Here is a 57671-nt window from a genome sequence, read left to right as displayed (position 1 = left end):
CATCGAGATGATGTGATCCTTCGACGCCAGCGACTTACGCACCGAAACCGCGGGCGTATATTCAGTCGCCGGTGCGCTTTCCGTTTCCGTGGTGCCGGTGCCAAGCAGCGCCGAGACGGTGTCGTGCATCTTGCCGAGGAAGGCCGGAACCTCATCAGCGGAAATACGGGTGTTGGGGTTGCCGAGCCAAGCAATCGTCAGTTCGGTTGCCAGTTCGACGGCATTCAGGTCGGACGTTTCATCAGTCATAGTTTGCTCCTTTGACTGACAATAGCCCTAGACAACAGACAAGGCGCGTCAACCCTGCGGCGACCCGAATTGATCGGTCGATCAAAGCAAATGTAGAAAAGGGAATGAAAATACTGTCATCAAGACTGATCAGGCCGTTCGTGACGCACCCGCGGCCCGTACGGCGGCGAGATCGGGATAGCCGTTGACCGCCATCAGCAGGTCCGCCTCCGCCAAGATACAGCGTAGGACATGCGCCGCGCCAGCCGCGCCGTCGAGCGCCAGTCCATAGCTGTAGGGGCGGCCGATACCGACCGCGGCGGCGCCCAGCGCCAGCGCCTTCACCACGTCACTGCCCGAGCGGATGCCGGAATCGAACAGTACGGGCGTGCGGCCCGCCGCGGCGACGACATCCGGCAGCATGTCAATCGCAGCGATGCCGCCGTTCGCCTGACGACCGCCGTGATTCGAGCAATAGATGGCGTCCGCGCCCGTATCGATGGCGCGGCGTGCGTCGTCGGGGTGGCAGATGCCCTTCAGGATCAGCGGCAGCTTGGTGAGCGAGCGCAGCCAGGGCATGTCGTCCCAGGTCAGCACCTTGCCGAACGTCGCCGCCCAGCTGCGCACCGCGGCGGCGGGGTCCTGCTCGGGCGGGGTTTGCAGCAGGCGGCGGAAGACGGGATCGCTGAAGTAGTTCGCCAGCACATGGCCGCGCAGCTGCGGGAAGTTGCCGGTGTTGAGGTCGCGGGGGCGCCAGCCCGTCACCCAGGTGTCGAGCGTCACGACGATGCCCTTGTAGCCCGCCGCCTCGGCGCGGGAGACGAGGCTGGCGGCGAGGTCGCGGTCCTTGGGGGTGTAGAGCTGGAAGAAGCCGGGGGTGTCGCCCATCGCCTGTGCGACGTCCTCCAGCGGATCGTTGGACAAAGTGGAGGCGACCAGCGGCACGCGCGTCTCGGCGGCGGCGCGGGCGGCGGCGAGGTCGCCGTGGCCGTCGGGGGTCATCAGCCCGGTAACGCCGATCGGCGCCATGAAGATCGGGCTGGGCAGGCGCAGGCCGAACAGGTCGATCGACAGGTCGCGAGTCGCGCAATCGACCATCATCCGCGGCACCATGCCCCAGTGGCGGAAGGCGGCGGCGTTATGGTCCTGCGTATATTCGTCGCCGCAGCCGCCCTGGACGTAATCGCGCACCGATGCCGGCATCGCCGCGGTGGCGCGGGCGGCGAGCGTGGCGAAGTCGACGGGCACCTTGGGCACCACGCCCGACAGGCCGGCGAAGTAGATGGCGTTCTGATAGTCGCCGTAATGGGGCATCGGGCTTGCCTTTACCTGCGCGCGTCAGCGCGTCTTTATGGTCGCGCGAAGACGCGAAGACGCCAAGGTGTTGCGATCGGGAAGGACCTTGGTCTGTCTTCGCTTAAGGGCTGACGAGGCGGCTTCGCCGGGTGCGCCCTCTTTGCGTCTTCGCGTCTTCGCGTGAACGATTACTCCCTATAGCTGGGATCGATGCGGTCGAGCTTGCGCAGCAGCGCGGGCCAGGCGAGGCCTTGCGCGAGCATCGCCATGCCGGCGCCGCTTGACTGTTCCTCGACCTTTTCGGCGACGCCCTGGTTGGGGGTGTTGAGGTTCTCCCGCCCCGCGCTGAGCATCAGGATCTGCGCTTCGCAGGCGCGTTCGAGGAAGTACATGCGCACGAACGCCTGAGCGACGCTGGCGCCGACCGCGAGCGTGCCGTGGTTGCGCAGGATCATGCTGCTCTTGGTGCCCAGGTCCGCGACCAGCCGCTCGCGCTCGTCCAGCTCGGTCGCGATGCCTTCGAAGTCGTGATAGGCGACGTCGTGGCCGGCGATCATCGCGGTCTGCGTATGGGGCAGCAGCCCTTCGCGCATCGCCGACACCGCCTGCCCGTGCGGCGTGTGGAGGTGGAGCACCGCGGCGGCATCCTCCCGCGCGGCATGGATCGCCGAATGGATGACGAAGCCGGCGCGGTTCACGGGGGCGGGCGTATCGTCGATCTTGTTGCCGTCGAGGTCGATCTTGACCAGCGACGAGGCGGTGATCTCTTCGAACATCAGATTGTAGGGGTTGATGAGGAAGTGGTGCTCCGGCCCCGGCACGCGCGCGGACAGATGCGTGAAGATCAGATCGTCCCAGCCATAATGCGCGACCAGACGATAGGCGGCGGCAAGATCGACGCGCAGCGCCCATTCCTCCGGGCTGATCGAGTCGCGCCGCGACGCCGTAACGGAATCGGGACGTAGAGCGGTGGCCATGGATGATCCTCTCTCTTTTCTATGGGCTTAGGATGCCATGGATCGCGGCGAGGGGACAGGGCGTGCGGCCGCGGAAAGTCACAAAAGTCACGCCCACGCACGTGTTTCGCGGAAGCGAGCATCGCGGGCGGCAGGGCGGCGAGATCGGACATCAGCAGCGCGCGGCTCCGGCGGACAGCGAGTCGCGCGGTGTAGGCGAGGCGGGGGCGTGTAGGACAGTTTGTCTCGTGGAATGTCCAACATGGATGTATGTGTAGCTACATAAAGGGGGCGGATGTGGAGACAGCTTCGATCCCAAGAAACGCGATAAGGTCCTGCGTGAGCGAGGCCTCGACTTTGCCGCCGAAGCTAGGGTGTTCGAGGGGCGAAGCCGGACCGTCATCGATGACCGTGTCGATTACGGTGAGGTGCGGCAGATCACATATGGCTGGATGGAGCAGGTCGCGGTGGCGGTGGTCTGGACGGAGCGCGACGGCGCATGCCGCGTGATCTCGATGCGACGAATGCACCGATGGGAGATCAGATATGTCGGATGGGATTGACCCCGATGACGCCCCCGAATTGACGGAGGACATGGCGGCGATCGCTGAGGTTCGCGTCGGCGGCAGGGTGGTTCGCCCGGCGAGCGGCTATCTCGGACCCGATGGTGTCGTACGTGGCCGTCCACCGTTGCGCGAGCAGGCCAAGCGCCAGGTGAAGCTGCGGCTCGACCCCGATGTGATCGAGCGGTTCCGCGCGGACGGGCCGGGCTGGCAGGGGCGGATGAACGCGGCGCTGCGCAAGGCGGCGGGGCTATAGGGTTCCTCGCGATCGGCGCGCCTGCCGGGAGGAAGGATTATGTTCGCGCGGAGGCGCGGAGGCCGCAGAGAGCGGGCGTGCGCGGCGGCGTCTTTTGCTTGTCTCGCCGTGCGGGGAGGGCGGGAGCGTCCGGCAGACGCGACACCTCTGCGGCCTACCGCCCGCAAAGTTGAACCACCGAAACGCCTAGTTCTTCTATTTGGACAGCAAATTCGGTATAATCGGAATCCACGGCGTTCAATACTTGTGCCGGAGGAGCATTGCGAGCCAGAGCGAGATAGATCATGTCGTCGGCGTCGAACCCACACTGCACGAATGACTCTGGAAGACCTCGGCCATGCTCTTCTGGTAGGCCGATCCGAAGAACTCGCTCAGGATTATATGAATTTTGATATACGGCCATCAGGAATGCGTCGCCACTTCCCGGTTGACCTGACATAGATGCTTTGCGCCGATAATAGCTTAAAACAAGGTCTTGATCATCCAGAAGCACGATCTCGGAACGAATTGCTCGCTGCAATGCTTCGATGCAAGCGAGGCGACAGTCGTCATCGGCCTCAGGGCAAAGCAGAGCAAGGCCCTGCAACGACCGGCCTATATCGTTAGCAACCGCGATAACGTTTTCGTCTATAGCTAGATTCAAGCTTCCTCTCTTCGCCGTTTTATAACCGCAGTTTCACGGGCAATAATCTCTCCAAATTGATCCCCGAAGAAGTCTTTAGGCCAATTTTCTATAACGCCGTCCGAATTTAAACGGAGATTATCCAAATTAGATCTTCCTTCGCGGTTATCAGCGAAGTAGACGGCGACGTCGTCGTTAGATACATTTCCATACGCGGTATCGCGCTCCGCAATACGGCGCATCATGCGTGTGAGAAGATGTTCGCTATGACTTTCGACAATAAGCTGCAGTTTTCTTACTTTTGCGACTGATATAAACAGATCGGCAAGGCCGGCCTGAACTGCGGGGTGCAAATGTATCTCGGGCTGCTCCATAAGAATGGACGAGCCTTCCGGCGCGTAATACAGCAGCGTCAAGACCGGTAATATTTGTGAAACACCAAAGCCAACATCGGTGAGCGCCGCTTCGGACGACGCTGCCGTTTTCTTGACAAATACACGAAATAGTCCGGACCCCTCCGACAGTTCTCTAACTTGAAAAGATTCAATCAAGCCTAGCTCTCGAAGCCACCATGCAATCGTCTCTTGAAATCCCATTAATTTCTGGCGTTTGCGGACGTTGCGTTTTTCGCCACGCTCATCTGCGGCGAGAATGGCTTCAACCGTTCGCTCGCCCCTAGGGCCGACATCCGAGGGATTGCTTCCAGACCAAGTGTATTGGCGCTGCGGATCCTCTCTTAATGGTCCCAGATAAAGAAGGTTGTCAATCTGTTCAACATAGCTTGACTCAAAAATTCGCAAGAATTGAGCATTTTGAAAATAAGTCTGAGCCTGATCAGGATAAGAATAGCCCTTCGTTGGCTCAGGAAGGTCCCACGCTCGGCCGAGAGTGCGGACAAACCGAAAATCGGTATCGTGCGTGTCCAGCTGATAGCGGGACTTCTCTTCTTTTCGCGAAATCAAAAAAGAGGCTTTGCCAAAGCGATACGCCATGTACTGCGTCTCTACCTGCCGACGCTTGGCAGCTACTTCAACACTAATCGTCAAGTCTTCGCCGGAAAAAAGCCTAGTTGGCTTTGTCTTTGCTGGATCGTTGATATTCAAAACTTTGGGAAGAGACCAGGTCATGTCCCATGTTAGCATATTCGTATCGTCGTGCTGGAACACGGCATCACGAAATGATCCCAAGTCTGTCAGTGCTCCGGAGAAATCTAAAGCGACCAGCGGATCGTTTGAGTCTTTTGTTTGCTTTAGCAAAAGCAAAAACTGTAAAAGGCTGCTTTTCCCGGAGCTGTTGGCGCCATATATCAACGTGATAGGACGAAAGCTAACGTCTACCTCTTTCCACGCCTTGAAATTCTCCAACACCAAACGGCGAAGCACATTGACCTCCGATTTATTCGAAGCTTTCTAATGCATGTAGCGAATCACGCAAGACGCCCCCTACTGTGCTGCTATGGCCTCCCGGGCCCGCCGCTATAACAACGGCGCTAGATACTTACCCGTAAAGCTCCGCGGCTCCTTCACCACATCCTCCGGCGTGCCGGTGGCGACGATTTCACCGCCCTTCACGCCGCCTTCGGGGCCCAGGTCGACGATCCAGTCCGCCGTCTTGATGACGTCGAGATTGTGTTCGATGACGACGACGGTGTTACCCTGCTCGACCAGCGCGTGGAGGACTTCGAGCAGCTTGCGCACGTCTTCGAAGTGCAGGCCCGTCGTCGGTTCGTCGAGGATGTAGAGCGTGTTGCCGGTGGCGCGGCGTGAGAGTTCCTTGGCGAGCTTGACGCGCTGTGCTTCGCCGCCCGACAGGGTGGTCGCCTGCTGGCCGACCTTGACGTAGCCCAGGCCCACTTCGACCAGCATTTCCATCTTGTCGCGGATCGGGGGCACGGCCTTGAAGAACTCCGCGGCGTCCTCGACGGTCATGTCGAGCACGTCGGCGATGCTCTTGCCCTTGAACTTCACCTCCAGCGTCTCGCGGTTGTAGCGGGCGCCGTGGCAGACGTCGCAGGTGACGTAGACGTCGGGGAGGAAGTGCATCTCGATCTTGAGCACGCCGTCGCCCTGGCACGCCTCGCAGCGGCCGCCCTTAACGTTGAAGCTGAAGCGGCCGGGCTTGTAGCCGCGCGCCTGCGCCTCCGGCAGGCCGGCGAACCAGTCGCGGATCTGCGTGAAGCTGCCGGTGTAGGTCGCCGGGTTCGACCGCGGCGTGCGGCCGATCGGCGACTGGTCGATGTCGATCACCTTGTCGAGGTGCTGGAGGCCGGTGACCTTGTCGTGCTTGCCCGCCAGGATGCGCGCGCCGTTGAGTTGCCTCGCGGCGGCGGCGTAGAGCGTGTCGATCGTGAAGCTCGACTTGCCCGATCCCGACACGCCGGTGATGCAGGTGAAGGTGCCGAGCGGGATCGACGCGGTCACGCCGGTGAGGTTGTTGGCGCGCGCGTTGTGGACGGTCAGCTTCTTGCCGTTGCCCTTGCGGCGTTGCGTGGGGACGGGGACTTGGCGGGTGCCGTTGAGGTAATCGGCGGTGATGCTGGTCTTGCTCTTGAGCAATTGCTTGAGCGTGCCCTGCGCCACGATCTGGCCGCCGTGGACGCCGGCGCCCGGCCCCATGTCGATGACGTAATCGGCGGTGCGGATCGCGTCCTCGTCATGCTCGACCACCAGCACGGTGTTGCCGAGGTCGCGCAGGCGGCGGAGCGTCGCGAGCAACATGTCGTTGTCGCGCTGGTGCAGCCCGATGCTGGGCTCGTCGAGGACGTACAAGACGCCCGACAGGCCGCTGCCGATCTGCGACGCCAGGCGGATACGCTGGCTCTCGCCGCCCGACAGCGTGCCCGACGTGCGATCGAGGTTGAGGTAATCGAGGCCGACGTTGTTGAGGAAGCCCAGGCGCTCGACGATCTCTTTCAGGATGCGTTCGGCGATCGCGCGCTGCTGGTCGCCGAGGTGGTTGGGCAGATCGGTGAAGAAGGCGAGCGCGTCGACCACGCTGAGGTGCGTGGCGTGGGCGATGTCGGTATGCGCGATCTTGACCGCGAGCGCTTCGGGCTTGAGGCGCGCGCCGTGGCAGACCTCGCACGGGCGCGACGACTGGTATTTGCCCAACTCCTCGCGCATCCACGCGCTCTCGGTCTGAAGCAGGCGGCGGTTGAGGTTGCCGATCACGCCCTCGAACGGTTTCTTGACGTCGTAGCTCTTCTTGCCGTCGACGAAGGTGAGCGTGACCGCCTTGCCCTTGGTGCCGAACAGGATGACGTCCTGCGTTTCGGGGGGCAGGTCCTTCCACGGCGTATCGAGGTCGAATTTATATTCGCGCGCGAGCGAGCCGAGGACCTGCATGTAATAGGGGCTGGGCGGGTTGGACTTCGCCCAGGGGACGACGGCGCCCTTCTTGATGCTGAGGTCGTGGTTGGGGACGACGAGGTCTTCGTCGAACAGCAGCTTTTCGCCGAGGCCGTCGCACGCGGGGCAGGCGCCCTGGGGGGCGTTGAACGAAAACAGGCGCGGTTCGATCTCGGCGATGGTGAAGCCGCTGATCGGGCAGGCGAACTTTTCGCTGAACACGATGCGGCCGGCGGGCGCGTTGTCGCCGAGGACTTCGGACTTGGGGGTGTGTGGTTCGACGGGGTCGGCCGGGTCGATATAGGCGAGACCGTCGGCGAGCTTCAGCGCGGTTTCGAAGCTTTCGGCCAGGCGCGTCGCGGCGTCGGCGCGGACGACGAGGCGGTCGACGACGATCTCGATGTCGTGCTTGTACTTCTTGTCGAGCGCAGGCGCCTCGTCGATCTCATGGATCGTGCCGTCGATGCGCACGCGGGTGAAGCCCGCCTTCTGCCATTCGGCGAGTTCCTTGCGATATTCGCCCTTCCGCCCGCGCACGACGGGGGCGAGCAGGTACAGGCGCGTGCCCTCGGGCAGCGCCATGACGCGGTCGACCATCTGGCTGACGGTCTGCGCGGCGATCGGCTCGCCGGTGGCGGGCGAATAGGGGATGCCGACGCGCGCCCAGAGCAGGCGCATGTAATCGTAGATTTCGGTGACGGTCGCGACGGTCGAGCGCGGATTGCGCGATGTCGTCTTCTGCTCGATCGAGATGGCGGGGGACAGGCCCTCGATATGGTCGACGTCGGGCTTCTGCATCAGCTCGAGGAACTGGCGTGCATAGGCCGACAGCGATTCGACGTAGCGGCGCTGCCCCTCGGCATAGATGGTGTCGAAGGCGAGGCTCGATTTGCCAGACCCCGACAGGCCGGTGATGACCGTCAGCGTGTCGCGGGGGATGTCGACGTCGACGTCCTTGAGATTGTGCTCGCGCGCGCCGCGGACGGAAATTTTGGTCAGCATGAAGCGGGTTCTACTTCTGTTCTGTTTCTGATGCTAGTCTGGCAGGTAGGAACGCTTGCGCGCGATTTCGAGCCGCATTGAAAGCATGCCAGCGGTGTCTTACGTCTGTGCCACACGAGGAGAAGGCGCGATGGGCAAGAAGCACAAGAAGGCGAAGCTTCCGAAGGAAGTGCTGGGCGTGAAGCTGCCCAAGGAGGTGCGCGAGGTGGGCGGTGCGCTGCTCGAAAAGGCGAACAGCCCGCAGGGGCGCGAGATGCTGGCGGCGGGGCTGACGATGGCTGCGGCCGCGGCGACCGCGGCGCTGGCCAAGGGACGCGCCGAGCGCGCCGCCAAGCCGGACGCGCCGCGCCCGCCCGAGGTGCCGGTGCCGCCCGTGCCCCCGGTTCCGCCGGTTCCTCCTGTCCCGCCGGTGCCGCCCGTCTCGCCCGTCCCGCCGCAGGGCACGCAGACGCAGCCCGATCCGCAGGCGATCGCCGATGCGGTCGGCAAGGTGGCGGAGGCGATGCTGGGGCGATTGTTCGGTCGGAAAGACTGACGCAGCGGGGTTTGCGCGGCGCTCGCTGTCCGTCCGACATAGGGACCGATTGTATGGCGCCGGGACATCCAGGCTGCACCCGCGATGATGTCCGTTTAGCGCCGCGAGCGATATCGATCGGTCCGCGCGTCTGGGTCCGCCATCGCTCCGCGCGGCGGAGATACGAGGGTGGCATTTCCTCATTCCGCCAGTTGCGGCAACTTGGGGTCGGTGACCGGGCCTTCCGCGCAACATAGCGCCACTCGCTGTGGCTGTTTTGCAACGCAACGTTGCTGAAAGCGGAAATAGGTCAGCAGTACGTGCTTTACGCGAGCAAGACAGTCACACAAGCGTCACGCAGTCCAGAAGACTGACATTCCAAATCGATGACGCATGGGGCGACCGAAAACGGCGCCGTTGCAAAGGGGATATACGTGACGAAAACCGCTCGATTCGATGTGACGCGCAAGGCGGCTCTGCTCGCCGCGGCGACGCCGCTGGCGCTGGTGCTGGGGGCCGCTCCGGCGTTCGCGCAGACCGCGACGCAGACGCCTGCGCAGCTCGAGATCAAGGATCAGCAGACCGATCCGACCACGACGCAGGGCGCGAGCGATCAGGACAAGGCGAGCGACATCGTCGTCACCGGTTCGCTGTTCCGTCGCACCGACACCGAAACGCCGTCACCGGTCACCGTGCTGACCAGCGACACGCTGGCCAAGGCGGGCATCACCACCGCGTCGGACGCGATCCGTTCGATCTCGGCGGACAGCGCGGGCTCGATCGGCACCGGCTTCCAGTCGGGCTTCTCGGCCGGCGGTTCGGCCGTGTCGCTGCGCGGCCTCGGCGTGTCGTCGACGCTCGTGCTGATCGACGGGCTGCGCTCGGCCAATTTCCCGCTGAACGACGATGGCCATAACGCCTATGTCGACCTCAACTCGATCCCGTTCAGCCTGGTCGACCGGATCGAAGTGCTGAAGGACGGCGCATCGTCGACCTATGGCGCGGACGCGATCGGCGGCGTCGTCAACGTGATCCTGAAGAAGCACTTCACCGGCATCGACGGCCTGGTCGAAGGCGGTGTCGCCGAGCGCGGCGATGCGAGCCACCAGCGCGCGCAGCTGACGCTGGGCTATGGCGATTATGACCGCCAGGGTTTCAACGTCTACCTGAACGGCGAATATCAGCGCGACGGCCGTGTTTCGAACCACAGCCGCGGATTCCCGTACAACACGCAGGACCTGACCTCGATCGGCGGACTGGACAATAACGCGTCCGACCAGTCGCTGACCGTCAACGTGCCGACCGCCTATGTCACGCGCGTCCGCCAGACCGACCTCAACAACCCGCTCGCCGGCCAGGTCGGCGCCCCGCTGACCACGCGCTACGACGCGTTGGGCTTGGCCAATTGCGCGCGCGACACGTTCGCCGTCACCACCGGTTCGGCGCAGGGCACCGGCTGCAAGTACGACCTGGTCGACCTGTATCGCCAGATTCAGCCGCTGCAGGAGCGCTACTCGCTGCAGGGCCGCGTCAGCGTTCGCATCGCCGACAACGTCGAAGGCTATATCACTGGCAGCTACAGCCGCAGTGATGTCAGCATTAACGGCACGCCCTCGGCGATCCGCAACACGCAGCCGTTCGGCGGCGCACCGTCGGTCGCGTCGAACAACCCCGGCATCGTCCTGCCGGTGTACATCTGCGCGGCGGGCACCAATTGCGCGACCGCGGCGAACCGCCAGCTCAATCCGAACAACCCCTATGCGGCAGCGTTCGCCAACGACCCGACCAACGGCGCGGCGCGCATCTATTATCTGTTCGGCGACATCCCCGGCGGCAGCGATCGCAAGAACGAGGTGTACCGCGCCACCGCAGGCCTGAACGGCAATTTCGGCGACGGCCGTTACAACTGGCGTGTCGAGGGCGTGTACGCACGCGACGAGATTCAGCTGACGCAACGCGGCCTGATCAACATCGCGGGCCTCGCCCAGGCGATCAACACGGGGTCGTACAATTTCGTCAACCCGTCGCAGAACAGCGCGGCGGTGCGCAACGCGATCTCGCCCAACAAGGTGACGCCGTCGTTCTCGACCCAGGCGGCGCTGGATGCGTCGCTGTCCGCACGCCTCGCCGACCTGCCGGGCGGTCCGCTCCAGCTCGCCATCGGCGGGCAGGTGCGTCGCGAGACGCTGGAGAACAACAACCAGAATGCCGCGCTGGACACCTACGGCCTGTCGACCGCCTCGGCGTTCGGGTCGCACACCGTGTCGGCCGCCTATTTTGAAGCCGATGCGCCGATCCTCGACCAGGTCGAGCTGAACGTGTCGGGTCGCTACGACCATTATTCGGAAGGCTTCAGCCATTTCTCGCCGAAGGTCGGTGTCAAGTTCACGCCGATCAAGGAACTGGCGATCCGTGGCACCTATGCCGAGGGCTTCCGCGCGCCGACCTTCGCCGAATCGGGTCCGCGCAGCCAGTATGCGGGCTTCGTGTCGACGACCCCGCCGTGTAACTTCATTCTGCAGCACGGCGGCACCGGCACGGCGGCGTCGTGCTCGGCGAACGGCAACCCCTATAACCTCAACTACAATCTGGGCCGCGGCCTTGCAGGCAACCCCAACCTCCAGCCGGAAATCTCGCGCAGCTTCACCGGCGGCGTGATCTTCCAGCCGGTGCGCTGGCTGAGCCTGACGGTCGATTATTACAATGTCCGCAAGAAGAACCTGATCGTCACCGGTCCGGACTTTGGCAAGGCGGTCGCGGCCTATTACAATTCAGCGAACCTCGCCGCGGCGCAGACCGCGGTGGCCGGGGTCGGCCAGGGCTATTCGGTGAACACGACCGACGCGGTCGATCCGCTGTTCCCGAACGCGCTGCCGCGTGTCCTCATCATCAACGTGCCGTATGTGAACGCGAACTATGCGCTGACCTCGGGCATCGATTTCTCGGCGACGGCGACCGTGCCGTTGGGCGATGGGATCAAGTTCACCAGCCGCATCGAAGCGACGCACGTCATCAAGTACAACCTCGTCACCTCGGCGGGTGTGCAGCATTATGCCGGCACGATGGGCCCGTACGACCTGTCGTCGGGCAACGGCACGCCGTCGTGGCGCGGCAACTGGCAGAACACGTTGGACTTCGGCGATTACTCGCTGTCGGCGACGGCGTTCTACGTCAGCCGCATCAAGGCGGTGTCGGAAGACCAGGGCCTGCCGCTCGATTGCGCGAACGGCAATTTGTACACGCGTTCGTCGCCGCAGAACGAAGCCTTCTGCTACGTCAGCCCGTTCATCAACGTCGATCTGAACGGCACGGTGAAGGTCAACGACAAGTTCACCTTCTTCCTGAACGTGAAGAACGTGTTCGACGCCAAGGCGCCGGTCGCGCCGGCCGCCTATTCGAGCGCGCCGAACTTCCTGACCACCTGGCATTACGCCGGCCTGATCGGGCGCCAGTATCGCGCGGGCGCGTCGTTCCGCTTCTAAGCGGGGCACCGACGGCATACCTGGGGGGCTCCGCTGCGGCGGGGCCCCTCACATGGGAGTTCTCAGGTCAAGAGGCTGTGCGGTAGAGCGTGCAGCCTCTTTCCTTCCGCACAATCATATCTGTTCTACCTTGCCGGTTCGGCTGCCAGCCGCAGCAATGAACCAAAACAGCGCGCCTGCAATAGCGCCTAATAGGGCAATTTGGCCGACGTAGTAGAAGTTCATCAGCCATCCGTAAGCAGTCAAAGATCCGTCGATGACGGTTGATCGTCCATCAATGCTCGCATTATCCGGTCGACTTATTAACGCGAGCACGAGCCAGGGAAGAGCGGCGACCACTGCACCAGTCGCAGCGCAGTTGATGATTGTCGCATTGACGTGTCGGCGTAACATGAAGAACGCCGGGAGCCCGATGATAAAGGCTGGAGGGTAAGCGCCAAACACGGCAAATGCCACAGCGCTCCGCCAGATCCGTTCGAGCGGATCGGTGATGCCCTCATATGCTGGCATAGCAATAGCCATCAACAAGGCGGCTGCGCCCGGGACCACTACAAAGGCGAGGATCACCCGCCAAATTGAAGGATAGGTGCGCTTGGCTCGTGCGGCGTACATGACGCCAGCTTATCGCTTTGTCGTCGCCATTCCAGATCAATCGTCAGGAATGGTCAGAGCGTCAGGCCATGGTCGTCCTCCTCAATTTCTGGATCACTGGCCTGAGCCTGTTGCAACAAGCGTCCCGGTGACCGGTCCGCTCTAACCTCACATCCGGTCGCCGCTCGTGCGCGGCTGCACCACAATCCCGCTTGCGTCGGGTCTGGCTCAGGAGACGGGACCAACCTTTTTTTCGGCATCTGAAGCCAACAGGGACCTCCGGTCCGTCCACCTGGATCCGGCAGGGACGATGCCCTGCGGGAACTCGTATCGGGTTACGTGCTCATGCGGCCTTCAGCAGCGCGCCTGCGGGCACCACGCCGGCCGAGACGAACTGCCACAGCGCGATCAGCAGCTTGCGTGCGACTGCCACGATCATGACCCGCCGCGCGCGACCACCGTTCGCGCCCACCCGCTCCGCGTACCACTTCGTCAGCTCCGAGTCCGGCTGATGACGCAGCCACAGCCAGGCGACCTGGATCATGGTCGTTCGCAACCGCTTGTTGCCCGCCTTGGACACGCCCTGCTCCCGGTCCATGCTGCCGCTTTGCCACGGTGATGGGGCCAGCCCGGCATAGGCGGCGACCTGTCGTCGATTGCTGAAGCTGCGGAAGAACGCTTCTGCGTGCAGCACGCCGGCGAACTCAGGACCGATGCCGCGCAACTGGATGAGCCGGGGACCAGTGTCCGCCTCACCGGCGGCATCCGACCGCGGCTCGAGCAGCGCGTCGCGCTCGGCTTCGACCTGCTTGATCTGGCCGACGACCATCTCCAGCCGGTCCAGCTCGCGCTCGATCTCGCGGCGAACATGCCGGGGCAGCGGTCGTCCATCGCCGGTCACCAGTTCGTCCAGCCGCGCCCGCCGGTCGGCGCGCAGTGGCTCGTAGTCGCCGACCCCTTGCGCGAACAGCAGGCCCTTGATGCGGTTGACGTGCCGCACCCGCTCCACGACCAAAGCCCGCCGCTCGCGCGAGATGCGTCGCCGGTCCTCGTCCTCGACGCTCGGCACCGCCACCATCGCACACACCCGCGGCTCCCCGCGCTTGTAGGCCAGCAGCGTGCGGACCAGCGCCTCGCCGTCGAGCTTGTCCGTCTTGGCGCGCCGGCTGCGTCGTGAAGCGGCAATCGAGGCGGCGTCGACGACGTAGCTCTCGATACCCTCGCGCACCAGGCAGCGGTGTATCCAGAAGCCGTCGAGGCCCGCCTCCTGGATGACGACCAACGGGTACTGCTCGCCCATCCGCGCCTCGGCCTTCGCCTGTAACTGCGCGAACCGCTCCAGGAGTGCCGGCACGTCGCTGCCCTTCACCTGATGCCGCGAGATCCGCTCGCCGCGACCCGGCGACAGCGACGTCACCAGCCAGGTGGAGCGGCTCAGCTCCAGCGACACGAAGATTGCGTTCAGCTGCGTGCTGACGGCGGCATGGCATGAGACGGACACGGGCACGGGCAACCTCCTTCACGACAAAGCGGGAAGGTCAGTCTGCCTCAACCGGCGCCAGCCCGCGCCCATGGGATCTTTTTTGTTGCGCGGGCAAAGCGCGGGCGGGCATCGTCGTCACCGAATAGGGAAGGGTTGGGTATGCGGGCGATGGTGGCGGCAGCGGTATTGGGGGCAGGCGCGCTGGCGATGGCAGGGCCGGCGATGGCCGCGACCGGGGCGCAGACGGCCGACCAGCTCGCGGCGCAGGCGCTGGCGATGCAGCAGGCGGGCGATCCGGGCGAGGCCGCGCCGGTGGCGTATGACGTGTCCTTTCCCAATGCGGTGCATCACGAGGCGCAGGTGACCGCGACGTTCCGCGGCGTGCCGGCGGGGCCGCTGCGCGTGCAGATGGCGCGTTCGTCGCCGGGGCGATATGCGATCCACGAATTCGCGAAGAACGTCTATGCGGTGTCGGCGAAGGATGGGCACGGGCGGCCGCTCGCGCTGACGCGGACTGATCCTTATGGCTGGACGGTGGCGGGCCATGACGGCACCGTGGTCGTCACCTACACGCTGTTCGGCGACTGGGGTGACGGAACCTACGCGCAGATCGATGCTACCCACGCGCATCTCAACATGCCGGCGACCTTCCTGTGGGCGACCGGCTATGACTCCAAGCCGATCCGCGTGCGCTTCCACGCCTTCGACCCCAAATGGCGCGTCGCGACGCAGCTGCCCGCGGGCAAAGCGGAGGGGACGTATTGGGCGCCGAACTTTCAGTATTTCATGGACAGCCCGACCGAGCTCAGCCCCTTTTCGCTGCGCCAGTGGCCGATGACCGACGCGACCGGCAAGACGTATCTGATCCGGCTGGCGGTGCATCACATGGGGACGGAGGCGGAGGTCGACACCTATGCCGCCAAGACGAAGCGGGTGATCGCGCAACATTATGCTCTGTTCGGCCGTGCGCCGCGCTACGATTACGGCACCTATACCTTCATCGCCGACTATATGCCGCAGATCGCGGGCGATGGGATGGAGCATCGCAACTCGACGATCATCACCCAGCCGCGGGGGCTGGCCGAGGCGAATTACGCGCAGCTCAATACGCTGAGCCACGAGTTCGTCCACAGCTGGAACGTCGAGCGGCTGCGCCCGGCCGAGCTGGAGCCGTTCGACTTCACGCGCGCCAATCCGACGCCGAGCCTGTGGTTCGCGGAAGGCTTCACGCAATATTACGGGCCGCTGCTGATCCGTCGCGCGGGCGAGAGCAGCGTCGACGATTTCCTGCGCGGGCTGGGCGGCACGCTGAACGGCGTCGTCAACGGCAGCGGGCGGCGGTATGGCGGGCCGGAGGAGATGAGCCTGCGCGCGCCCTTCGTCGATGCGGCGAAGTCAATCGACCGGACCAACCCCAACATCTTCATTTCCTATTATCCGTATGGCGCCGTCGTGGCGTTGGCGCTCGATCTTCAGCTGCGGCAGCGGTTTCCGGGCGTGACGCTCGACAGCTATATGCGGCATTTGTGGGAGACGCGGGGCGATGCCGAAAAGCCCTATACGCCCGCCGACCTGGAGCGTGGCCTCGCCGAGGTGACGCGCGATCCGGCGTTCGCGAAGGGCTTCTTCGACCGATATGTCCATGCGAGCGGGCTGCCCGATTTCGCGCCGCTGCTGGCCCAGGCGGGGCTGGCGATGCAGCCGCGCGCGCCCGGCGCGGCCTGGGCGGGGTTTGCGCTGAAGGCGGATGAGGGTGGAAGCGGGGTGGCGATCGCCGCTCCGCCCGCGCCGTCTTCGCCGGCCTATGCGGCGGGCCTGGAGGAGGGCGATGTGTTGCTGAGCGTCGGCGGCATGCCCGCCAATTCGGCCGAGGATGTGATGGCGCTGCTCGCCTCGCACAAGCCGGGTGATGCGGTGCCGGTCCGCTATCGCCAGCGTGGGGTCGAGCGGACGGCGACGCTGCGTTTGGCCGTCGATCCCGCGTTCACGGTCGTGCGCGGCGAGACGGTGGGGGCGGCGGTGACGCCGGCGCAGCTGGCGTTCCGCAAGGCGTGGCTGGGGAATTGAGGGGTCACGCGAAGCCGCGAAGACGCGACGATGATGTGTTTGCCGCGATTGCGGCTCTCCATTCGTGTCGAAGGATGAGACAGTGCGCTGCCGCGCACGAGACATCTTCGCGTCTTCGCGTCTTCGCGTCTTCGCGTCTTCGCGTGAACCCTCAGTGCGCCGACGCCCCGCTCGCGCCGATGCCGGTTTCGGCGCGGACGCGCTGGGCGGGATAGCCCCCGCGGTCGATCGCGGCGCGGGGCGAGGTGTCGAGGATCGAGACGAGCCAGATCGTCAGGAAGGCGATCGGCATCGAGATGATCGCGGGCGAGGAATAGGGGAAGATCGCACTCTCGTGGCCGAGGATCGTGACCCATACCGCGGGCGACAGGATGGTGAGCCCCACCGCGAGGACGAGGCCCAGCGTGCCGCCTGCGACGACGCCGCGCGTGGTGGCGCCCGGCCAGAGCAGCGACAGGATCAACACCGGGAAATTGCCCGACGCCGCGACCGCGAAGGCGAGGGAGACCATGAAGGCGACGTTCTGCTTCTGGAACACGATGCCGAGCAGGATCGCGACCGCGGCGAGCACCAGCACGGTGCGGCGCGAGACAGCGAGTTCGGCGGCGCTGTCCGCCTGTCCCTTGCGGAAGACGGTCGCGTAGAGATCGTGGCTGACCGCCGACGCGCCTGACAGGGTGAGGCCGGCGACGACCGCGAGGATGGTGGCGAAGGCAACGGCGGAGATGAACCCCAGGAACAGGTTGCCGCCGACCGCCTGCGCCAGATGGATCGCGGCCATGTTGGTGCCGCCGATCAGCACGCCGTCGCCGTCGAGATAACCGGGGTTGGTCGCGACCAGCACGATCGCGCCGAAGCCAATGATGAAGGTAAGCAGGTAGAAATAGCCGATCCACCCCGTCGCCCACAGCACCGACGTGCGCGCCGCCTTGGCATCGGGGACGGTGAAGAAGCGCATCAGGATGTGCGGCAGGCCGGCGGTGCCGAACATCAGGGCCATGCCGAATGAGATCGCCGACACGGGATCCTTGATGAAATTGCCGGGCCCCATGATCGATCCGCCCTTGGCGGCGGCCTCTGCGGGGGACAGGCCGGTGGCGGCGGCGAGGCCCGTCTTCACCTCGACCGCGCGGGCGAAGAGCGCTTCGGGGCTGAAGCCGAATTGCGCGAGGACCATCAGCGCCATGAAGGTGGCAGACCCCAGCAGCAATACTGCCTTGATGATCTGGACCCAGGTGGTCGCGGTCATGCCGCCGAACAGGACGTACAGTGTCATCAGCACGCCGACGATGCCGACCGCATATTCGTAGCGCAGGCCGAAGAGGAGTTTGATGAGCTGGCCCGCGCCGACCATCTGCGCGATGAGGTAGAAGAGCACGACGACGAGCGTGCTGGTCGCCGCGAAGCTGCGCACCGGGGCTTGCGCGAAGCGGAAGCTGGCGACGTCGGCGAAGGTGTATTTGCCGAGGTTGCGCAGGCGTTCGGCCATCAGGAACAGGATGATCGGCCAGCCGACGAGGAAGCCGATCGAATAGATGAGGCCGTCATAGCCATCGGTGAAGATCTGCGCCGAAATGCCAAGGAAACTGGCGGCGGACATATAGTCGCCGGCGATGGCGAGGCCGTTCTGGAAGCCGGTGATGCCGCCACCCGCGGTGTAGAAATCCGCGGCGGTGCGCGTGCGCCGCGCCGCCCAGCGGGTGATGCCGAGCGTGAAGAGCGCAAAGGCCGCGAACATCGCAATCGCGGTCCAGTTGGTCGGCTGCTGCCGGGTCTGGCCCGCGATGGCGTCGGCATAGGCGGGGCCGGCGGCGAGGAGGAGGGCGCCGACGGCGAACGCTGCGATCCGGCGGCTCATGCGCCATGGTCCGCGTACAGGGCGGCGAGCGCAGCGTCGTAATCGCGATTGGCGCGCGTGACGTAGAGGCCCGTGAGCAGGATCGCGAGCAGGATCAGCGCGAAGCCGATCAGGATACCGAGCGAGGTGACGCCGCCTGCCCTGATCGGCTGGGCGAGGAAGGGCTTGTCGAAGGCGATGAGCGCAACGAAGCCGAAATAGGCGACGAACATGATGGTGGCGAGCATCCAGCCGAAGCGGCCGCGCGCCTGGACGAGCCGTCGGTAGCGGGGATCGCTCGCGATGCGCTGCGCCTGGTCGTCGGTCATCCTGTCCCCCGTTCCCACCCGGCGCGTCGCGGCCGGATCGGTTGCGCTATCATGACGCGGCGACGGCGCGGCGCAAGGGTGGTTGTTGGGGGTGACTGGTGTGTGGTGGGTCGGACGGGGTGCTGCCTTTCTTTCGTCATCCCGGCGCACGCCGGGATCCATGGATGCGGTGTCGCTAACGACTCTCGCGCCACCCTGCATACCGTGACCATGGATCCCGGCGTGCGCCGGGATGACGAATTGGGGGCGTGGCCGTGCCGAGTGTTGCGCGATGGCGGTGTGCTGGTCGCACTCTTCTTCGTCATTCCCGCGTAGGCGGGAATCCAGACTGGCTGGCCTTTCGGGTCTATCGCTGTGGTTCGGAGGTTATGGATTCCCGCCTTCGCGGGAATGACGGGGGTTGTGGGGCCAGGGGTGCTTTTGACACTACTGCCCGCTGCCCGCTGCCCGCTGCCCGCTGCCCGCTGCCCGCTGCCCGCTGCCCGCTGCCCGCTGCCCGCTGCCCGCTGCCCGCTGCCCGTTGCCCGTCGCACGCCGCTTGCCGCTTGCCGCTTGCCGCTTGCCACCTTCCGCCCGCCTACCGACGAAACCCGCGCATCGGGCCGCCCGCCCGCGCTCTCCAAAATGACGAAAACTTCATCTGGTTGCCATGGGGGGGACAGGCCGGTGCGGGCATGTCGATAGGATGGGTTGGTTTGCGTCGCGATCGATACGGCATCATCTTGCCTGGGTGGGCGGGATCGCGCTCGGCGTGGTGGCGGTGATGGCGGGCGTGGCGGCGCTGGCGGGGTTCTTCGATCGCGATCCGGTCGTGTTGCTGCCCGCGGAAGGCACGGCGCGGCCCGTCGCTGCGCTGTATCTGTCGGGCGATATGGGGCTGCGCTTCGGCCCCAATCCCACCACGACCCGCACGCTGGCGGCGAACGGCGTGACCGTCGTCGCGCTGAAATCGCCGACACTGTTCCGCTTTCACCGCACGCGCGGCGAGGTGGACCGGATCGTGGCCGATGCGGTACGGACCGCGCTCGCGCGCAGCGGGGCGTCGCGGATCGTGGTGATCGGGCAATCCTATGGCGCGGACATCCTGGAAACCGGGCTGGCGGCACTGCCGCCGGCGCTGCGCAGCCGCATCGCGGGCGCGGTGCTGGTGGTGCCGGGCGAGAGCGTGTTCTTCCGCGCCGACCCCTCGGGCCTCGGCTATCGCGGCATGCCCGACCATATCGGCGCGGCGTCGCTCGACCGGCTGGACTGGCTGCCGGTGACCTGCATCTACGGCCGCGACGAGCAGGACAGCGCCTGTCCCGACGTCCACCTGCCGCATGCGACGATCATCGCGATGCCCGGCGGGCATTTCCTGGACAATGATCGCAAGGGCCTGTTCGCGCATGTGCTGACCGCGATCCGGCAGGACGTGCCCGGGGCGTTTCGGTGAGCACACCCGCGCACGCGCCGCGCGGCGCGTCTGGCGGCGCGTCCCGGCTCGACCGGTGGCTGGATGCGGGCGGCGCCTTCGTCGCGCGACATCGGCGCGAGCTGGTGATCGCCGCGGTGCTGCTGGTCGCCGCCATCGGGTTCGAGGCGCTGCACCTGGTGCTGCGCGAGGTGCATCTGCGCGACGTGCGCGCGTCGCTGGCGGCGGTGCCCGATACGCGGATCGCCGCGAGCCTGGCGCTGACGGTGACGAGCTATCTGATGCTGACCGGCCTCGACTGGGTCGCGCTGCGCGCGGTGGGCAAGCCGCTGCCGTGGCCAATCGCGGCGGCGGGGTCGTTCACCAGTTACACGCTGAGCCACAATCTGGGGCTGTCGCTGCTGACCGGCGGGTCGGCGCGGTTGCGGCTGTACAGTGCCGCCGGCCTGACCTTCGGCGAGGTGGCGCAGGTGGCGGCGATCTGCGCGATCGCCTTTTGGGCGGGCGTCGCGGGGGCGGCGGGGTTCGGGCTGGTCGTGGGACAGGGCGTGACGCTGGGGCCCGTGACGCTCGATCCCGCCTGGGCGCGGGCGCTGGGCGGCGGCCTGCTGGCGCTGCTCGCGATCCTGCCGGTGCTGCGCGCGCGCGGCGTCGCGATGCTGGGGCCGGAGCGGCTGGGCGTGGCGCTGCCGAGCCTCAGGCAGATGGGCGCGCTGGCGCTGCTGTCGCTCGCCGACCTCAGCGCGGCATCGGCGGCGCTGTTCGTGCTGGTGCCGGGGGCGGCGGCGCACGCCTATCCCGCCTTCGTCGTCGCTTATGCGGTGGCGGTGGTGGTGGCGCTGGTGCTGCACGTGCCGGGGGGCCTCGGCGTGTTCGAGACCATGGTGCTGGCGACGGTGCCGGGCGACCGGCCGGCGCTGTTCGCCGCGCTGCTGCTGTATCGGCTGATCTATTATCTGTTGCCGCTGATGGTCGCGGCGATCGGCATTGCGGCGGCGGAGGGGTGGCGGCTGCGCCATCCGATCCGACGCGGCCTGTCGTATGTCGATCGCGCCGGGCAGTTGCTGGCGCCGACCGCCGTCACCGCCTTGGTGTTCGTCGCGGGCTTCATCCTGCTCGTGTCGGGGGCGCTGCCGGGGGTGAAGGACCGATTGTCCGACCTCGACGACATGCTGCCGCTGCCGTTCATCGAGGGCTCGCACATGGCGGGCAGCCTGATCGGTACGGCGATGCTGCTGGTCGCGCCCGCGCTCAATGCGCGGCTGCGGTCGGGCTTTGCGGCGGCGCGACTGCTGTTGATCGGCGGCGCGCTGTTTTCGCTGATGAAGGGCCTCGATTACGAGGAGGCGGCGCTGCAGCTGATCGTCGCGGGCGTGCTGCAATATTGTAGGGCGAGCTTCTATCGCGAAGGCGGCATCCTGACCGATCGGCCGCACTGGCCGTGGCTGGTCGCTGCTGCGGCGGCGCTGGCGCTGAGCGTCTGGGCGGGGTTCTTCGCGTACAAGCGCACGCCCTATAGCGACGATCTGTGGTGGCATTTCGCGCTGAACGGCAATGCGCCGCGGTTCCTCCGCGCGAGCTTTGCGGCAGGCGTGCTGCTGACCGCGGCGTCGGTGTACCAATTGCTCACCGGCAGCCGGACGAAGAGCCTGCCCGAAAGCGTCATCCCCGAAGACGCGATCGCGGCGGCGCGCGCGGACAGTCCGCGCACCGATGCGGCGCTGGCCTATACCGGCGACAAGAGCTTCATCGTATCGGCGGCGGGCGACGCATTCCTGATGTACCGCGTGCGCGGGCGCAGCTGGGTGGTGATGGGCGATCCCGTCGGGCCGGTCGCGGCGTGGAGCGAGCTCGTCTGGAGCATCCGGCGGGCGTGCGATGCGCGCGCGGGGCGGCTGTGCTTCTACCAGGCGAGCGAGCGGATGCTGCCCTTGTTCGTCGAGCTGGGGCTGCATGCGATCAAATATGGCGAGGAGGCGCATGTGGCGCTGGATCGCTTCACGATCGCGGGGCCGCGCGCGAAATCGCTGCGTCATGCGGTGCGGCGCACCGAGGCGGCGGGGGCGGTCTTCTCGGTCGAACCGGCGCGTGCGGTGCCGGCGTTGATCGAGGACATGCGCGCCGTGTCCGATGCGTGGCTGGCGGCGAAGGCGGGGCGCGAGAAACGGTTCAGCCTGGGCGCGTTCGACCCGGCGTACCTCGCGCGTTTTCCGGTGGCGCTGGTGCGGGTGGAGGGGCGGATCGTCGCCTTCGCGAACATCTGGGTATCGGGTGACGGCGAGGAGGCATCGTGCGACCTGATGCGCCACCATCCCGATGCGCCCTATGGCACGATGGAGATGATGATGGTGCGCCTGATCGAATGGGCGCGCGGGCAGGGCTATGAACGGTTCAACCTGGGCATGGCGCCGCTGTCCGGCATGCCGAGCGGGCGGCTGGCGCCGGTATGGGCGCAGCTGGGCCATGCCCTGTTCGCCAATGGCGAGCGCTTGTACGGCTTTGCGGGGTTGCGTGCGTTCAAGGCGAAATACGGGCCGGACTGGGTGTCGCGCTATATCGCGACGCCGCCGGGCGCGGCGATGCCGCGGGTGTTGATCGATCTCGCACGACTGGTAAGCGCGTAAGGGGTGGTGTGCTTGCCATTATCCCCGTTCGCCCTGAGCCTGTCGAAGGGCGGGTGTCTCATGGCGAGCTGCCCCTCGTGGAACCCCGTGCTTCGACAGGCTCAGCACGAACGGTTTTCGCAACGGTTCTACAGACGGCGTGCGTGCGGTAGGGTCTCCGCATGACCGACGATCCCACAGGCCGCGCGATGCGGCGGCGCAGCGTATTGTTCATGCCGGCTTCCAATCCGCGCGCGATGGCGAAGGCGCGCGATCTGGCGTGCGATGCGGTGATCCTCGACCTGGAGGATGCGGTGGCGCCGGAGGCGAAGGACGTCGCGCGCGCGGCGGCGCTGGCCGTTGCGGCGGAAGGGTTCGGCGGACGTGCCTGCGCGGTACGGATGAACGCGCTCGATACCCCATGGGGCGCGGACGATGCGGCGGCGCTGGCGGCGGCGCCGGGCGTGGCCGCGGTGGTGGTGCCCAAGGTCGGGTCGGCGGCGGATCTTGCGGCGGTGCGCGCGGCGCTGGGCGCGGACGGCCCGCCGATCTGGGCGATGATCGAGACGTGCGGGGCGGTGCTGCGCTTGCCTGAGATCGTCGGCGCGGCGGCGGCGACGCGGACCGAGCTGCTGATCGCAGGCACCAACGATCTGGCCAAGGAAATGCGCTGCCGGGTCGATGGCGGGCGCACTCCGCTGGTGCCCGCGCTGGTGCAGCTGGTGATCGCAAGCCGCGCGGCGGGGCTGGTGGTGCTGGATGGCGTCTACAATGCCTTCCGTGACACGGCAGGCTTTGCAGCGGAGTGCGAGCAGGGCGCGATGCTGGGGTTCGACGGCAAGACGCTGATCCATCCGGTCCAGGTCGAGGCAGCCAATGCGGCGTTCGCGCCCTCGGCAGAGGCGGTGGCCTGGGCGGAGCGCGTGGTCGCGGCGTTCGCGGCACCCGAGGCGGTGGGGAAGGGGGCAATCCCGCTGGACGGCGCGATGGTGGAGCGGCTGCACCTCGCCGAGGCGAAGCGGGTGTTGGCGTTGGTGGACGCGGGAGCGGGGTGATCCCCCGCCGTTCGCCCTGAGCCCGTCGAAGGGCTGCTATCCACCAGCGTGACGTTTGCGGCCACCCGCCCTTCGACAGGCTCAGGGCGAACGGTTGGAGGTGTATGGCCTACCCCGCCAGAATCGTCCGTATCCGATCCGCGATGATGTCCATTGCGAAGGGCTTGGTCATCAGCGCCATATTGGGGCCGAGCGGGCCGTTGCCGATGACGGCATTTTCCGCATAGCCGGTGATGAACAGCACTTTGAGATGCGGCAGCATCTCGATCGCGGCGTCGGCGACCTGGCGGCCGTTCATCTGGCCGGGCAGGCCGACGTCGGTGATGAGCAGGTCGACATGCGCGCCGGTGCCGAGCAGGCGCAGCGCGGAGGGTCCATCGCCCGCCTCCAGCACGACATGGCCCATCTCTTCGAGGATCTCGACCACCAGCATGCGGATCGTCGGTTCGTCGTCGACGACCATGACGCTGTGCCGCCCCTCGACCGGCGCGGCGGCGGTATCGAGCGCGACCGCGCCGTCGTCGTCGCTCGCATCGCCGTAATGGCGGGGCAGATAGATGCACATCGTCGTGCCCTGCCCAACCTCCGAATAGATGCGCACCTGCCCGCCCGACTGGCGCGCGAAGCCGTAGATCATCGAGAGGCCAAGGCCCGTGCCCTCGCCCATCGGCTTGGTGGTGTAAAAGGGGTCGAAGGCGCGCGCCTGCACCTCGGGCGTCATGCCGGTGCCGGTGTCGGTGACGCACACGGACAGATATTGCCCGGGTTCGAGGTCGCGTTCGCGCGCGGAGCGCTGGTCGAGCCAGCGGTTGGCGGTTTCGATCGTGATCCGGCCGCCCTCCGGCATCGCGTCGCGTGCGTTGATGCAAAGGTTCAGGATCGCGTTTTCGAGCTGGTTGGGATCGACCATCGCGGGCCATATGCCCGCCGCGCCGACCACCTCCAGCGTGACGCCGGGGCCGACGGTGCGCTGGATGAGGTCGCTGAGATCGGCGATCAGCCGGTTGACGTCGGTCGGCTTGGGATCGAGCGTCTGACGGCGCGAAAAGGCGAGCAGCCGGTGGGTCAGCGCTGCCGCACGCCGCGTCGCACCGAGCGCAGCGGTGGCGTAGCGATCGAGGTCGCCGATGCGCCCCTGCGCGACGCGCACCTGCATCATCTCGATCGCGCCAGAGATGCCGGTGAGCATGTTGTTGAAATCGTGCGCCAGACCGCCGGTGAGCTGGCCGACCGCCTCCATCTTTTGCGCCTGCCGCAGATGCGCCTCGGCGACCATCAGCGCGTGCGTGCGCTCCTCGACCTGCTGTTCGAGGGAGGCGGTGAGCGCGCCCAATTCCTGTTCGACGCGGCGGCGTTCGGTCGCGTCGCGGGTGCGTTCGGCGACGTCGCGGATGAAGGCGATCTCGTCGGGCAGCCAGGGCCGGGGCACGGCGTTGTTGAGGTAGAGAAGCGCGACGAAATCGCCCCGTTCGGTGATCGGCATGTTGACGAAGGACACAGCGGCCAGGCCCTTCAGCCCCTCGGCCGTGTCACGCGTGCGCGGGTCGTCGTAGACGTTGCCGATCGCGACCGTCTCGCCGCGCTTCAGGTCCTCGATATACGAACCATAATCGCGAAAGTGCAGCAGACCGGGCAAGGGCTGGATGCCGGGCGCGCACCAGGGGCGCGTCGCGACGATCGTTTCGGCCTCCGCGTCGATCGTGCCGTAGCCGCAGCGGCTGACGTCGAACAGGCGACCGAGGATTTCGACCGCGGCAAAGGCGAGGTCGTCGGGATCGCCCGCCGTGCGCAGCCGGTCGTTGAGCTCGACCAGCGCCTGCAGGCGGAGTTCGGCGCTCTTGCGCGCGTCGATGTCGAAGCTGATGCCGGGAAAGCGGATCGCGCGGCCCACATCGTCGAGCTGCGCCTGTCCGCGCGCGGCGACCCAGCGGGCGCGGCCGTCGGGCTGGGTGAGGCGATAGTCGCTTTCGAAGGGCGCACCGCTCGCCAGCGCCTCGGCGATCTCGGCCTGGACGCGGGGCAGATCGTCCGGGTGGATGCCGCCGAAGAAGCGTTCGATCGCCGTGCCGCGGGCCGCGTCGTCGGGATCGACGCCGTACAGGCGGGCGAAGGCGGGGTCGGCGGTGATCCGGTCGGCCACCACGTCCCAGTCCCAGCTGCCGACGCTGGTCGCTCCGGCGATCTGCGGGTCGTTGTGGGGCATAAGCGGCCTGTAACTCATCGAAACGGAAGGATTGTTGGTTAGGAACGCTGCCCCAACGCGTGATGGCGGCAGGCGATCCGACCGTCAGCGCTGCGTCGCCTCGATCGCCTCGCGCGACCAGCCGCCCCCCATCGCCTGGTACAGCTGCGCATAGGCGGTCAGGCGATCGGCGCGCGCCTGCACCAGTGCCAGTTCGGCGGTGAGCAGGCCGCGCTGCGCATCCAGCTGATCGATGTACGACGTATAGCCGGCGCGATAGCGGTTGGTGGCGTTGCGTAGCGCGGCGGCGAGCGCATCCACCTGCAAGCCGAGCGCGGTCGCCTGTTCGCCCGAGCGCTGGACGCCGGCGAGGGCGTTGTCGACCTCCTGGAACGCGACGAGCGCGGTGCGGCGATAGGCGGAGGCGGCCTGGTCGCGGCGCGCGGTCGCGGCATCGCTCTGCGCGCGCAGGCGGCCACCGTCGAAGATCGGCGACAGGATGCTTGCGCCGATCGAGAAGACGCCGATCGGATCGGCGAGCTTGGTCGACAGGACGACGCCCGCGCTGCCGGTGAGCGCGATATTGGGCAGCATCGCCGCGCGGGCGCTGTCGAGGCTGCGGTCGGCGGCGACCAATGTCTGTTCGGCCTGGAACAGGTCCGGGCGGCGGCGCAACAGGTCGGCGGGCAGGCCGTCGGGGATCGGCGGCGGCGTCAGCCGGTCGAGCGGGGCGCCGCGGGGGATCGCGCCGGGGTTCTCGCCGAGCAGCAGCGACAGCGCATTCTCCTGCCGGCTGATCGCGAGCTGCGCGGCGGGGACGAGCTGCTGCGTGGCGCGATATTCCGCCTCCGCCTGATGCAGTTCGAGGTTGGAGGTATAGCCAGCTTCCGCGCGGCGGCGCGCGATGCGGAGCGCTTCGGTGCGCGCAGTGAGCGTCTGTTGCGCGACCGCGAGCCGCTGGTCGAGTGCGCGGAGGGCGATGTAATTGCTGGCGACGCCGCTGGCGATGGCGAGGCGGACGGTGTCGCGCGCGCCTTCGCTGGCGAGCAATTGCGCCTGGGCGGCGCGGCTTGCTGCACGGAGGCGGCCGAACAGGTCGAGATCGTAGCTGGCGGTGATCAGCGGCTGTGCGCCGAGGGCGTCGCTGGGCGTGCCGAACGGGCTGACCGTCTGGCCGGTGGTCGACGGCAGGCTGCCGCCGAGTGTCGGCGTGCGTTGCGCGGCGGCGAGGCGCGCGGCGGCGCGCGCTTCGTCGATGCGCGACGCGGCGAGCGCGAGGTCGACGTTATTGGCCAGCGCGCGCGCGACGAGATCGGTGAGGACGGGGTCGCCGAACGCGTTCCACCAGTCGGCCCGAATGGGTTGGCCCTGGCCGAGCGTGGTGCGCCAGGCCGGGGGCGGGGCGACGGCACTGGCGGCGGGGGCTGGCGGGCGCGGGCCGATGCACGCGGCAAGCGTGGTGGTTGCGGCGAGGGTGGTGAGGGTGCGCGCGAAGACGCGAAGACGCGAAGAGGTTTCGCTTGTTGCGGCGGAGCCGCTTTCATCGTCTGGCGTGATGTCAGGATGGTCACCCGCCCCGAATGCATCATCTCCGCGTCTCCGCGTCTCCGCGTGAACTTTGCTTAGTGGTCGCGCGGGGTTGGCTGATTTGATTCGCGCGGAGACGCGGAGACGCGGAGGGGGTGCGCTCGACGTATCGGCCGATCCTTCCTCTCGGATGTGAGCGATGGAGGGCGGCTTCGCCGCGGGCACGCCCTCTTCGCGTCTTTGCGTCTTCGCGTGAATCTTTATCGTCCGCATCACTTCACCGTCGGGCCGGTGGTGGTGTCGACGCTCGCCTGCACCGACATGCCGGGGCGCAGGCGCTGGATCAGTTGCTGGCCGGGATCGATGCGGATGCGGACGGCGATGCGTTGCGGCACCTTGGTGAAGTTGCCCGTCGCATTGTCGGCCTTCAGCACCGCGAATTCGGATCCGGCGGCGGGCGAGATGCGCTCGACGCGGCCGGTGAGCTTCGCGCCGCCGAGGCCGTCGACGGTGAAGGTCGCGGGCTGGCCCACCGCCATGCGCGCGGTCTGCGCTTCCTTGAAATTGGCGATGACCCAGGTTTCGGGCGGCACCAGGAACATCAGCTGTGAGCCGGCGGTGACGTACTGGCCGACGCGGACGCCGACTTCGGACAGGCGGCCCGCCTCCGGCGCGCGGATGACGGTGTTGGCGAGGTCGATCTGGGCGAGGCGGCGGGCGGCTTCCGCCCCCGACACGCCGGCACGCTGGCCGCCGCGGCCGACCTGGACGGTGCGGATATCCTGCTGCGCGATCTCGCGCGCGGCGCGCGCCTGTTGCACCGCGGCCTGCGCCTGGCGCAGCGCGGCGAGCGTCTGGTCGCGTTCGCGCTGCGAGACGGAGCCGTCGGTGACGAGATCGTTGACGCGGTTCATGTCTGCCTGCGCGCGCATCAGTTGCGCCTCGGCATTGGCGACCGCGGCGGTCTGCGCGGCGAGGCTGGCGGTGCGGCTGCGTTCGGTCTGCTGCGCGTTGGCGAGCGTGGCGTTCTGCGCGTCGACCTGCGCGGTCGCCTGATCGACACGCTGGCGGTAGATGCGGTCGTCGATCTGGACGAGCGGCTGGCCCGCGGTGACGTCGGCGAAGTCGCGGACATAGACCTTGGTGACATAGCCCGACACCTGCGGCGCGATCACCGTCGTGCGCCCGCGGACATAGGCATTGTCGGTCGACTGGTTGCTGGTGGCGAAGGGCGGCAGGCGCCACGCCGCGAGCACCGCGAGCACGCCGCCGATCGCCAGAATCGCGATGACGATCATCGCGGTGCGGCTGGGGGGCTGGGGGCGCCAGCCGGAGCCGGAGGGCGCGCTGGGCGGCGTAACCGCTTCGGCCTGCGCCTCTTCGGTCGCGGGGGTGGAATCCACAGGGTTGCGGATGTCGGTCATCAGGCGGCCTCGACAAGTGCGGCGCGGCGGGCTCGGTACGCGCGGCGGATCAACAGGAAAGCAAGGTAACAGAAGGTGAGCGCGGCGAGCACCGCGATCAGGCGGAAGACGTCGTCATAGGCGAGCACGTTGGCCTCGCGCGTGGTCGTCTGCGACAGGATCGCGCCGCCTTCCGCACTGCGCAGCGCGGGGTCGCCCACCACGCGCGACACCGCCGCGCCGCCTGCCTGCAGGCGCTGTGCGACGATCGGGTCGGTGGGGTCGATGCCCTGGACCAGCGCGGCGCTGTTCGCCTTTTCGCGGATCACCTGATAGCTGCCGAGCAGCGCCGTGCCGGCGAGGCCGCCGATCGAGTTGATCATACCGAACAGTGCGACGAAGCTGATGATATGGCCCGATCCGGCCTGCAGCGCCCGCGTCATGCCGAACAAGAGCGCCGGCCCCAGGAAATAGGTCGCGCCGAACGCGATCATCGCCTGTGTGACGTACAGCTGCGGTGCGCGGGTGAGGCTGGTGGCATGGCTGTCGATGAAGGCGGCGATGGCGACCAGCCCGATCGCGAGCATGATCGGATGCGTCAGGCGCGTCACGTCGAGCGTCACCGCGCTCAGCACCACGCCGGCCGCCGAGGCGAGGAAGATGATCGTGAAGAAGGGGATCAGCTGATCGTTGTTCTGGCCGAGCAACGTCAGCAGGCCGACCGCGGCATAGGTCTGTTCGGAGAGCACGATGCGCGCCATGATCGTGACGATCGTGAAGCGAACGATGTCGGCGCTGCCCAGCCACCGCGTGTTGAGCAGCGGATTGACGCGGTGATGTTCGATGACCAGCGCCGCGCCCAGCATCGGGATGGCGGCGATCAGCGCCCAGCCGATCCACGCGGCATTGGTCCACCAGACGATGCGGCCTTCGCCCAACACCGCCGCGAACAGCGCCATCGCGCCCGCGAACAGGATGAAGGTGAGGAAGTCGAGCGGCTCGAACGCCTTGGATCGCGTCGTGGGCGGCAGGCGGAGGAAGGCGACCGCGGCGAGGCTCAGCAGCGCGAGGCCGAGTTCGAACAGGTACAAAGTGCGCCATTGCGACATGGCGAGCAGATCGGGCGAGAACAGCCGCGCGAGCGGCGTCGCGCATTGCGGAATGCCGATGCCGACGACGACCGCCTTCAGTCGCCAGCGCAGCGGCAGCGCCTGCATCATGTAATAGAGGCACAGGCTGGAGACGGCGGCGCCCGCCATGCCGCTCGCCGCGCGCACCAGGATCGCGGTGTCGAATTCGCGTACGAACAGATGGCCGAGCGTGAAGACGACATAGAGGCTGAGGAAGATCATCGCGAAGGGCCTGAGGCCGAACTGCGCGCGGAACTTGATCAGCAGCAGGTTGATGCTGACGTTGGTCATCACATAGACCGTCGGCAGCCACGCGATCTCGGCGGGATCGAGGCCGAGCGCGCCTTGCAGGGTGTAGGTGTTCGCGGAAATCAGCGCATTGCCGAACCCGCCGGTCAGGCCGAGCAGCACCGCGATGACGCCATAGGCGATGCGATGGCGCAGCTGATGTTCGACCGACCCCGGCGAACCGGGAATCGCCGGAATCTCATGGGGCAGGAAGTCCCAATGTTCCTCTGACAGGAAGCGGCGGAGACGGGCGAACATGGCCTGCCTATAAACCCGGAAACCGCGGCAGGTCAGCCACTTCGCTCACTGGTCGAGGATGCGGCGGTAGAGCTGGATATAGCGGTCTGCCATGCGTTCGACCGAGAAGCGCTCCGCCACCGCGCGGCGGCAGGCGGCGCGGTCGATCTGGGGCAGGCGCGCGACGGCGGCGATCGCCTCGTCGACGCTGTTTACCAGGAAGCCGGTGACGCCGTCCTCGATCAGCTCGGGCATCGACCCGCGGTTGATCGCGATGACGGGCGTGCCGCACGCCATCGCCTCGACCACCGACAGGCCGAAGGGTTCGTCGAAGTTGATGAGGTGGAGCAGCGCTGCGGCATGGCCCAGCGCGCGGGTGCGCTCCGTGCCGCCGACCGCGCCGGGATGGGTGATGGTGCCCCCGAGGTGCGGCACGACGGCGCGCTCGTAATAGCCCTGATCCTGCACGATGCCGTACATGGCGAGTGCGCGACCCGTTGCCTGTGCCACCGCGATGGCTTCGGCCGCGCCCTTGTCTGGATGCATGCGGCCGAAGAACAACAGGGCGTCGCTGCCGTCCGGATCGAAGGGGAAGTCGTCGAGGACGATCCCGTGGTGGATCGTCTCGGCGTATGTGAGCTGCGGCGATCGGTCGGCATCGCTGATCGCGACATAATGCACCCGATCCTCATACGGCTTGTACATCGGCAGGATGCGATCGGACGAAAAACCGTGGATCGTCGTGACCATCGGCGTCGTCACGAGGTTGGCGAAGGCATGGGCGGGGAAATCGGCCTGGTTGTGGATCAGGTCGAATTCGCCCGCGCGTTCGAAGACATGGGCGAGGTGGCGGTATTCCCAAACCTTTGCGTCGATCGACGGGTCTTCGGAATAGGGCGCGGGGACGACGCCGGCGAGGGTGCCGGCGGTCAGGCTGTCCTGCGTCGCGAACAGCGTGACGTCGATGCCGCGTGCGACCAGCGCCTCGGTGAGCAGGCTGGTGACCAATTCCCACGGGCCATAATGGCGGGGCGGGGTGCGCCAGGAGATCGGGGCGAGCATCGCGATTTTCATGGGTGGCGGTCGCCTGAGACGGAGGAATGCATGGGGGTACGGGGGCGTAACGATAAGGCCCGGTGGTGATACTCCGGCGTGGCGGAGTTGTTCCGGGCGGTGCCCCTAAGTCGCTCGTAACCGGATGTGGCCCGAGGCTGCCTCATGTCGCTCGTCACCCCGGACTCGTTCCGGGGTCCACCGAGCCGCAAGGGGACGGCAAGAGGCTCCGACCATCCCCCTCGCCGCAGAGTGGACCCCGGAACGAGTCCGGGGTGACGAAGTGGGTGAGGTTAGCGGACGAGTATCACAACGCCTTCATTGCCACGGAGCGTATCGGTTCGCACGCCCCCCGGCAGCGTGCGTAGCACCACCTCCCCCGCCGGCAGCGCGAACGGCTGGTCCTCCCCACTCAGGTTCAGCGCCACGACGATCCGCTCGTCCCCCCGCCAGCGTTCGTAGGCGAGGACCGGACCGGTCGTCTCGAGCAACCGGAAGTCGCCTTCCGCCAGCGCGTCATGCTTGCGGCGGAGCGACAGCAGGTCGCGGTACAGCGCGAGCATCGATCCGGCGTCCTGCGCCTGCGCCGCGACGTTGCGCGTCGGCCAGTCGGGGCCGAGCGGCAGCCATGGCTCCACGCTGGAAAAGCCCGCGTGGTCACTGGCGTTCCACGGCATCGGCGTGCGCACCGGGTCGCGGCCCAGCCCCCAACCCGGTTCGCGCAGTTCGCGCGGGTCCTGCACCCGATCGGGCGGAATGGCGACGTCGGTCAGGCCGAGTTCGTCGCCATAATAGATCGTCGGCGTACCGCGCAGCGTCAGCAGCAGCATCGCGGCGACGCGCGCCTGGGGCCCGCCGACGCGTGTCGCGATCCGGGGCCGGTCGTGGTTGCCGAGCACCCAGTTCGGCCAGCCGCCGGATGGCAGCGCCGCTTCATAGTCGGCGATCATAGTGGCGAGGCTGCGCGCGTCCCACGGCGCCTCGATCAGCTGGAAGTTGAAGGGCAGGTGCACTTCGGGTGTATCGATGCCGTAATAGTGCATCAGCTTTTCGATCGGCAGGTAGATTTCGCCGATCAGCACGCGACCGCCCGGATAGCCGTCGGCGATGCGGCGCATTTCGGCGGCGATGTCATGGACTTCGGGCTGGTCGGTGGAGTTCGACTGGAGCACGGCGTGCATCTCGCCCATCTCCGGGCGATAGGCGGGGTTCGCCGGATTGTCGGGGAAGTCGGCGTGCTTCACCATGTGCCACAGCACATCGATGCGGAAGCCGTCGACGCCGCGATCGAACCAGAAGCGCAGCACGTCCATCATCGCCGCCCGCACGTCAGGGTTGCGCCAGTTGAGGTCGGCCTGTTCCTTCAGAAACGCGTGGTAATAATATTGGCCGGTGGCGGCGTCATACTCCCATGCGGAGCCGCCGAAATCGCTGATCCAGTTGTTGGGCGGGCCGCCATCCGGCGCGGGGTCGCGCCAGATGTACCAGTCGCGCTTGGGGTTGTCGCGCGACGACCGGCTTTCGCGGAACCAGGGGTGGTCGGTCGAGCTGTGGTTGGGGACGAAATCGAGCAGCAGTTTGAGGCCGCGGGCGTGCGCGGCGGCGAGCAGTGCGTCGAAATCGGCGAGCGTCCCGAAGCGCGGATCGATGTCGCAATAATCGGCAACGTCATAGCCGAAGTCGTGCATCGGCGAGACGAAGATCGGCGATATCCAGATCGCATCGACACCGAGCGCGACGAGGTGGTCGAGCCGCGCTTCGATGCCCTTGAGGTCACCGACGCCGTCGCCGTCGCTGTCCTGAAACGAGCGCGGATAGATCTGGTAGATGCTGCCCGTCTTCCACCACGTCATCGCGCGTCCCCCTGCTTGCGCGCTCGAACGGAGGAGGGGCGAGGGGGTTCCTTTTGGACATTTTGGTTCACGTGAAGACGCGAAGAGCTTCCGCGCGTTGCAGCGCATCGCTCCTGCCATGGCGTGAGATGGGGCGCTGGCGCGCGGCCTACATCGCCCTCTTGGCGCCTTCGCGTCTTCGCGTGAGCCAAGTCACACGAAACGGCTCTTCGGCAGGCGCGTAATGCGGCAGGCGAGGTCGGCTTCGCCGCTGGCGATGAGGTAATCGTCGCCGTCCGTCACGAGGCCGGTCGAGAAGACGACGGGCGTCGGCAGATACATCTGGTGTGCGATATGTGCGGTGAGCGCGGGGTTCGCCTCCAGCAGCGGCACCTCGTCCTCGACGCGCAGGATGCGCGAGGGATCGTCGCGGTCGAGCAGCGCCCAGAAGCTGCGGTAGATGCCGACGCTCTCGCGCGCCTCGACGCCGTGGTAGATCATCATCCAGCCGTTCGGGGTCAGGATCGGCTGCGTGCCGCCGCCGATCTTCATGGCGGACGTCGAACCCTTGCGCGCGCGCAGGCCGGGGGCGTCGAGCGGCTTCCAGTGCAGCGCATCGGGCGATGCCGCGAAGTTGATCGACGGGCCGCCGACCCAGGGGCTGTCGGGTGGATAGGCGAAATAGACCTCACCCAGCGGCCGGGTGAGCGCCATGAATCTGTCGGCAACCAGACCTTCGAACAGGATCATGTCCTTGTTCTGGTGGTCGAGCACGATCCCCTCCAGCCGGTAATGCAGCCCGTCGCGCGAGGTGTGGAGGGTGGTGCAATGCCGCTCGGCACCGACCGAACAGGTCGTCATGTACCATGTGTCGCCGACGCGCGTGATCCGCGCATCCTCGACGCCATAATCCTGATAGGTTGCGGCGGGTTCGATTGCGGCGTCGTAATGGACGGCGACGATGTGCTCGCCGCTGGGGTCCAGTTCCACCGGGAGCAGCCAAGACAGCGACGTCAGCGCGAGGATGCGGTGGCGGCGGCCCTTCAGCTCGAACTGGCGGGGATCGGTCAAGTCGACGTCGGTTAACGGCCAGTCGTCGAGCACGTAGCCGGCCGGCGTCCAGCGGATCGCATGGACCTGGCCGTCACGCACGGGTTCGGCCAGCGCTTCGGCGATGCGCACCATCAGCAGCAGATTACCGTTGGGCAGCCGCGTGAAGCCGGGGTTGAAAGCGCCGAGGACATAGGTCGGCTCGGCGATCCCGCGGCGCAGCGGCGAGCGGGAGAGGTCGACGTCGTCGGGGGTGAAGATCAGCGCGTCGTGCATGGTGGCGTTAGCGCCGGGGCGGGCGGGTGGTTCCATCGCAGGGGATGTAACGCAGCCCCGCCGTATCCTCCCCCTCCGTCACCGCTGCGCGGTGCCACCTCCCCCTGGCGGGGGAGGAATAGTGGCCGGTCCTCCCCCGCCAGGGGGAGGTGGCCGCCGCAGGCGGTCGGAGGGGGAGGATACGGCACGCTCGCCGTACCTCCCCTCATCCAATCAGAACGCCGCGCTGATCGAGAACACTACCTGGCTGCCCGCGATCGTGCTGCCGTCCTTGGTCGAGGCGAAGTTCGGCTGCAGATAGGCGGCCTTCGCCTTGCTGATGTCGGTGTCGACATAATAAGCGCTGAGCGTCAGCGGCGTGCCCTTGATCGCGTAGTCGGCGCCGAGCAGCCAGTCCCAGTAATGCCCCGTCGGCGCCGCCGACGTGCCGTTGGGGCCGAGGCCCGAATTGCCGTCCGAATGGCCGATATGCGCCTTGGCGGTCAGCGGCGTCTGCGGGATGGCGGCGCTGAAATCGCCCCACAGGTACAGATTGTCGTTGCCCTTGCCGGGGTTGTTCGGAACGCCGGTCGCATAGGCCGCGGCGTTGTTGTACCACTTACCCAGCGCCTGCTGCTTGGGCGCATAGGCGACGCCCGCCAGCATCGAGACGGGGCCGGCGGTGCCCGACAGCTTCACATAGGGTTCGGCGAAGTCGGTCTTCGACGCGCCGCCCGGATACATGTACCACGTCAGGCCGACGTCGAGCGCGCCGCCGCTGATCGGCACCTTGTAGCCGCCGATCAGGTCGAGCTCCATGTTCGAGCCGCCGAACGTGCCCCAGCCGGACAGGTTGGACGCCCAGGTGCCGACGTACAGGCCGCTTTTGTGCGTGATGGTGAGGCCGCCCTGGACCGCCATTTCCTTGTCGGTCTGCGACACGCCGCGCAGGCGATAGTCGGAGACGAGCGCGACCGAGCCGGTGACGGTGACGTCCTTGGGGGGGGCGGTCTCCTGCGCGGCGGCAGGGAGGGCGACGAACGCCGCGAGCGATGCTGCGGCCAGGCTGAGATACTTCATGGAACCCCTTTCCGTGTCGTTGGGGTCCCTCCTGCGTCCAGGCCGCCGGCGCGCTCACTCGAAAGAGGGGCGCCAATCTTTCCCGGACGGTTCCTTCGCTATCGCAGCATTTTCCGTTCGACAATGGTGAATCGCGGGATCGCCGCGATCCCCCGGTCGATCAGTGTGCGAGTGCGGCAGTCTTGCCACGCCCGCCGAGCAATTCGACGCTATCGCCAGCGGCCCGGCGACGCTGGAACCAGTCCTTGATCAGTTCCGAACAGGTATGGTCGACGGTGCGAAGGCCGCTGACGTCGAGGCGGACGGGCGTGCCGGCCGGCGCACGCTCCAGCGTGTCGGACAGCTTGGGCAGCGACACGAAGGTCGCGGCGCCCGACAGGTTGATCGCATGCTGGGCGCCTTCCGCGCCTTCCGACACCTTCAGCTTCAGGCCGCGCGCGTGCGGCACCAGCTCCAGCATTGACAGGCCGATGCCGACCAGCACGCCGGTCAACAGGTCCGCCGCCACCACGGTGACGAGCGTCGCTGCCCAGATGAACGCCGGCAGCACGCCGTAATGCGAGAACAGGTGGCGGGCATGGTGGAGCGATACGAGCCGCCAGCCGGTGACAACCAGAATCGCACCCAGCGCCGCCATCGGGATCTCGCGCAACACGAACGGCAGCAGCGCGACGAAGCCCAGGATCCACATGCCGTGGAACATGGTCGACAGGCGCGTGGTGGCGCCGGCCTGCACGTTGGCGGACGAGCGGACGATGACGCCGGTCATCGGCAGCGCGCCGGCAATGCCGCACAGCAGATTGCCGACGCCCTGCGCGCGCAGTTCCTTGTTGTAGTTGGTGCGCACGCCGTCGTGCATGCGATCGACCGCAGCGGCCGACAGCAGGGTTTCGGCGCTGGCGATGAAGGCGATGGCAAGCGCGGCGGCGATGATTGACGGGTCCGCAAAGCGGGCGAGGATGCCGGCATCGGGCAGCGCGACCGCACCCGCGATCGATTCGGGCACGTTGACGCGTGCGACATCGAGGCCGAACGCCATGGCGACGAAGGTGCCGGTCAGCACGCCGACCAGCGCGCCGGGGACCAGCTTCAGCGAGGCGGGGCGGAACTTCTCCCAGCCGATCATCGCGGTGATGGTCAGCACGCCGATGCCGAAGGCAAGCTCTGCCGCGGCGATATTGTCGGGCGACAGGCCGAGCAGGCGGCCGGGCATCGCCGACAGGTTCTGCAGACCGCTGGGCAGCGGCTTCGCGTCGAACAGCACGTGGAACTGGCCGACGACGATCAGCACGCCGATCCCGGCGAGCATGCCGTGGACGACCGCGGGACTGATCGCGCGGAACCAGCCGCCGAGCTTCGCGACGCCGGCGACGAACTGGATGATGCCGGCAAGGATCAGGATCGGCCCGAGCGCGGACATGCCGTGATCGCGCACCAGTTCGAACACGACGACGGCGAGGCCCGCGGCGGGACCGCTGACCTGTAGCGGCGAACCTGCCAGCGCACCGACGACGATGCCGCCGATGATGCCGGTGATCAGGCCTTTTTCCGGAGGAACGCCGGACGCCACGGCGATGCCCATGCACAGCGGCATCGCGACGAGGAAGACGACGATCGAGGCGGTGAGATCACGGCCGACGATCGACATCTTGGGAAGGTTCAGGGCGCCCAGCATGGGGACTTACTCCGCGGCTTGGAGGAAGGGGACGTCGGACGCCTGCCGCGGTGCGGCGGCCTGCGCGACGGGGAAGGGCTCGCCTTCGCGGATCGGCACGAAACGACCCGATTCGCCGTCGAGGCCGAGGACGACGCCCTCGTGAATGTCGACGAACCAGCCGTGCAGCGTGATATTGCCCTGCGCCACCGCGGCGGCGACCGACGGATGCGTGCGCAGGTGCTGCAACTGCGAGACGATGTTTTCGAGGCTGAGCGCGCGGACGCGTTCGCCGTCGGTCAGTTCGGGATAGCTCTGGTCGACGACCTGGCGCGCGGCGGCGCCGTGCTTCAGCCAGTTGGCGACCGTCGGCACCGCGGCGAGCGCGGCGGGATCGCCCGACAGGCCCTTCATCGCGCCGCAGTCCGAATGGCCGCAGACGATGACGTCGCGCACGCCGAGGACCGACACGGCATATTCCACCGTCGCCGACACGCCGCCGGTGTGCGCCGAGAAGGGGGGAACGATGTTGCCGGCGTTGCGGCAGACGAACAGATCGCCCGGCTGCGCCTGCATGATATGCTCCGGCACGATGCGCGAATCGGCGCAGGAGATCATCAGCGCCTTGGGAAACTGGCCATGATGCGCGAGCGTCGAATAGAGTGCCTGCTGGTCCTGAAAGACCTTTTTCTCGAAGCTTACGACGCGACCGATCAGTTCGTTCACGAGTGGATACTCCTGTCACGGGCGGCATGAGCCGCATTGAACAGGGTATCTACCGGGTACGTTTTGCTGCGATGCCGCAGGTTCGTGTTAAAATGTTGCCGGACAAAAAGACGCGGAAACGCAGAGCGGAAGCGGCGTTCGGTCGGGTTGCCCATGATTCCTCCCCCGCCAGGGGGAGGTGGCGCCGCGCAGCGGTGACGGAGGGGGAGGTAAGCGACGCTCCTCGTCATGATCCGTGCCGCCGTCCTCCCCCTCCACCATTCGGCTGACGCCGAACGGTCCCCCTCCCCCTGGCGGGGGAGGAATGGCGTTACGCCGGCAGTTCGATCGCCGCCCGCAGGCCCCCTTCCGGGCGGTTCGACAGCGTCAGCGTGCCGCCCTCCGTCTCGACGATGCGGGCGACGATCGGCAGGCCCAGGCCGAAGCCGACGGTGTCGCGCGGCCGCGCCGAATCGAGCCGGACGAAGGGCTCCAGCACGCGGCGCAATTGGTCTTCGGGAATCCCCGCGCCGTCGTCCTCCACCGCGATGCACACGCGCCCCGGCGCGCTCGACAGGCGGATCGCCACGTTGCCGGCATAATGGAGCGCGTTTTCGACGAGGTTGCCGAGCGCGCGCTTCAGCGCCGTCGGGCGCACCGTCACCTCGCAATGCGCTGGGCCGTCGTAGATGCCTGGGAGGTCGCGATCCTCGACATCGTCGATCAACGTCGCGCACAGCACCGCGACGTCGACCAGCACCGGCGTTTCGGGGTCGCTGTCGCCGCCCAGGAAGGCGAGCAGCGACGTCACCATCGCCTCCATCTCGCCGATATCGCGCTCGATCGCCTCGCGCACCGGCGCATCGTCGACGCCCTCGGCGCGCAGCTTCAGGCGGGCGAGCGGCGTGCGCAGGTCGTGGCCGACGGCCGCGAGCGCCTGCGTCCGGTCGGCGATCAGGCGCTGGATGCGCGCGGCCATGCGGTTGAACGCGGCGACGACGTGGCGCACCTCGCGCGGGCCGGTTTCGGGGATGGGGTCGTGCTCGGCATCGCCGAACGTATCGGCGGCAAAGGCGAGCTGGCGCATCGGGCGCAGCATGCGGCGGATCAGCAGCCCGCCGATCACCATCAGCGCCAGCGCCGGGATCAACGCGAGCAGGATGCGTTCGGCGGCGAGGTTGAGGTTCTGGAGCGGCTCCAGCGTGCGGAAGTATAGCCAGCTGCCATCGGGCAGCTTCAGGCCGCCGGTGACGACGGAGCTGCGCCCCGGCGACGTCAGCTTCAGACGCAGATCGGCGGTGGCGAGCGTCGGCTCCCAGTCGACCACCTGGTGCCGCATGCTGTCGAGCGCGGGCGCGATCGGCGGGGGCGGCGGCAGGTCGCGCTGCCAGTGCAGGGCATAGCGTTCGGTGGTGAGGTCGTTCGCCATGTCGCCCCGGCGCCCCGGCGGCTGTTCGGCGACGAGACGGCGCGCGATGACGAGATGTTCGGCGAGGCGCCGCGCCTCGTCGTCGCGCACCGAAAACTGGCTCGCGCGTTCGTACAGGAGCGTGCTGATCCCGAACTCGATCACCATGGTGAGCAGCAGGATCGCGACGATCTGGCCGATCAGACCGATCGAGGGCTGGACGAAACGTTTCATGCGATGGGGAGGGCGGGCCGGCGCCCTGCTCCCGCCGTCACCCCGGACTTGTTCCGGGGTCCACTCTGCGGCGAGGGGGACGGCAGGAGGCTCTGGCCATTCCCGTGCGGATCAGTGGACCCCGGAACAAGTCCGGGGTGACGAAGCGTGTGGGGAAGCGTCACGCGCGCCTCAACGCCGCGTCACCTCGGTGTTCAGCATATAGCCCACGCCGCGCACGGTGATGATCGGGGCGTCCTTGCCCGCGCTCGACAGCTTGCGGCGCAGGCGGCTGATCAGCACGTCGATGCTGCGGTCGGAGCTGTCGCCCAGCCGCGTGCGCGACAGTTCGATCAGCCGTTCGCGGGCGATGACGCGGCCGGCATGTTCGGCGAGGCTGACGAGCAGGTCGAATTCCGCACCGGTCAGGTCGACGACCGCACCGGTGGGCGAGGTCAGCTCGCGGCGCGGCAGCGTGACCTGCCAGCCGTCGAAGGTCAGCACGCCCTCTTCGCGCTCGCCGGGATTGCGCTCCAGCGAGCCGCGGCGCAGCACCGCACGGATGCGGGCGATCAGCTCGCGCGTGCCGAACGGCTTGGCGATATAATCGTCCGCGCCCAGTTCCAGCCCGACGACGCGGTCGGTTTCGCTGCCCTTGGCGCTGATGAAGATGATCGGGACTTCGCTCTTCTGGCGCAGCGTGCGGCACAGGTCGATGCCGCTGGTGCCGGGCAGCATGATGTCGAGCAGGATCAGGTCGACGGGTCCTGCCTCCAGCGCCAGCCACATTTCGGGCGCAGCGGAGGCGGGCCGCACGAGATAGCCGTTTTCCTGCAACGCGCGGGTAGTCAGGGTGCGAAGGGCGGGATCGTCCTCGACCAGGAGGATGGTGGGGGCGGTCATGATCGAAAGTTAGGCACCGGTGCCGGGGCGGTCAACCGCGCCGGACCTATGTTCAAGCTTTGGATACGACCCCGCAACGGGCCCGCAACATTGCGCGAGGTCAGTCCGCCGCGACGTGCCCGCCGCCGCCCCGTGGCCGACGCGTGAACCAGACGATCACGACCATCGCCGCGCACAGCCATGCCGATACGCGGAACAGGTCTGTCGACGCGAGCAGATACGCCTGTCCCACCATCTGGCGGGTGATCGCCGCGGCGGCCTGCGTCGATGTCGCGCCCAGTTTCTGCAACTGCTCGCTGGCCATCTGATACGGCATGCCCTGCCCGATCGCCTCGGCAAGCCGGCTCTGGTGCAGCGCCTCGCGCCGGTCCCACGCGGTGGTGATGATCGATGCGGCGAACGACCCCGCGACGATGCGCGCGAAGTTGGAGATGCCGGTCGCCGACGGGATCCGCTGCGGCGGAATGCCGTCGAGCAGGATCGTCACCATCGCGAGGAAGAAGACGCTCATCGCCACTCCCTGCACCAGCAGCGGCGCCATGAAATCGAAGACGGCGGCCCCGGTCACGAGGTTGGAGCGCATCCAATAGGATGTGGCGAAGGCGAGGAACGCCACCGTCGCGAGCAACCGCGCGTCGATCTTGCCCGACAGGCGTGCGGCCAGCGGTGAGATGATCACCGCGACCACCCCGCTGGGTGCGGCGATCAGGCCCGCCCAGGTCGCCGTGTAGCCGAGCTGCGTCTGCAGCCACAGCGGCAGGATCAGGGTGTTGGCGAAGAACACCGCATAGCCAAGGCAGAAGGCGAGCGTGCCGATCGCGAAGTTGCGGTTGAGGAACAGCGTCAGATCGACCGCCGGATTGGCATCGGTCAGTTCCCAGATGATCCACGCGATGAAGCCCACCGCCGCGATGATCGCGAGCACGCAGATCGTCGGATCGTTGAACCAGTCCGCGTTCTTGCCGAGATCGAGCATGATCTGCAGCGACCCCACCCAGACGACCAGCAGCATCAAACCGACCGTGTCGATCGGCAGCTTCCGCGTTGGCGTCTCGCGGCTTTTCAGGCCGTTCCAGCACGTCAGCGTCACGAAGATGCCGAAGGGGATGTTGATCAGGAAGATCCAGCTCCAATGATAATTGTCGCTGATATAGCCGCCCAGGATCGGGCCCATGACCGGACCGACCAACGTCGTCATCGACCAGACGCCGAGCGCCGTGGACCGCTTGTCGGACGGGAAGATCGAAATGAGCAGCGCCTGGCTGCCCGGCATCATCGGCCCCGAACACGCGCCCTGCAGGATACGGAACACGATCAGCGAGGGCAGATCCCAGGCAATGCCGCACAGGAACGACGACAGGGTGAACGCCGCCACCGCCGTGCAGAAGGTCCGCACCACGCCGAACCGACCCATCAGCCAGCCGGTCAGCGGCACCGCGACGCCGTTCGCCACGGCGAAGGCGGTGATCACCCAGGTCGAATTGTCGCTCGACACGCCGAGGTTGCCGGCGATCGTCGGCAACGACACGTTCGCGATCGTACTGTCGAGCACCATCATGAACGTGCCGAGCGCCAGCGCGAAGGCGACCAGCGCGAGCTTGCCGCCGGTCAGGGGGGCGGGTTGCGATGCCATTAGACGCGTCCTGTCCGGCCCTCACCCTTCCGGCGCTGCGCGCCTCCCTCCCTCTCCCACCGGGAGAGGGAAGAGCCGCTCAAGCCGGCGAAGGGTGAGGGCAGCTTGCTCACTTAGCGATTCGCGGCGATGATCTGGCGGATGCGCGCCTCGACCGCGGGGTCGCGTGCGTCGGTGGGCTTGTCGCCATAGACCTGCGTCGCGGGCCGGCCCAGGCGGGCGCCGGACTGGTCGGCGGTGTCGACGGTCGTCTTAACCGACAGGCCGATGCGCAGCGGGTTTTGCGCCAGTTCCTTGGGCTCGAGCGCGATGCGCACCGGTACGCGCTGGACGATCTTGATCCAGTTGCCGCTGGCATTCTGCGGCGGCAGCAGCGCGAAGGCGTTGCCCGATCCCGCGCCGACGCCGACGACACGGCCATGGAACACCACGTCGCCGCCATACATGTCGGCGGTGACGGTGGCGGGCTGACCGATGCGCAGGTCCTTCAGCTGCGTTTCGCGGAAGTTCGCATCGACCCACACCTTGCCGAGCGGCACCACCGCCATCAGCGGCGTGCCCGCGGCGACCTGCTGGCCGATCTGCACGGTGCGCTGCGCGACGACGCCGTCGATCGGCGCGACGATGTGCATGTGGCTGCGGGTGATCGCGGCGCGGCGATAGGCGGCGATGGCGGCGAGCACGGCGGGGTTGGTGCTCGTGTCGGTGCCCTGCACCGCCGAACGCGCCTGCGCCTGCTGGCTCTGCGCGAGGGCAAGGTTGGCGCGCGCCACCTTCACTGCATCGGCGGCATGCGCCAGTTCCTCGCCCGAGATCGCGCCCTGCGCGGCGGCGCCCTGACGGCGCGCGTAATCGGCCTGCGCCGCGCTGAGCTGCGCGCGTGCCTGCACGATCGCCGCGCCGCTTTCGGAAACCTTGGAGAAGTCGGCGCGCGTCGCACGCACCGCCCGCGCCAGCTCCGCCGCGGCAGAGGCCAGCTGGACGTCCGCGGTCGCCGGATCGAGGTCGAGCAGCGGCTGCCCGGCCTTCACCGTCTGCGTATTGTCGGCGTGGATCGCGGTGATCTGCCCCGGATCGCGCGCGGTGATCGCGACGACGTCACCCGCGACATAGGCGTCGTCGGTCTCTTCCTCGGGCTTGGCGAGCAGGAAGTGGAACACCGCCCACACGATCGCGGCGATCACCACCACTGCGGCGAGGATCAGCAGGCCGGTGCGGCGTGCCTTGGGCTTGCCCTGTTGTGGCGCGGGGCCGGCGGGCTGTGCGCCGTCGTCGGTGTCGGTCTTTGATTCGGGCGCGTCGGTCATCGGGCGGGTTCCTGGGAGGAAAAGCCACCGCCGAGCGCCAGCACCAGCGCCACGCGCTGGCGGGCCGCATCGGCGGCAAGGTTGGTCTGGGCGCGTTCGGCGTCGAGCAGCCGGACGTCGGTGTCGATCAGCGACAGCTGGCTATCGAGGCCGCTGGCGACGCGCACCGCATTGAGGCGGTTGGTCTCCGCAAAGCCGCGTACCACCTCGGCGGTGCGGGCGCGTTCCTGCGCCAGCGCGGTGATGCCGGCGATCGCATCCGCCGCCTCACGCACCGCGCCGACGACGCGCTGGTTATAGTCGGCGGTGGCGAGATCGACGCCTGCGGTGGCGCCCGCCAGATCCGCCTTCAGCCGGCCGTTGTCGAAGATCGGTAGATGGATCGCCGGTCCCGCGCCCGCGGTGCCGGCATCGAGGCTGAAGAGGTTGCCAAGGCCGACCGCCTGGAAGCCGGCGAGCGCGGCGAGGTTGATGTTGGGATAGAAAGCGCGGCGCGCGACCTGGCGGCCGGCGGCGGCGGCCTCGATCCGTGCCTGCGCGGCGGCGATGTCCGGGCGGCGCGCGATCAGGTCGGCGGGGACGCGCGCAGGCAGCGGCAAGGCGGTGTCGAGGCGCAGCGTCGCCGGGCGGATCGCGGCGGCATAATCGGGGCCGCGGCCGGCGAGCGCCGCCAGCGCGTTGACCGCGCGCGCGCGGGCGCCGTCCGCCTCCGCCAGCGCGACGCGCGCCTGCGACAGCAGCGTCTGCGCGGCGGTCGCCTGCAGATTGCTCGCCAGCCGGTTGCGGATGCGCACGTTGACCAGCTGTACCGACCGTTCGCGCGTCGCGATCGTGCGGCGGGCGAGCGTCGCCTGCGCTTCGGCGCGCGCGAGGTCGATGTAGGTCTGCACCACCGACCCCGCGATCGCGAGGCGGGCGGCCGCGACATCGAGCGCGGCGGCACGGGCGGAGGCGCGCGCGCCCTCGATCGCGGCCTTCTGGCGGCCGAACAGGTCGAGGTTCCAATTGAGGTTCGCCTGCGCACTGCCGAGGAAGCGCACCGATCCGGCATAGGGCGGCGGGATGGTGTAGCGGCCCGACAGGCGCGCAACCTGTGCCGATCCGTCGAACGTCACGTCGGGGCCGCGCTCCGCATCGCGCGCCGCCAGCATCGCCTGCGCCTGCGCGACACGGGCGAGCGCGGCGTCGAGATTGGGATTGCCCTTCGTCGCGTCGGCGACGAGGCGGTCGAGCTGCGGATCGCCGAACGCGGTCCACCAATCGTCCGCGATGGCGGGCGACGCTTCGGCGGCAAGCCCCAGCGTCGCGGGCGCGACCGGTGCGACCGCAGGCGGGCTGTGCGGCACCGCGCACGCGCTCGCCAGCAAAGCGAGCAGCAGGGCGGATTTCGGCTTTAAGAGATAGGGGGTCATGCACTGGCCCTTTCGTCGGCCGCGCGTTGCAGCGTGTCGCGCAGCCGCTGGAGCAGATGGATCGCCTGGTCGACGTCGCTGTCCGGCCAATCGGCCAGCCATTCATTCCACAGGCGGATGACGGTGTTGCGCACGTCCGCGGCGATCGCTTCGCCCGCGGGCGTCAGCGTCAGGCGCACGACGCGGCGATCCTCGTCGTTGCGGGTGCGCACGATCCAGCCGCGCTCTTCCAGCGTATCGACCAGCCGCGTCGTCGCGCCCTTGTCGTGGCCAAGGTCGCGGGCGATTTCGGCACAGGTCGTCGCTTGGGTGAAGCGGAGCGCCGCCAGCGCGCTCCATTGCGTCTTGGTGATGTCGGCGGCGGCGAACACCGGATCCATCGCCTGCGTGCCGAGCTGTTCGGCGCGGCGGATCAGATACCCGATCGAGCGCTCCGGCGCGAAATCCGACTCGGTGTAGAAGGGCATTTGGTTGCCATGGCAACCGTTGCCGAGGCAGTCAATCATGTTTCTGTATGTTGCTGATCCAGCGGCCGGAAAGGCGGGCGCGTTCCATCGCTAACCGCTTCTTAGGGACGCGCGGGTAGACGGATGCGCTCCGTTGTCCGGGACACGCCACGCATGGAATTTCCGCTGATCGCCCCCCGGCCGCCCCGGCTCAGCACGCTGACCGATGGGCTGCTGCGCGTCGAGGCGTCGGGCGTATTCAGCAACAACGGTCCGGAGGTGCAGGCGTTCGAGCGCGAGGCGACGGTGCAGCTGTTCGGTGGGGTGGGCGATTGCCTGGCGGTCGGCAATGCGACGCTGGGGCTGATGCTCGCGATTCGGCAGGCGGTGCCCGCGCGGTGTGGCGGAGCGATGCCGCGGGCCGGCACGCTCGCGCTGATGCCCGCGCTCACCTTTGCCGCGACCGCGCAGGCGGCGCTGTGGGCTGGGCTGACGCCGCTGCTCGGCGATATCGAGCCGTCTTACTGGATATCCGATCCCGCGCAGGAGGAAGCGCTGCTCGCGCGCCACGGCGATCGGGTGGGCGTGATCGTGCCCTATGCGACCTTCGGCACCGATCTGGATCTCGATCGCTATGCGTGGCTGGCGCGCCGCTACGATGTCGGCGTCGTCGTGGATGCGGCGGCGTCGCTGGGGACGATCGATGCCGCGGGCCGCGGCTTCGGTACGGGTGCGCCCTTTGCCATCGTCTATTCGATGCATGCGACCAAGACCTTCGCGGTGGCGGAGGGGGGGCTGATCCATTGCGGCGATGCGGACCGGATCGCGTCGTTGCGCGCGATGGCCAATTTCGGGTTCGACCCGTCCGGATCGAGCGGCGCCCGCAGCGCGACGCTGCCCGGCATCAACGCGAAGCTGCCCGAAGTGATCGCACTGATGGCGCGCGCCAAGCTGACCGAGATCGATGCTGTGTGCGAGGCGCGGGCCGCGATCGATGCGGCCTATCGCGCCGCCTTGCCCGGGTTCACGATGCAGGCGCCCGCCGCACGGCGGCAGGCGACGCAGTTCATGCCGCTGTTGCTCCCGCCCGCGCTCATCGGCCATCGCGCCGCGATCGTCGCCGCGCTGGCGGCGGACGGCGTCGGCGTCGGACACTATTTCAGCCCGCATATCGGCGAACAGCCGCTGTTCCGCGACGTGGCGGTGATTGAGCCGACGCCGGTCGCCGACGATATCGCCGCGCGCATGCTCAGCCTGCCGATCACCGATGCGATGACGCCCGCCGATGCGACCGAGATTGCGCACCGGCTGGTCCGCGCGATCGAACGCGTGGTGGACGCGGAAATGGCGCGGATGCTCGTGCCGCACGGGACGGAGCACGCAGTGGCGCAGGGCGCGGGGGATGACGTGAGGACCGTGGTGATCGGCGGCGGACCGGCCGGCACGGCGATGCTGACCGCGGCGAGCAAGCAGAACCGCCTGGTGCCGCTGGTCGAGGCGGGGCTGGCGATCGTCGAGCGGGGGCCGCGCCTGGGTGCGGGAGCGCTGGGTGGCTATGCGATCCGATCGGATACGACCGCCGAGACCTTCCTGTCGGCGGTGAAGGACAATCCCCATCCCGACCTCGCGGCGCTGGCGCAGCATCCCGCGGCGCGGCTGATGGAGCGCTACATCGGCGAGCTCGGCGCGCCGCTGGCGGACACCGCGCCGCTGCTGGAGGCGACGGGCGAACGGCTGGGCACCATCGTCCGCACGCATGGCGGCAGCGTGTTGACCGACCATGAGGCGCAGGAGGTGCGGCGGACCGCCGACGGGCGCTGGGCGACGCGCGTCGCCGATGGCCATGGTGCGACGCGCACGATCCTGTCCGACCGGATCGTCGTGGCGACCGGCGGCTATCAGACCGACGAACAGGTCGCCGCGAAACGCGTCGCCGGCATGCCGCTGGGCGTGATGGCGGGCCGGCGGCTGATGCGTTCCGATATCGTGTTGCGCCAGGGCGGTATCGCGGCGGTGCAGGAGCGGTTGCGGGCGTGCCGGGCGCCGCGCATCGCGATCGTCGGTGCCTCGACCAGCGCGATCGCGGCGGCGGTATTGTTGCTGAAGAGCCAGCCCGGCTTCGCCTTTGGTGCCGGCGCGATCACCATCGTGCATCGCCAGCCGCTCAAGCCCTTCTACCCGACGATCGCCGCGGCGCATGCCGAAGGCTTCCACGATTTCGACGAAAACGACATCTGCCCGGTCAGCGGTTTCGTGCTGCGCCTTGCCGGATTGCGGCTCGAATCGCGCGAATTGGTGCTGCGGATGCTGTCGCTGGGCGGCCGCACACCCGATCCGCGCGTGACGACGCATCACATCGCCGGCGATCACGATGCCGCCGCGCGCGCGATCATCGAAGGCGCGGATCTGGTGATCGGCGCGCTCGGCTATCGGCCGCGCTGCGTGCCGCTGATCGGCGTCGACGGCATGCCGCTGTCGCTGGCGCATCACGTCGGGCGGCCGATGGTCGACCGGCATTGTCGTCTGCTCGACGCCACGGACCGGCCGGTGCCGGGCGCCTATGGCATCGGCCTGTCGGCAGGCTTCGTGCCCTGGGGGCGCCTGGGCGGCGAAGCGAGCTTCCGCGGGCAGGCGAACGGCCTGTGGCTGTGGCAGAATGACGTCGGCCAGATGATCGTCGACCAGCTGTTGGAACCGGAGGCGCGCGCAGTCGCTGCGTAGCCATGCCCATCGTGTCCCTGATCATCCCCGCGTACAACGGGGAACATTTCCTGCCCGACACGCTCCGGTCGCTCGAGCGCCAGACGCTGACCGACTGGGAGGCGATCGTCATCGACGACGGCTCGACCGACGCGACCAGCGCCATGATGCGGAACTGGCCGGACGCGCGCGTGCGGTTGATCGAGAATGCCGAAAATATGGGGCCGGTGCGCGCGCGCAATCGTGGCGTCGCGGCGGCGCGTGGGCGCTATGTCGCGGGCCTCGACCAGGACGACCTGTGTCTCCCTGAGCGGCTGGCACGGCAGGTCGCGTATCTGGAGGCGCATCCTGACGTCGCGCTGGTCGGGACGCAGGCATGCCAGCTGCGCGACGAGCGGGTGTCGCCGATGCACTATGCGCCCAACACGACGCCCGCGCTGATCACCTGGCTCAGCTGGATCGAAAATCCGCTCGTCTGGTCGACCGTGATGCTGCGCGCCGACACCGCCTGCGCGCTCGATCCCTTCACCCGGCCCGACCTGCTCTATGCCGAGGATTTCGACCTATACCACCGCGTCCAGCCACTCGGCCGCATCGCGCGAATCGATTCGCCTCTGGTCCTCTATCGCCAGCATGCGGGCGGCGTGTCGAAGCGCTTTATCGACACGATGCAGACCGCGGCGACGCGCGTGCTGGCGGAACGGCATGCCGCCGTGCTGGGTGCGGAGAATGCCGCGACGCTCGCCCGGCTGCTGGTGCTGCACAACATGGGCGGCGTGCCGGTGCCCGATCGCGCGACGCTGATTCAGCTGGGGGAGGGCATCACGGCGTTGCAGGCGGCGTTCCTGGCGCAGGCGCGGCCGAGCCGTGACGATGCGCGGCTGATCCGCTGGGAAACCGCGCGCCGCTGGGCGCGGATCGGGCGCGCCGGGCTGCGATCGGGTAGCGTCCATATCGCCGACGTGGTCGCCGCGCGGCCGCCGCACCTGGGGCTGGGCTATGCCGGCCTCGAAACGTTGCTGTGGGACGGCGCGATCGGCACGGTGCGGCGCTGGCAGCGCACGCGGCGGGCGGCCTAGGCGGATCGCGTGCCGGGCCTGCGCGTTGGGCCGGCATGTTTACCAGCATCAATCCCGCGACCGGCCAACCCGGCGAGAGCATCCCCGAACTGACCGCCGACGCGCTCGACGCGGCGATCGCGCGTGCCGACAGCGCCTATCGCGCATGGCGGCTGACCCCGATCGCGGAACGCACGGCGCTGCTCGAACGGATTGCCGAACAGTTCGAGGCGAACACGCGCGAGCTTGCCGAGATTGCGACGCGTGAAATGGGCAAGACGTTGAAGTCGGCGATCGCCGAAGTGCAGAAATGCGCCGCCGCCTTCCGCCATTACGCGCAGGAGGGACCGGCGATGCTGGAGCCGCGCCGCTTCGACACGCCCGGCGGCCCGGCGACCGCGCACTGGCAGCCATTGGGCCCGGTGCTCGCGGTGATGCCGTGGAACTTCCCTTTCTGGCAGGTGGTGCGGTTCGCCGCGCCGACGATCCTTGCCGGCAATGTCGGGCTGCTGAAGCACGCCTCGCTGACGCAAGGCTGCGGCGCTGCGATCGAGCGGATGATCGTTGCCGCCGGCGCGCCCGCCGGCCTGTTCCAGAACCTCGCCATCCGCTCCGACAAGGTCGATGCGCTGATCGCCGACCCGCGCATCGTCGCGGTGACGCTGACGGGAAGCGAAGGCGCCGGCATCAAGGTCGCCGAGGCGGCCGGGCGCAACCTCAAGAAGGTCGTGCTGGAACTCGGCGGATCGGACCCGTTCATCGTCATGCCCTCCGCCGATCTCGACGCGGCGGTGAAGCAGGCGGTGACCGCGCGCATCCAGAACACCGGTCAGTCGTGCATCTGCGGCAAGCGGATGATCGTCCATGCCGACATCTACGACGCGTTCCTCGACCGCTTTTCGGACGCGATGCGCGCGGTGAAGGCGGGTGATCCGATGGATGCCGACACCGATATGGGCCCGCTGTCGAGCGAGGAGCAGAGGCAGACCACGCTCGACCAGCTTGCCGCCATTCAGACGGCCGGCGGGCGGCTGCTGTTTGGGGGCGAGGCGTTGCCGGGCAAGGGCGCCTATATGTCGGCGGGTATCCTGGTCGACGTGCCGATCGACGATCCGGCCGCGCAGGAAGAGCTGTTCGGCCCGATCGCGATGGTGTTCCGCGCCGCCGACACCGATGCGGCGATCGCGCTGGCCAATGACGTGCCGTTCGGCCTGGGGTCGTCGGTATGGACCAACGACCCCGATGAGCGTGCGCGCTTCGAGCGCGATATCGAGGCGGGGATGGTCGCGGTGAATGCGATGCTGTCCTCGACGCCCGAAGCGCCCTTCGGCGGCATCAAGCGGTCAGGCCATGGACGCGAGCTGGGCCCGTACGGTCTGCACGAGTTCATGAACCTGAAGACGGTGTTCGGCTGAGGCGTGCGGCTGGGGATCGCCCTCAGCCGCGTCGTGCGGTCCAGGTGTAGAGGAACGAGATCCCCACCAGACCCAGGTCGATCGCGGCCTGGAACCGGCGCGGACTCTGGTCGCCGATGTCATGCGTGATCAGGCGGATGTCGGGCGTCGGATGGCGCAGCGCGACGAGCGATACGGCAGCCACCGCTGCGATCGTCCATTTGCGCCGGTCGGTCATTCGCGTCCCATCCCCTTCTGCGGGCAGGACATATCATGGCGCGGCCGTCACGGCCATAGTGTAGCGTGCGTTCGAAAAGCCGCCATCGGCCTGCCGCGCATGGTCGGGTCGATAGGTCAGGCGGCGTCGTTGCGCAGCCCGTGCCGCACGCGGTCGCGGCCCGCCGCCTTCGCCTCGAACAGCGCGCGGTCGGCGTTGCGGTACATCGTCTTCCAGTCGATTTCGCGATGGAGCGGCCCGACGCAGGTGCCGATGCTGGCGGTGACGCCAAGGTCGAACGGCATGCGATGGCCGCGCAGCCCGTCGAGCACCAGCCGTGCGTCGAGCGGTGCGGCGGCAGGTGTCAGGATCGCGAATTCCTCGCCGCCGATGCGCGCGATCAGCGATTCGGGTGCAGCGACGGACCGCAGCGCGCGGGCGAAGACGCGTAACACTTCGTCGCCGCCGTCGTGGCCGATGGTTTCGTTGACCGCCTTGAAATGATCGATGTCGATCAGAACCAATTGGTGTTCGCCCGCCCGCGCCATCGCCGCTTCCAGGAACGCGCGGCGGTTGAGCAGGCCGGTCAGTGGATCGACCGCGGCCAGGCGCAGCGCCGCCACCTCCTGCGCACGCGCCTCGTCGCGTTCGCGACTGAGCAGCCGGATGCGATAGGCGATGCCGACCGAGGACATCGACGCTTCCAGCGCCAGCGCGATGAAGGTGGAATTGTCGATCCACAGCTGCCACTTCACCAGGCTCATCGACGCCAGGATGCGGACGACCGCACACAGCACCGGCGGCCCCCAGGCGAGCGCGAACAGCAATAGGAAGCGGCTGCGCAGCCGCCAGGCGCGCCATACCACCGGCACGGTCAGCGCGACGACCATGCAATAGCCGATGGTGCACATCAGATCGGTCACCCCGGCGTAACGGGGCACGAGCACGGTGAAGCTTGCCGCCGACAGCAGCAGGAAACCGATGACCACGTTGCTGGCTGGCCGCAGCCATCCGTCGAAGACGCGGCGTTCCATGAACGCGCGCACGAATATCACCGCGCTCGCCGCGATTAGTGCCAGCAGCATATAGCTCAATCGCTGGCGATCGTTGTTGTCCATGCCGGTCAGCTGGCCGAGCAGACCCGACGCACTGAGCGCATAGGCGAGCAGGCACAGCACCATGACGCAATAGGCGGGCTGGAATCCCTGACGCAGCGCCGCCCAGATGGCGAGATTGTAGATCAGCAGCGCCAGGCACATTCCGGCAAAGGCGGCATAGAGCGCGACCATCTCGCGATCGCTGTTTTGCGCGGTGTGCCGGTCGACTAGCACCGGTGCGACAAGGATGCCGCGGCGGTTCAGCGATCCCTCGACATGCCACAGCAATCGCTCCGGCGCGGCGGAATGGGCGGGCAGCGGGATCTGGATCACCGCACCCAGTTGCAGCAGCCGCCACGTCGTCCGGCTGGTGAAGGCGACATGGCGGATCGCGCCATCGGTGTAGCGGACATACAGCGTCACGCGATCCTGCCACACGCTGCCCTGCCGCAGCAGCTCGCCCGATAGTCCGGCCGGAAGGGGTTGCGACAGCAGCCAGTAACTGCCGGGGCCGAAGGCGCGCTGGGGCGTTGTGCAGTCGAACCGATCGGGCGCGGCGAACAGGGCGGCGGGGTTCTGCGATCCGGTGTCGCGCAGCACGCAGGCCTTCAACGGCGTGCGCGCCTGCGCCGCCGCGGGCAGGATGCAGCAGGCGATCGCGAAGCTCAGCACGATCATCGCGATGCGTCGCCACTGAAAACCTGCCGGCATATGGCTTGTCCCTAGCATCGGTATTACAAAGCTTCGGTAAACGCGGCCATAGTTGACCTAGATGAAAAAGCGCAGCGTTATCTGTGACATATACAGCCGCGTCGGGCCTTTTGGTTGACATTATGCCATGGGGACGGCTGAATCGCGAACCATGGTTTCGTCCCCCGTCACGGCCCCGGCGCGCATGCCAGGCAAGCAAAGCGAACCCAGGGCCGGCTGTGGCGCGGCGATCGTCGTCGATGGTCGCATCCTGCTGCTGCGCCGGCTGACCGATCCCGAGGCGGGCAGTTGGGGCCTTGCCGGCGGCAAGATCGACCTGTTCGAAACCGCCGAGGCCGCGATGCGCCGCGAAGTGGGCGAGGAACTGGGCATCGTCGTCGGCACGGTGGCGTTGCTGTGCTTCGTCGACCAGATCGACGTGGCGGCCGGCACGCATTGGGTCGCGCCTATCTATCGCGTGCTGAGTTTCACCGGCACCCCGCGCAATTGCGAACCGGCCAAGCATGACGGGCCGGTCTGGTATCCGCTGGATGCGCTGCCGCCCAACCTCACCACGCCGACGCGGGCCGCGGTCGCCGCGCTGGCCCGATCAGCTGAGGGTGCCGTTCCAGCGTAGCCCGAGCACGGCGATGCGAGTGCGGGTGACGGCGATGCGCAGGTATAGCGGCGGCATCAGCGCCACCTCGGCAAAACCGGGCGCATGGCCCCCCTCGACGATCAGCGACACCATCTTGGCGACCAGCGCGGCGACGAGGCGGAGGTCACTGTCGCTGCTGAGCGCCGCCAAATCCGTGCGCAGACGCCGGCAGGCATGGTACGCACTCTCGGTCCAGACCAAGGGCCGCGTCTCCGCATCGCCCTGCGCGTGCGGCTGAGAATCGGCGATCGGGGCGCAAAGGTCGAACGCGTCGGCCTGCCGCGCCATCTGCCAGCCGCCCAGCCAACCGACGATCTGGTCGCTGTCGACCACCCGCCCCGCCGCCAGATCGGCCAGCGCCGCCGCATCGGCGGGATCGGCGGCGTCGAGCGGCAGGCCGGCAAGGGGATCGTGCGGGTCCACGCCGGCTCGCTAACACGAAAACGGACCGGATCCGGGTGGATCCGATCCGTTTCGGAGGCAGTTGCGCTTGGCCGCGGTTACTTGGCGTCGACGGGTTCCGCCTTGCCCTTCTTGCGCGGCTTCTTCGGCGCGGCGGGCTCGATCGCGAACGACAGCGCGCCGTCCTTCATCTTCACCGTCACCTCGCCGCCATGGACCAGCTTGCCGAACAGCAGTTCCTCGGCGAGCGGCTGCTTTATCTTTTCCTGGATCAGGCGGCCCATCGGACGCGCGCCGTACAATTTGTCATAGCCCTTCTCAGTCAGCCAGCTCTTGGCGGCATCGTCCAGGTTGATGTGGACGTTGCGGTCGGCGAGCTGGAGTTCGAGCTGCAGGATGAACTTGTCGACGACGCGGGCGACGACTTCCGGCGGCAGGTAACCGAATGGCACGATCGCATCCAGCCGGTTGCGGAACTCCGGCGAGAACATCTTCTGCACCGCCTGCTCATCCTCACCCTCGCGGGTCAGGTTGCCGAAGCCCACCGTCTCGCGCGCCATGTCGGCGGCGCCCGCATTGGTGGTCATGATCAGGATCACGTTGCGGAAATCGACGGTCTTGCCGTGCTGGTCGGTCAGGCGGCCATTGTCCATCACCTGCAACAGGATGTTGAACAGGTCGGGATGCGCCTTTTCGATCTCGTCGAGCAGCAGCACGCAATGCGGGTTCTGATCGACCGCATCGGTCAGCAGGCCGCCCTGGTCGAAGCCGACATAGCCCGGGGGCGCACCGATCAGCCGGCTGACCGAATGCCGCTCCATGTACTCGGACATGTCGAACCTCTGGAGCGGGATGCCCAGGATCGACGACAGCTGCTTGGCGACTTCCGTCTTGCCGACGCCGGTGGGGCCGGTGAACAGATAGTTGCCGATCGGCTTTTCGGGATCGCGCAGGCCAGCGCGGCTGAGCTTGATCGCCGCCGACAGCTTCTCGATCGCCGCATTCTGCCCGAACACGACGCGCTTCAGATCCGTCTCCAGGCTTTCGAGCGCGGCGCGATCGTCGGTGCTGACCGACTTCGGCGGGATACGCGCCATCGTCGCGATCACGGCCTCGATCTCCTTGGCGGTGATCGTCTTCTTGCGCTTGTTGGCCGGCACCAGCATCTGCATCGCGCCGACTTCGTCGATCACGTCGATCGCCTTGTCGGGCAGCTTGCGGTCGTTGATGTAGCGTGCGGAGAGTTCCACCGCCGACTTGATCGCATCGGGCGTGTACTTGACCGAATGATGGTCCTCGAACGCCGAGCGCAGCCCGGCGAGAATCTTGATCGTATCCTCGATCGTCGGTTCGTTGACGTCGATCTTCTGGAACCGGCGCAGCAGCGCGCGATCCTTTTCGAAGTGGTTGCGGAATTCCTTGTAGGTCGTCGAACCGATGCAACGGATCGAACCGCCCGACAGCGCCGGCTTCAGCAGGTTCGACGCGTCCATCGCGCCGCCGCTGGTCGCGCCCGCGCCGATCACCGTGTGGATCTCGTCGATGAACAGCACCGCATGCGGCAGCTTTTCGAGTTCGTTGACGACCGCCTTCAGCCGCTCCTCGAAGTCGCCGCGGTAACGCGTGCCGGCGAGCAGCGCGCCCATGTCGAGGCTGTAGATGACGGCTTCCTTCAGCACGTCGGGCACCTCGCCCTCGACGATCTTGCGCGCTAGGCCTTCCGCGATCGCGGTCTTGCCGACGCCGGGATCGCCCACGTACAGCGGGTTGTTCTTGCTGCGGCGGCACAGGATCTGGATCGTGCGATCCACCTCCGGCCCGCGACCGATCAGCGGATCGACCTTGCCGATCTTCGCCTTTTCGTTGAGGTCGACGGTGAACTGCTTGAGCGCGCTTTCGCTCTTGCCCTTGTCCTGGCCCTTTGCCGGCTTTTCCTCTTCGGCGCCCTTGGGGGTGGAGGCTTCGGTCTGCGCGCCGCCCTTGCCGACGCCGTGGCTGATGAAGCTGACGGCATCCAGGCGGCTCATGTCCTGCTGTTGCAGGAAATAAACCGCGTAGGATTCGCGCTCGCTGAACAGAGCAACCAGCACGTTGGCGCCGGTCACCTCGTCACGGCCCGACGACTGGACGTGCAGGATCGCGCGCTGGACGACGCGCTGGAAGCCGCTGGTCGGCGACGGATCGGTCGCGGTGTCGACCTTCAGCGCATCCAGCTCGGTGTCGAGGTAATGCGCGACGGTGGTCTTCAGGTCGCCGAGGTTGACGTGGCACGCCTCCATGACCTGGGACGCATGTTCGTCGGCGATCAGCGCGAGCAACAGATGCTCGAGCGTCGCATATTCGTGCCGCCGCGAGGACGCGGCCTCGAGCGCCTTGTGCAGCGTGGTCTCGAGCGCGGGGGCGAAGGATGGCATTCAGCTTACTCCAGTCGGACCGGATCGTGACGCCCGGCCCTTTCCACCTATGTCGGTATCGTTGGGCCGTGCATCAAGCGGCGGGCGGCACACCGGGCAGGGCTGGCGGGAACCCGATCCGGTGCGCGCGTCGCTCATCGCCGGAATAGCGCGTCGGCGCTTGCGCGATGGTTAACGGAGCGTTCGATATGCCGCCGGGTGCGCGCGATCTCGCCCTCCAGCGCGGCGATGCGCGCTTCCAGCTCGGCGACCGACAACGGGTCGAGGTCCTGCCGCAGCAGCAGGCCGAGGGCGTCGTCGGGACGGGAGGGGGCGTCGTCCATATCCATGAAGCGCTAACGTTGACCCCCGCCGGTGCGATGTCAATAAGGCACCATAGGGCGCGCGCTGCGTTTGCGGCGGGCAACAGGGACAGGATGGGCGGATGGACGAACGGCAGCACGGGGCAACGATCCCCGCGACGATGCAGGCGATCGATCCAGAGGCGCATGGCGGGCCGGAGGTGCTGCGGCTGGTGGAACGCCCGGTGCCGCAGCCGCACTCGGGCGAGGTGCTGATCCGCGTCGCCGCGGCCGGGGTGAACCGGCCCGACGTGCTGCAGCGCAAGGGCGGCTATCCGCCGCCGCCGGGCGCGCCATCGATCATGGGGCTGGAGGTTTCCGGCACCGTCGTCGCGGTGGGCGAGGGCGTCGAGGATACGATGATCGGCCAGCCCGTCTGCGCGCTGATCGCAGGCGGCGGCTATGCCGAATATGCGGTCGCACCCGCCGGCCAGTGCCTGCCGGTGCCGCACGGGCTCGATATGGTCCATGCCGCGGCGATCCCCGAAACGCTCTTCACCGTGTGGACGAACCTCTTTGAACGCGCCTTCGCGACCGAGGGCGACAGCGTGCTCGTCCACGGCGGCACCAGCGGTATCGGCACGATGGCGATCGCGCTCGGCCAGCTGTTCGGCATGACGATCATCGTCACCGCCGGATCGGACGCCAAATGCGCCCGCGCGCTGGACCTCGGCGCGGCGCATGCGATCAACTACAAGACCGAGGATTTCGTCGAGCGCGTGAAGGCGATCACCGACGGCAAAGGCGTCACCGCGGTCATCGACATGGTCGGCGGCGACTATGTGCCACGCAACCTGCAATGCCTCGCCGACGACGGCCGCCACGTCTCGATCGCGGTACAGGGCGGCCCGACCGCGACGATCCCGATCTTCGAGATTATGCGCCGCCGCCTGACGCTGACCGGATCGACGCTGCGCCCGCGCGACACCGCGTTCAAGACGCTGGTCGCCGACGAAATCGCGCGCACCGTCTGGCCGCACGTCGAGGCAGGCCGTCTGCGCCCGGTGATCGACAAGGTCTTACCGCTGGCCGACGCCGCCGCCGCGCATGCGCGGATGGAAGAGGGCGACCATGTGGGCAAGATCGTCCTGACGGTGTGAGGCGGTGCCCGTCACCCCGGACTTAATCCGGGGTCCCGCTTTTACTCCCGCGAGAGGAAGAAGCGGGATCCCGGCGCAAGGCCGGGATAACGGGGAGAAAACCGCGCAATTCCACCACACGCCTTGCCCTTCGCGTGCGCGTACCGTACATCGAAGGGTGTAGCAGGCCGCTCCGGATGGGGCGGCCCTATTTATTTCCGACGGAGTTTTCCCGTGGCCCAGCCGCTCATGCCCCATGCG

The 57671-nt window shown here is 67.5% G+C and carries 45 protein-coding genes (2 of these 45 only partly in view); 14 read left to right on the top strand and 31 right to left on the bottom strand.

The annotated features are described in order from the left end of the window. From SPHME3_RS0102730 to SPHME3_RS0102720, 3 genes are all read right to left on the bottom strand, one after another. On the bottom strand, positions 1-249 hold the 5' portion of the coding sequence (locus SPHME3_RS0102730) for a MucR family transcriptional regulator (protein ID WP_017977383.1). The gene continues 243 nt to the left of window position 1, outside the view; only the first 249 of its 492 coding nucleotides appear in the window; it begins with the start codon at positions 247-249; the stop codon falls past the left edge of the window. Positions 250-378: 129 nt separating this feature from the next. After that, positions 379-1542, bottom strand: coding sequence for an alpha-hydroxy-acid oxidizing protein (locus tag SPHME3_RS0102725; RefSeq protein ID WP_017977384.1), 1164 nt, complete (start codon positions 1540-1542; stop codon positions 379-381). Between the two features lie 170 nt (positions 1543-1712). Next, the gene (locus SPHME3_RS0102720; protein WP_017977385.1) at positions 1713-2501 is read right to left on the bottom strand and encodes a class II aldolase/adducin family protein; all 789 of its coding nucleotides are present in this window, start codon (positions 2499-2501) and stop codon (positions 1713-1715) included. A gap of 314 nt (positions 2502-2815) precedes the next feature. Here SPHME3_RS0102720 and SPHME3_RS0102715 point away from each other — a divergent pair, with 314 nt between their 5' ends. Together SPHME3_RS0102715 and SPHME3_RS0102710 are read left to right on the top strand one after the other, a co-directional pair. Next, positions 2816-3043 carry a BrnT family toxin gene (locus SPHME3_RS0102715; RefSeq protein WP_081609107.1) on the top strand — a complete coding sequence of 76 codons (228 nt, stop codon included), beginning with the start codon at positions 2816-2818 and terminating at the stop codon, positions 3041-3043. Further along, a complete protein-coding gene (locus tag SPHME3_RS0102710) occupies positions 3027-3299 on the top strand; it encodes a BrnA antitoxin family protein (RefSeq protein ID WP_026151780.1) in 273 nt (90 codons plus the stop codon). The genes SPHME3_RS0102715 and SPHME3_RS0102710 overlap by 17 nt, the downstream gene beginning before the upstream one ends. Positions 3300-3453: 154 nt before the next feature. Here SPHME3_RS0102710 and SPHME3_RS21260 read toward each other — a convergent pair whose 3' ends face one another. The 3 genes from SPHME3_RS21260 to uvrA form a co-directional block, all read right to left on the bottom strand. Further along, entirely contained in the window at positions 3454-3942 is a 489-nt protein-coding gene (locus SPHME3_RS21260; protein WP_172436185.1) for a hypothetical protein, read from the bottom strand. Continuing rightward, a complete protein-coding gene (locus SPHME3_RS20605; protein WP_081609108.1) occupies positions 3939-5303 on the bottom strand; it encodes an AAA family ATPase in 1365 nt (454 codons plus the stop codon). The genes SPHME3_RS21260 and SPHME3_RS20605 overlap by 4 nt, the downstream gene beginning before the upstream one ends. 93 nt (positions 5304-5396) lie before the next feature. Then, complete coding sequence (uvrA, locus tag SPHME3_RS0102700; RefSeq protein ID WP_017977389.1) at positions 5397-8270, bottom strand: excinuclease ABC subunit UvrA; 2874 nt, start codon at positions 8268-8270, stop codon at positions 5397-5399. Between the two features lie 130 nt (positions 8271-8400). Here uvrA and SPHME3_RS21255 point away from each other — a divergent pair, with 130 nt between their 5' ends. Further along, positions 8401-8805, top strand: a complete 405-nt coding sequence (locus tag SPHME3_RS21255; protein WP_017977390.1) for a hypothetical protein — start codon at positions 8401-8403, stop codon at positions 8803-8805. 365 nt (positions 8806-9170) lie between these two features. Then, positions 9171-12266 (top strand): TonB-dependent receptor domain-containing protein, encoded by a 3096-nt coding sequence (locus tag SPHME3_RS0102690; RefSeq protein WP_017977391.1) that lies wholly within the window; start codon positions 9171-9173, stop codon positions 12264-12266. 114 nt (positions 12267-12380) lie between these two features. Here SPHME3_RS0102690 and SPHME3_RS0102685 read toward each other — a convergent pair whose 3' ends face one another. Together SPHME3_RS0102685 and SPHME3_RS0102680 are read right to left on the bottom strand one after the other, a co-directional pair. Next, a complete protein-coding gene (locus SPHME3_RS0102685; RefSeq protein ID WP_018250504.1) occupies positions 12381-12878 on the bottom strand; it encodes a hypothetical protein in 498 nt (165 codons plus the stop codon). 322 nt (positions 12879-13200) lie between these two features. After that, positions 13201-14358, bottom strand: coding sequence for an IS110 family RNA-guided transposase (locus SPHME3_RS0102680; RefSeq protein WP_172436192.1), 1158 nt, complete (start codon positions 14356-14358; stop codon positions 13201-13203). A gap of 141 nt (positions 14359-14499) precedes the next feature. Here SPHME3_RS0102680 and SPHME3_RS0102675 point away from each other — a divergent pair, with 141 nt between their 5' ends. After that, positions 14500-16407, top strand: coding sequence for a M61 family metallopeptidase (locus tag SPHME3_RS0102675; protein ID WP_017977394.1), 1908 nt, complete (start codon positions 14500-14502; stop codon positions 16405-16407). A 151-nt stretch (positions 16408-16558) separates the two neighbouring features. Here the strand turns inward: SPHME3_RS0102675 and SPHME3_RS0102670 are convergent, their stop codons facing one another. Both SPHME3_RS0102670 and SPHME3_RS0102665 read right to left on the bottom strand, forming a co-directional pair. After that, positions 16559-18265 (bottom strand): cation acetate symporter, encoded by a 1707-nt coding sequence (locus tag SPHME3_RS0102670; protein ID WP_017977395.1) that lies wholly within the window; start codon positions 18263-18265, stop codon positions 16559-16561. After that, entirely contained in the window at positions 18262-18573 is a 312-nt protein-coding gene (locus SPHME3_RS0102665; RefSeq protein ID WP_017977396.1) for a DUF485 domain-containing protein, read from the bottom strand. The genes SPHME3_RS0102670 and SPHME3_RS0102665 overlap by 4 nt, the downstream gene beginning before the upstream one ends. A gap of 685 nt (positions 18574-19258) precedes the next feature. Between SPHME3_RS0102665 and SPHME3_RS0102660 the strand changes: the two genes are divergently transcribed. The 3 genes from SPHME3_RS0102660 to SPHME3_RS0102650 all read left to right on the top strand — a co-directional run bounded on the left by SPHME3_RS0102660 (position 19259) and on the right by SPHME3_RS0102650 (position 23642). After that, a complete protein-coding gene (locus SPHME3_RS0102660; protein WP_017977397.1) occupies positions 19259-20005 on the top strand; it encodes an AcvB/VirJ family lysyl-phosphatidylglycerol hydrolase in 747 nt (248 codons plus the stop codon). Beyond that, positions 20002-22608, top strand: a complete 2607-nt coding sequence (gene mprF, locus SPHME3_RS0102655; protein WP_017977398.1) for a bifunctional lysylphosphatidylglycerol flippase/synthetase MprF — start codon at positions 20002-20004, stop codon at positions 22606-22608. Before SPHME3_RS0102660 ends, mprF begins: the two co-directional genes overlap by 4 nt. 161 nt (positions 22609-22769) lie before the next feature. Continuing rightward, positions 22770-23642 (top strand): HpcH/HpaI aldolase/citrate lyase family protein, encoded by an 873-nt coding sequence (locus tag SPHME3_RS0102650; protein WP_017977399.1) that lies wholly within the window; start codon positions 22770-22772, stop codon positions 23640-23642. Between the two features lie 109 nt (positions 23643-23751). On the opposite strand, the gene SPHME3_RS0102645 is transcribed toward SPHME3_RS0102650, so the two are convergent. The 16 genes from SPHME3_RS0102645 to SPHME3_RS0102570 all read right to left on the bottom strand — a co-directional run bounded on the left by SPHME3_RS0102645 (position 23752) and on the right by SPHME3_RS0102570 (position 45381). Further along, positions 23752-25845: an ATP-binding protein gene (locus tag SPHME3_RS0102645; RefSeq protein ID WP_017977400.1), complete on the bottom strand. Its 2094-nt coding sequence runs from the start codon at positions 25843-25845 to the stop codon at positions 23752-23754. 84 nt (positions 25846-25929) lie between these two features. Beyond that, positions 25930-27624, bottom strand: a complete 1695-nt coding sequence (locus SPHME3_RS0102640; protein WP_018250540.1) for an efflux transporter outer membrane subunit — start codon at positions 27622-27624, stop codon at positions 25930-25932. Further along, positions 27624-28775, bottom strand: coding sequence for an HlyD family secretion protein (locus SPHME3_RS0102635; protein ID WP_017977402.1), 1152 nt, complete (start codon positions 28773-28775; stop codon positions 27624-27626). Before SPHME3_RS0102635 ends, SPHME3_RS0102640 begins: the two co-directional genes overlap by 1 nt. Next, positions 28775-30430 (bottom strand): efflux MFS transporter permease, encoded by a 1656-nt coding sequence (locus tag SPHME3_RS0102630; protein ID WP_017977403.1) that lies wholly within the window; start codon positions 30428-30430, stop codon positions 28775-28777. The genes SPHME3_RS0102635 and SPHME3_RS0102630 overlap by 1 nt, the downstream gene beginning before the upstream one ends. Positions 30431-30475: 45 nt before the next feature. Next, entirely contained in the window at positions 30476-31483 is a 1008-nt protein-coding gene (locus SPHME3_RS0102625; RefSeq protein ID WP_017977404.1) for a glycosyltransferase family 4 protein, read from the bottom strand. Between the two features lie 272 nt (positions 31484-31755). Continuing rightward, on the bottom strand, positions 31756-33315 hold the full coding sequence (locus SPHME3_RS0102620) for an alpha-amylase family glycosyl hydrolase (protein ID WP_017977405.1): 1560 nt from the start codon (positions 33313-33315) through the stop codon (positions 31756-31758). 192 nt (positions 33316-33507) lie between these two features. Continuing rightward, on the bottom strand, positions 33508-34620 hold the full coding sequence (locus tag SPHME3_RS0102615; RefSeq protein WP_017977406.1) for a glycoside hydrolase family 130 protein: 1113 nt from the start codon (positions 34618-34620) through the stop codon (positions 33508-33510). 213 nt (positions 34621-34833) lie between these two features. Then, positions 34834-35679 (bottom strand): TorF family putative porin, encoded by an 846-nt coding sequence (locus SPHME3_RS0102610; RefSeq protein WP_017977407.1) that lies wholly within the window; start codon positions 35677-35679, stop codon positions 34834-34836. 160 nt (positions 35680-35839) lie between these two features. Then, a complete protein-coding gene (locus SPHME3_RS0102605; protein ID WP_017977408.1) occupies positions 35840-37354 on the bottom strand; it encodes a SulP family inorganic anion transporter in 1515 nt (504 codons plus the stop codon). Positions 37355-37360: 6 nt separating this feature from the next. Beyond that, positions 37361-38059: a carbonic anhydrase gene (locus SPHME3_RS0102600; protein ID WP_017977409.1), complete on the bottom strand. Its 699-nt coding sequence runs from the start codon at positions 38057-38059 to the stop codon at positions 37361-37363. Positions 38060-38369: 310 nt separating this feature from the next. Then, positions 38370-39680: an ATP-binding protein gene (locus SPHME3_RS0102595; RefSeq protein ID WP_017977410.1), complete on the bottom strand. Its 1311-nt coding sequence runs from the start codon at positions 39678-39680 to the stop codon at positions 38370-38372. 171 nt (positions 39681-39851) lie between these two features. Further along, entirely contained in the window at positions 39852-40562 is a 711-nt protein-coding gene (locus SPHME3_RS0102590; RefSeq protein ID WP_017977411.1) for a response regulator, read from the bottom strand. A gap of 100 nt (positions 40563-40662) precedes the next feature. Next, entirely contained in the window at positions 40663-42195 is a 1533-nt protein-coding gene (locus SPHME3_RS0102585; protein ID WP_017977412.1) for a DHA2 family efflux MFS transporter permease subunit, read from the bottom strand. A 113-nt stretch (positions 42196-42308) separates the two neighbouring features. Further along, positions 42309-43502 (bottom strand): efflux RND transporter periplasmic adaptor subunit, encoded by a 1194-nt coding sequence (locus SPHME3_RS0102580; RefSeq protein WP_017977413.1) that lies wholly within the window; start codon positions 43500-43502, stop codon positions 42309-42311. Next, a complete protein-coding gene (locus tag SPHME3_RS0102575) occupies positions 43499-44914 on the bottom strand; it encodes an efflux transporter outer membrane subunit (protein WP_018250539.1) in 1416 nt (471 codons plus the stop codon). Before SPHME3_RS0102575 ends, SPHME3_RS0102580 begins: the two co-directional genes overlap by 4 nt. After that, complete coding sequence (locus tag SPHME3_RS0102570; protein ID WP_017977415.1) at positions 44911-45381, bottom strand: MarR family winged helix-turn-helix transcriptional regulator; 471 nt, start codon at positions 45379-45381, stop codon at positions 44911-44913. The genes SPHME3_RS0102575 and SPHME3_RS0102570 overlap by 4 nt, the downstream gene beginning before the upstream one ends. 153 nt (positions 45382-45534) lie before the next feature. On the opposite strand from SPHME3_RS0102570, the gene SPHME3_RS0102565 reads away from it, so the two are divergent. Genes SPHME3_RS0102565 through SPHME3_RS0102555 form a run of 3 tightly spaced genes read left to right on the top strand, consistent with a single transcriptional unit; the run spans position 45535 to position 50533 of the window. Then, positions 45535-48081 carry a DegT/DnrJ/EryC1/StrS family aminotransferase gene (locus SPHME3_RS0102565; protein WP_017977416.1) on the top strand — a complete coding sequence of 849 codons (2547 nt, stop codon included), beginning with the start codon at positions 45535-45537 and terminating at the stop codon, positions 48079-48081. Positions 48082-48083: 2 nt separating this feature from the next. Continuing rightward, a complete protein-coding gene (locus SPHME3_RS0102560) occupies positions 48084-49139 on the top strand; it encodes a glycosyltransferase family 2 protein (RefSeq protein WP_017977417.1) in 1056 nt (351 codons plus the stop codon). 35 nt (positions 49140-49174) lie between these two features. After that, positions 49175-50533, top strand: coding sequence for an NAD-dependent succinate-semialdehyde dehydrogenase (locus SPHME3_RS0102555; protein ID WP_024310429.1), 1359 nt, complete (start codon positions 49175-49177; stop codon positions 50531-50533). Positions 50534-50555: 22 nt separating this feature from the next. On the opposite strand, the gene SPHME3_RS0102550 is transcribed toward SPHME3_RS0102555, so the two are convergent. Next, positions 50556-50750 carry a hypothetical protein gene (locus SPHME3_RS0102550; protein WP_017977419.1) on the bottom strand — a complete coding sequence of 65 codons (195 nt, stop codon included), beginning with the start codon at positions 50748-50750 and terminating at the stop codon, positions 50556-50558. A gap of 116 nt (positions 50751-50866) precedes the next feature. After that, positions 50867-52537 carry a GGDEF domain-containing protein gene (locus SPHME3_RS0102545; RefSeq protein WP_017977420.1) on the bottom strand — a complete coding sequence of 557 codons (1671 nt, stop codon included), beginning with the start codon at positions 52535-52537 and terminating at the stop codon, positions 50867-50869. A 184-nt stretch (positions 52538-52721) separates the two neighbouring features. On the opposite strand from SPHME3_RS0102545, the gene SPHME3_RS0102540 reads away from it, so the two are divergent. Continuing rightward, a complete protein-coding gene (locus tag SPHME3_RS0102540; RefSeq protein ID WP_017977421.1) occupies positions 52722-53153 on the top strand; it encodes an NUDIX domain-containing protein in 432 nt (143 codons plus the stop codon). On the opposite strand, the gene SPHME3_RS0102535 is transcribed toward SPHME3_RS0102540, so the two are convergent. The 3 genes from SPHME3_RS0102535 to SPHME3_RS0102525 form a co-directional block, all read right to left on the bottom strand. Beyond that, positions 53127-53597, bottom strand: coding sequence for a hypothetical protein (locus tag SPHME3_RS0102535; protein WP_017977422.1), 471 nt, complete (start codon positions 53595-53597; stop codon positions 53127-53129). The two genes, SPHME3_RS0102540 and SPHME3_RS0102535, sit on opposite strands and share 27 nt — an antisense overlap. A gap of 77 nt (positions 53598-53674) precedes the next feature. Further along, positions 53675-55990, bottom strand: coding sequence for an ATP-dependent Clp protease ATP-binding subunit ClpA (clpA, locus tag SPHME3_RS0102530; protein WP_017977423.1), 2316 nt, complete (start codon positions 55988-55990; stop codon positions 53675-53677). Between the two features lie 134 nt (positions 55991-56124). Beyond that, positions 56125-56319 carry a DUF1192 domain-containing protein gene (locus tag SPHME3_RS0102525; protein WP_017977424.1) on the bottom strand — a complete coding sequence of 65 codons (195 nt, stop codon included), beginning with the start codon at positions 56317-56319 and terminating at the stop codon, positions 56125-56127. Between the two features lie 95 nt (positions 56320-56414). Here SPHME3_RS0102525 and SPHME3_RS0102520 point away from each other — a divergent pair, with 95 nt between their 5' ends. Together SPHME3_RS0102520 and SPHME3_RS0102515 are read left to right on the top strand one after the other, a co-directional pair. Then, the gene (locus tag SPHME3_RS0102520) at positions 56415-57431 is read left to right on the top strand and encodes an NAD(P)H-quinone oxidoreductase (protein WP_017977425.1); all 1017 of its coding nucleotides are present in this window, start codon (positions 56415-56417) and stop codon (positions 57429-57431) included. Between the two features lie 213 nt (positions 57432-57644). Then, positions 57645-57671 carry the beginning of a DUF1013 domain-containing protein gene (locus SPHME3_RS0102515; protein WP_020486343.1) on the top strand. The gene runs 651 nt beyond the window's last position, so the window shows 27 of its 678 coding nt (coding positions 1-27); its start codon is at positions 57645-57647; the stop codon falls past the right edge of the window.

The sequence above is a fragment of the Sphingomonas melonis DAPP-PG 224 genome (assembly GCF_000379045.1).
Classification (GTDB): Bacteria; Pseudomonadota; Alphaproteobacteria; order Sphingomonadales; family Sphingomonadaceae; genus Sphingomonas; species Sphingomonas aquatilis.
This window is presented reverse-complemented; position numbering and strand designations above follow the sequence as displayed.

Excerpts from the sequence above, each read along its gene's own strand:
- SPHME3_RS0102725 (WP_017977384.1), bottom strand. The coding sequence starts at position 1,542 with ATGCCCCATTACGGCGACTATCAGAACGCCATCTACTTCGCCGGCCTG.
- SPHME3_RS0102720 (WP_017977385.1), bottom strand. The coding sequence starts at position 2,501 with ATGGCCACCGCTCTACGTCCCGATTCCGTTACGGCGTCGCGGCGCGAC.
- SPHME3_RS0102710 (WP_026151780.1), top strand. The coding sequence starts at position 3,027 with ATGTCGGATGGGATTGACCCCGATGACGCCCCCGAATTGACGGAGGAC.
- uvrA (WP_017977389.1), bottom strand. The coding sequence starts at position 8,270 with ATGCTGACCAAAATTTCCGTCCGCGGCGCGCGCGAGCACAATCTCAAG.
- SPHME3_RS21255 (WP_017977390.1), top strand. The coding sequence starts at position 8,401 with ATGGGCAAGAAGCACAAGAAGGCGAAGCTTCCGAAGGAAGTGCTGGGC.
- SPHME3_RS0102690 (WP_017977391.1), top strand. The coding sequence starts at position 9,171 with ATGACGCATGGGGCGACCGAAAACGGCGCCGTTGCAAAGGGGATATAC.
- SPHME3_RS0102685 (WP_018250504.1), bottom strand. The coding sequence starts at position 12,878 with ATGTACGCCGCACGAGCCAAGCGCACCTATCCTTCAATTTGGCGGGTG.
- SPHME3_RS0102675 (WP_017977394.1), top strand. The coding sequence starts at position 14,500 with ATGCGGGCGATGGTGGCGGCAGCGGTATTGGGGGCAGGCGCGCTGGCG.
- SPHME3_RS0102670 (WP_017977395.1), bottom strand. The coding sequence starts at position 18,265 with ATGAGCCGCCGGATCGCAGCGTTCGCCGTCGGCGCCCTCCTCCTCGCC.
- SPHME3_RS0102665 (WP_017977396.1), bottom strand. The coding sequence starts at position 18,573 with ATGACCGACGACCAGGCGCAGCGCATCGCGAGCGATCCCCGCTACCGA.
- SPHME3_RS0102660 (WP_017977397.1), top strand. The coding sequence starts at position 19,259 with ATGGGTTGGTTTGCGTCGCGATCGATACGGCATCATCTTGCCTGGGTG.
- SPHME3_RS0102650 (WP_017977399.1), top strand. The coding sequence starts at position 22,770 with ATGACCGACGATCCCACAGGCCGCGCGATGCGGCGGCGCAGCGTATTG.
- SPHME3_RS0102645 (WP_017977400.1), bottom strand. The coding sequence starts at position 25,845 with ATGCCCCACAACGACCCGCAGATCGCCGGAGCGACCAGCGTCGGCAGC.
- SPHME3_RS0102640 (WP_018250540.1), bottom strand. The coding sequence starts at position 27,624 with ATGCGGACGATAAAGATTCACGCGAAGACGCAAAGACGCGAAGAGGGC.
- SPHME3_RS0102635 (WP_017977402.1), bottom strand. The coding sequence starts at position 28,775 with ATGACCGACATCCGCAACCCTGTGGATTCCACCCCCGCGACCGAAGAG.
- SPHME3_RS0102630 (WP_017977403.1), bottom strand. The coding sequence starts at position 30,430 with ATGTTCGCCCGTCTCCGCCGCTTCCTGTCAGAGGAACATTGGGACTTC.
- SPHME3_RS0102625 (WP_017977404.1), bottom strand. The coding sequence starts at position 31,483 with ATGAAAATCGCGATGCTCGCCCCGATCTCCTGGCGCACCCCGCCCCGC.
- SPHME3_RS0102620 (WP_017977405.1), bottom strand. The coding sequence starts at position 33,315 with ATGACGTGGTGGAAGACGGGCAGCATCTACCAGATCTATCCGCGCTCG.
- SPHME3_RS0102615 (WP_017977406.1), bottom strand. The coding sequence starts at position 34,620 with ATGCACGACGCGCTGATCTTCACCCCCGACGACGTCGACCTCTCCCGC.
- SPHME3_RS0102610 (WP_017977407.1), bottom strand. The coding sequence starts at position 35,679 with ATGAAGTATCTCAGCCTGGCCGCAGCATCGCTCGCGGCGTTCGTCGCC.
- SPHME3_RS0102605 (WP_017977408.1), bottom strand. The coding sequence starts at position 37,354 with ATGCTGGGCGCCCTGAACCTTCCCAAGATGTCGATCGTCGGCCGTGAT.
- SPHME3_RS0102595 (WP_017977410.1), bottom strand. The coding sequence starts at position 39,680 with ATGAAACGTTTCGTCCAGCCCTCGATCGGTCTGATCGGCCAGATCGTC.
- SPHME3_RS0102590 (WP_017977411.1), bottom strand. The coding sequence starts at position 40,562 with ATGACCGCCCCCACCATCCTCCTGGTCGAGGACGATCCCGCCCTTCGC.
- SPHME3_RS0102585 (WP_017977412.1), bottom strand. The coding sequence starts at position 42,195 with ATGGCATCGCAACCCGCCCCCCTGACCGGCGGCAAGCTCGCGCTGGTC.
- SPHME3_RS0102580 (WP_017977413.1), bottom strand. The coding sequence starts at position 43,502 with ATGACCGACGCGCCCGAATCAAAGACCGACACCGACGACGGCGCACAG.
- SPHME3_RS0102575 (WP_018250539.1), bottom strand. The coding sequence starts at position 44,914 with ATGACCCCCTATCTCTTAAAGCCGAAATCCGCCCTGCTGCTCGCTTTG.
- SPHME3_RS0102570 (WP_017977415.1), bottom strand. The coding sequence starts at position 45,381 with ATGCCCTTCTACACCGAGTCGGATTTCGCGCCGGAGCGCTCGATCGGG.
- SPHME3_RS0102565 (WP_017977416.1), top strand. The coding sequence starts at position 45,535 with ATGGAATTTCCGCTGATCGCCCCCCGGCCGCCCCGGCTCAGCACGCTG.
- SPHME3_RS0102560 (WP_017977417.1), top strand. The coding sequence starts at position 48,084 with ATGCCCATCGTGTCCCTGATCATCCCCGCGTACAACGGGGAACATTTC.
- SPHME3_RS0102555 (WP_024310429.1), top strand. The coding sequence starts at position 49,175 with ATGTTTACCAGCATCAATCCCGCGACCGGCCAACCCGGCGAGAGCATC.
- SPHME3_RS0102550 (WP_017977419.1), bottom strand. The coding sequence starts at position 50,750 with ATGACCGACCGGCGCAAATGGACGATCGCAGCGGTGGCTGCCGTATCG.
- SPHME3_RS0102545 (WP_017977420.1), bottom strand. The coding sequence starts at position 52,537 with ATGCCGGCAGGTTTTCAGTGGCGACGCATCGCGATGATCGTGCTGAGC.
- SPHME3_RS0102540 (WP_017977421.1), top strand. The coding sequence starts at position 52,722 with ATGCCAGGCAAGCAAAGCGAACCCAGGGCCGGCTGTGGCGCGGCGATC.
- clpA (WP_017977423.1), bottom strand. The coding sequence starts at position 55,990 with ATGCCATCCTTCGCCCCCGCGCTCGAGACCACGCTGCACAAGGCGCTC.
- SPHME3_RS0102525 (WP_017977424.1), bottom strand. The coding sequence starts at position 56,319 with ATGGATATGGACGACGCCCCCTCCCGTCCCGACGACGCCCTCGGCCTG.
- SPHME3_RS0102520 (WP_017977425.1), top strand. The coding sequence starts at position 56,415 with ATGGACGAACGGCAGCACGGGGCAACGATCCCCGCGACGATGCAGGCG.